Origin of the sequence: Streptomyces sp. NPDC004609, assembly GCF_042873655.1 — a bacterium.
In the GTDB taxonomy this organism is placed as follows: Bacteria; Actinomycetota; Actinomycetes; order Streptomycetales; family Streptomycetaceae; genus Streptomyces.
Genome location: NZ_JBIALS010000048.1, coordinates 1 through 50,175 on the forward strand (window position 1 = coordinate 1; position 50,175 = coordinate 50,175).

Genomic DNA, 50,175 nt, shown 5'->3' on the forward strand with positions numbered 1-50,175 from the left:
TCATCAGGCCCTCCGGGCATTTCCCTTCGGTCTTGCGTTTCCAACCTTACCAGACCTTTTCCCCATTCCGTTTCCGGACCGGGAATTCAATCGGGTGGCTGATTGGAGAAGCCTTTTGCCTTTCGGCGTGTTCACTACGTTAGCCGATTCCCGGGGCAACTCATAATCGAGTTCATCAGGCACGAATTCCGGCATGCCGAAATCAGACCCGATGGGGGTTCGTCGTCAGTAGTGGGTGGCCGCCTCGGGATGCTGAGCAGCAGGTCCCGTGTCAAGCGGCTCGGGCTACGTTAGGCGTCTCGGTGAGGCGAGTCAAGTTGCCCTTCGGCGTGGCACATGCGCGCGGTAGGGGCTCACCGTGGGGTCCCCGTCGATCCAGTAGCGCCAGGGGTGGTGGGCGCCGTCGCCGCCGACCCCCGTGCGGGGGCCGCTGCGTACCTGGTCAGCTGGTGTGGGCGTGCCATGGATCAGGGTGAGCGGGGAGGGGGTCCCGGCGCAGAGGTCCGTACCGTTGAGGGCCCGGTCGACAGCGAGGGCCGTGGCCAGCCGGGCCGGCCCTTTGGCCAGTTCTCTGTCGTATCGGGCCGAGATTCGACGTTTACGAGCCAGCTCCGCGCCTACCTGGATCTCGCCGGCCCGGAGCAGCACCCCGCTCGCCCGGCCTTCCGGGCCGCACACCACGTTCAGGCAGTGCCACATGCCGTAGGTGAAGTAGACATAGGCGTGGCCGGGCGGGCCGAACATCACTTCGTTGCGCGGGGTTCGGCCGCGGAAGGCGTGGGAACCCGGGTCGAGCTCTCCCGCGTATGCCTCGACCTCGGTGATGCGCAGCTCGATGGGACCGTCGTCGGTTCGGCGGACGAGGGTGCGGCCGAGGAGTCCGGGTGCGACGTCCAGTACGGGACGGTCGAAGAAGTCCCGGGGCATCGGCGTACGGTCGGGGCTCTCGATCATGGCGTCCGAGGGTACCCGGGAACCCGTGGCGGCCGTCAGACGTATGAAGAGGTCAAGACCTACAAGGAGTGGACATGGGCTTCAAGAAGCTGCTCGCGAGCCTGGGCGCCGGCGGGGCGTCCGTGGAGACGGTGCTCACCGAGGAGAACGTCGTGCCGGGCGGTGTCGTCCGGGGCGAGGTGCGGATCGAGGGCGGGTCCGTCGACCAGCAGATCGAGGGCCTGTCCGTCGGGCTCCAGGCGCGCGTCGAGGTGGAGGGCGGTGACCACGAGGTCAAGCAGGACATCGAGTTCATCCGGCAGCGGCTCGGGGGCGCGTTCGAGGTGAAGGCCGGGGCGGTGCATGTGGTGCCGTTCGGGCTGGAGATTCCCTGGGAGACGCCGGTCACGAACATCGCGGGGCAGCAGCTGCGCGGGATGAACATCGGGGTGACGACGCAGCTGGAGATCGCTCGGGCCGTGGACTCGGGTGATCTGGACCCGATCCATGTCCATCCGCTGCCTTCGCAGCAGGCGATTCTCGACGCGTTCCTCCAGCTCGGCTTCCGCTTCAAGAGTGCGGACATGGAGCGCGGGCACATCCGCGGGACGCGGCAGCGGCTGCCCTTCTACCAGGAGATCGAGTTCTTCCCGCCGCAGCAGTACCGGGGCCTGAACCAGGTCGAGCTGACGTTCGTCGCGGACGACCGCGAGATGGATGTCGTGCTGGAGATGGACAAGAAGCCGGGGCTGTTCAGCGAGGGCAGCGACTCGTACAAGGCCTTCAAGGTGGGGCACCACGACTTCGCCTCGACGGACTGGGCCGCGTATCTGAACCAGTGGCTCGCCGACGTCGGCGGCCGTCGCAACTGGTTCTAGGAGTAGCTCTAAGGTCGTGTCCGGCTGGGCAGTCAGCACGGCAGGACAGCGAAACCGGAGGTTCAGACGTGACCGAGCAGAAGAGGGCGCCCCTTCCGCACGACTTTCATCCCGAGGTGCCGTCGTTCACGGTGGTGAGTGATCAGCTCGCGGCGGGGGCTGCGCTGAAGGACGATCAGGTCCACGCGGCCGGGAACACCTCTCCCCATCTGCGGTGGGAGGGCTTCCCGCCCGGGGCGAAGAGCTTCGCCGTGACCTGCTTCGATCCGGACGCGCCCACGGGCAGCGGATTCTGGCACTGGGTGCTGTTCGACATTCCGGCCTCGGTCACGGAGCTGCCGGCGGGCGCGGGCAGCGGGTCGTTCGAGGGGCTGCCGGCCGGCGCCGTGCACGCGCGCAACGACTACGGGTCGAAGGACTTCGGCGGCGCCGCTCCCCCTGCCGGGGAGAACCACCGCTATGTGTTCACCGTGTACGCGGTCGACACCGAGAAGCTCGGGCCCGACGCGGATGCCTCCCCCGCGGCCGTGGGCTTCCATCTGCGCTTCCACACGCTGGGCCGCGCGCAGCTGATCGGTGAGTACGAGGCTCCCTCGGTGGGCTGACCACCGGCATCGGCCGTTCGTTTGTTGTTTGCCCTGTCCTGGTCCTGGAGAGATCAGGGCAGGGCAGTTTTTTGTCTGCCGGGGGCTCGGGGGTCCCGGGGCACGGATATTGCGTTGTCCATCTCGGCGCGCCCGGCCAGAGTTGATCCCAGCCCAGGGCCCGTGAGGGGCCGGGCGGGCGAACGGAGGTGGGGGAGATGCGGGACACGCTGGTACTGAACGCGAGCTTCGAGCCGCTGTCGACGGTGACACTCAACCGCGCGGTGGTGCTGGTTCTCCAGGACAAGGCCGTTGTCGAGCAGGCCCACCCCGGTCTCCGTGTGCGTGCCGCCGCCGTCGAACTTCCGGTGCCGCGGGTGATCAGGCTGTGCAGATACGTCCGGGTGCCGTTCCGAAGACAGGCTCCGTGGTCGAGGCGGGGTGTGCTGGTCAGGGACCAGCACCGGTGCGCGTACTGCGGGAGGCGTGCCACGACCGTGGACCACGTGGTACCGCGGTCGCACGGCGGTTCGGACAGCTGGCTGAACACGGTGGCGTCCTGCGCCGAGGACAATCACCGCAAGGCGGACCGTACGCCGGAGCAGGCGGGGATGCCGCTGCTGCACGAGCCGTTCGTACCGTCTCCGGCGGACGCGATGCTGCTGGGGCTGCGGGCCGGTGAGCGGTCGGCGCTGCCGGAGTGGCTGACGGCGCAGCCGGCCGCGTAGGCGCGGGATGGTGGGAGCCCGTTCTCGTTCGTCGAGGGCGGGCTTCCGTGCTGTCAGCCGTAGCGGCGGAGGAGCAGCTGGACGATGGCAACCGTGCCGACGGCGACGATGATGGCGCGGAGCGCGGCCGGAGGCAGTCTGCGGCCCACCTTGGCGCCGATCTGGCCTCCGACGGTGGATCCGACGGCGATGAGGAGGACGGCCGTCCAGTCGAAGTCGGCGACGAAGAGGAAGAAGATCGCGGCGATGCTGTTGACGACGGCCGTGAGGATGTTCTTGACGGCGTTGAGGCGTTGCAGGGTGTCGTCGATCAACATGCCCATGAGGGACATGTAGATGATCCCCTGGGCGGCGGTGAAGTAGCCGCCGTAGACGCTGGAGAGCAGCAGTCCGGTGGTCAGGAGCGGGCCGCCGTCGGGGTGGGCGGGGGTGCCCGTGCGTTCGCGGCGGCGCTGGACGGCCTTGGCGAGGCGGGGCTGGAGGATGACGAGGACGAGGGCCAGGGTGACGAGGACCGGGACGATCGTCTCGAAGGCCGTCGAGGGGAGCTGGAGAAGGAGTACGGCTCCGGTGATGCCGCCGGCGGCCGCGACGACGCTCAGGCGCAGTACGCGGCGGCGCTGGCCGGTGAGTTCAGCGCGGTAGCCGATGGCGCCGCTGATCGCGCCGGGGACGAGTCCGAGGGCGTTGGAGACGGTGGCGGTGACCGGGGGCAGGCCGGTGGCCAGCAGTACGGGAAAGGTGATCAGTGTGCCGGAACCGACGATGGTGTTGATGGTGCCGGCGCTGATGCCCGCGGCGAAGACGGCGAGCATCTCCCAGATGGTCACTCCGCTCCCCCTTCATGATCGGTGCTGAATGCACCGATCATGCCTGACGGGGAGCCCCTCTCAGTCGACCGGGGGCTCCTCGCGGCGTTCCTTGCCGGTGTTGAAGCCGGATACGCCGCTGCCGAGGTTGCCGAAGGCTCCGGAGAGGCCCTTGAGGGCGTCGCCGATCTCGCTGGGCACGATCCAGAGCTTGTTGGCGTCGCCCTCGGCGATCTTCGGCAGCATCTGGAGGTACTGGTAGGACAGGAGCTTCTGGTCCGGGTCTCCGGCGTGGATGGACTCGAAGACGGTACGGATGGCCTGCGCCTCGCCCTCGGCGCGCAGCGCGGCGGCCTTGGCCTCGCCCTCGGCGCGCAGGATCGCGGACTGCTTCTCGCCCTCGGCGGTGAGGATCTGCGACTGGCGGATGCCCTCGGCGGTGAGGATCGCGGCGCGCTTGTCACGGTCGGCGCGCATCTGCTTCTCCATCGAGTCCTGGATGGAGGTGGGCGGCTCGATGGCCTTCAGCTCGACGCGGTTGACGCGGATGCCCCACTTGCCGGTGGCTTCGTCGAGGACTCCGCGCAGGGCCGCATTGATCTCCTCGCGGGAGGTGAGGGTCCGCTCCAGGTCCATGCCGCCGATGATGTTGCGCAGGGTGGTGACGGTGAGCTGCTCGATCGCCTGGATGTAGCTGGCGACCTCGTAGGTCGCGGCTCGTGCGTCGGTGACCTGGTAGTAGATGACGGTGTCGATGTTGACGACCAGGTTGTCCTGGGTGATCACCGGCTGGGGCGGGAAGGGGACGACCTGTTCGCGGAGGTCGATGCGGTTGCGGATGGAGTCGATGAACGGGACGACGATGTTCAGTCCGGCGTTCAGGGTGCGGGTGTAGCGGCCGAACCGCTCGACGATCGCGGCGCTGGCCTGCGGGATGACCTGGATCGTCTTGATGAGGGCGATGAAGACCAGCACCACCAGAATGATCAGGACGATGATGATCGGTTGCATCGGTTTTCCCCGTGCCCTTCGCTGCCGGATGATGGTCTGATGATGATCGAGTTTTCCAGATCGGGGGCTGGTGTGGGGCCGGTTCGGCTTCCTTGTTCGGATCACGGTCCGTGCGCCGGTCCCGGGGCCGTGGATCGCGGTCGCGGGGCCCGGCCGCGGGCGGGGCTCACATGACGACCGCGGTGGCGCCCTCGATCTCGACGACGTCGACCTGGCGGCCCACCTCGAAGACCATGTCGCTGTCGAGCGGGCGGGCGGACCAGACCTCGCCGGCGAGTTTGATGCGGCCTCCGTTGGCGTCGACCTGTTCCAGGACGACGGCCTGACGGCCTTTCAGGGCGTCGACTCCGCTGGCGAACTCGGGTCTGCGCGATCGGTGACGGGCCGCGATCGGCCGTACGACGGCGATCAGGGCGACGGACACCGCGGCGAACACGAGCACCTGGGCGACGGTGCCGCCGCCGAGTGCCGCGACGACGGCGCCGGCGACCGCTCCGGCCGACAGCATTCCGAATTCGGGCATCGCCGTCAGGACGAGCGGGATGCCCAGTCCGACCGCGATGATCAGCCACCACACCCATGCGTCGATTTCCACAACGTCATGGTAGATCCGCCGGTCGGGGTGGGGACAGAGGACAAAACGCCGCCCGGGCGGGTGGACGCGGGCCCGGGTGGGGGCCGTGGGGGCGGTGGTGGTCCTGGTGTCGGCGGTACGCGGGTGGCGGTGCGGGAGCGTGCGGCTCGGCGGCTTCGGGGTCGGGCGGGGCGGGTGTTGGCGGCGGGCGGGACGGCTCGTACTCCTGCTCGGGGAACCGCGGGTCAGCCGAGCGGGAGGCCCCGGGCCGTCCAGCGGTCGCCCAGCCGCTCGACGACGAGCGGGAGGCCGAAGCAGTGCGAGAGGTTGCGGGAGGTCAGCTCCATCTCCACGGGTCCGGCAGCCAGCACCCTGCCCTGGCGGATCATCAGGACGTGGGTGAAGCCGGGGGCGATCTCCTCGACATGGTGGGTGACCATGATCATGGAGGGGGCGTACGGGTCGCGGGCGAGGCGGCCGAGACGGCGCACCAGGTCCTCGCGGCCGCCGAGGTCGAGCCCGGCGGCGGGCTCGTCGAGGAGCAGCAGTTCGGGGTCGGTCATCATGGCGCGCGCGATCAACGTGCGCTTGCGCTCTCCCTCGGAGAGGGTGCCGAACCTGCGGCCCAGGTACTCGGTCATACCGAGCCGGTCGAGGAAGGCGCGGGCGCGCTGCTCGTCGACGGGGTCGTAGTCCTCGTGCCAGGTGGCGGTCATGCCGTACGCGGCGGTGAGCACCGTGTCGAGCACGGTCTGGCGCTTGGGGAGCTTCTCCGCCATCGCGATGCCGGCCATGCCGATGCGGGGGCGCAGGTCGAAGACGTCGACGGCGCCGAGGTGCTCGCCCAGGATCGCCACGGTGCCGGTGGTCGGGTACAGATAGCTGGACGCGAGGTTGAGGAGCGTCGTCTTGCCGGCGCCGTTGGGGCCGAGGATGACCCAGCGCTCCCCCTCCTTGACCGACCAGGAGACGTCGTCCACCAGAGCGCGTCCGTCGCGGACCACGGATACGTCCACCAGCTCCAGTACATCGCTCATGAGCGCGTTGTCTCCCCATGCAATCGTGTTGAGGTCCGAGAGGGCTCTACGCCTGTGGGCAGCCCCCTGAAGAAATCTACGCCACCCGTCGGACAACCCCGTCGCCCGGCCCGTTCCTTGGGGAGGTCCCCGGGGAGTGCCGTCACGGCGGTGTCGCCCGGGCGGGGTCCGGTGCCGGGGCTCCGCCCGCGCCGCGGCGCCCGGGGAGGTGTCGCGGGGACGGAGGACGGAGCGCCCGGCGGGCCGTGCTCCGCAGGAGAGTTGCGTGCGCGGCGGCGGCTCCGGGCCTCTCCGGCGCGGTCGGGGAGGCCCCGCCGGACGTACGGCCGCGGAGGGAGGCTCGCCGCCGGGGCACGCCGGGAAGCCGGGACTTCGGCGGCATGTCCCAGGGCGTTTCTGATGGGTCAGGCTGGGTCCGGGAGCGGGGTCTGGTGCCGTGGATCGCAAGGCGGAGGATGGGGGTACCTCCCGGGCGAAGCTCCGGGGGAGAGCCACTGCGGTGGGGGTACCCCCGTGCCCGCAGGGCACAGGGGGCCATGGGCGACCGACGACAACGCGGCGTGGGGTACCTCCCGGGCCGCCAGGCCCAGGGGGAGCGCGGCACCAGGGCACGCGAGCCCAGCAAGACCCATCAGAAGCGCCCTAGGCTGGGTCCATGCTTTGGGGACCTTCGGAACCACGTTCAGGACGGCTGGCCGTGTGGGGCAACGCCCTGCTGGCCGGGGCCGTGTCGCCCGACGACGCGGTGCTCGCGATCGTCGGCGACGATGCCGTGCACCGGGTGGAGGGGCTGCCGGACGAGGCCGGCCCGGTCGGGCTCACGCTGGCGCTGGGGCGGCTGCGGGCGCTCGGGGTGACCGGCTGGCGGGTCGCGCTCCCGGTGCCGGGGCATCCGCTGGGCCTCAGCGGGCCGCCGGAGTTCAACAAGCGGGCGCTGGAGGCGGAGGAGGCGGTCGTCGGGTACGGCGCGGGGTACGGGCTGGTGCCGGAGGTGTACGAGGCGGGCTCGGGCCCCGGCGCGGCCGACCTGCATGTGGAGGTGCTCTGGCACTGTCTGCCGGTGCGGGAGGCGCCGCCCGCGGACGTTCCCTCGCTCGGTGAGGCGGAGCGCGAGCTGGCGGAGGCGCTGCGGGACGCGACGGAGGTGCTGTCGCGGCTCGATGTGGCGGCGTCGGGGCCGGTCGCCGAGGCGGCGATCGACGCGTACCGGGCGCGGGTCGAGGAGGGTGGCCCGAGCGGCCCGGGGCCGGCTCCCGGGTATCCGCCGCGTGCGGTGCGGGTGCTGGAGCTGGCGCGCCGGGTGGGGCTGCTGGTCTCGGTGGCGTACGAGAACGGGCACGGCGGCGCGGTGAGTGCGGCGGAGATGGCGGCGAGGGGCGAGGCGCTGCGGCCGGTGGAGCGGGTGGCGCGGCGGGCGCGGGTGGCGGCCTACAACGCGTATGTGGAGGAACGGGAGCGGGGGGTGTGACACCCCGGGGGCGCGCGCCGGTGCCCCGCGGGGGCTCCGCCGGGGCCGTGCGCCTCCCGTCACGGCCGGGGCAGGAGGTGTGAGGCACACCTCGGGCCGGGGGCACACCTCGGGCGGGCGCGAGCCCCCGGCCCGGAGTCGCCGCGAGGACCCGCGGGCACGGCCCGCCTCGGACCCGTGGTACGGATGCGTGGCGGGTCGGCAGCGGTGGGAGGGGGCGGGGAACGCCGAACGCCGGAGGGGCGGGAGCCGGCCTCCGGCGGGTGGGGCGAAGGGGCGTCAGCCGTTGTGGCCCACGTTGCCGAAGGCGGGGTTGAGCAGGCCGATCACGTTGACCGTGTTGCCGACGACGTTGACCGGGACGTGGACCGGGACCTGGATCAGGTTGCCGGAGGCGACGCCCGGGGAGCCGACGGCCTTGCCCTCGGCCTGGGCGCCGGAGTGGGCGGAGGCGATGCCCGCGCCCGCGGCCACGAGGCTGCCGGTGATCATGGTGAGCGCGGCGGCCTTCTTCAGGTTCTTCACTTGCGACATCCTCCTGGACGTTCGTTGCGGCGGTCGCCGCAGCACGCCCTGGAGAACGGCCGGCGCGCTCAAAGGATGCGCCGTACGGGTGACATACACCCGACAGTATGAATCTCGCACCGGTGGGGAACCGTGAGCGGAAGTGTTCGGTCAGGTGGTCAGCCCGTGCCGGACGGCCCACAGGGCGGCCTGGGTGCGGTCCGCGAGATCGAGCTTCATCAGGATGTTCGAGACATGGGTCTTGACCGTCTTCTCGGAGAGGACGAGCGCGCGGGCGATCTCGCGGTTGGAGCGGCCGTCGGCGATCAGGCCGAGGACCTCCCGCTCCCGCTCGGTGAGGGTGGTGCCGCGGCCCTGGCCGGCGCCGGGGTCGTCCTGGGAGAGGAGGGCGCCGGCGACCTCGGGCTGGAGGAGGACATGGCCCGCGTGGACCGAACGGATCGCTCCGGCGAGGGCCTCGGGGTCGACGTCCTTGTACACATAGCCGGAGGCTCCGGCGCGCAGGGCGGGCACCACCGTGCGCTGTTCGGTGAAGCTGGTGACGATCAGCACCTTCGCCGGGTTGGCCAGTTCACGGAGCTTGCGGAGCGCCTCGATGCCGTCGGTGCCGGGCATCTTCACATCCATCAGGACGACGTCCGGCTTCAGCTCCTCGGCGCGGGCGACGCCCTCGCCGCCGTCCCCCGCCTCGCCGACCACCTCGATGTCGTCCTGTACTTCGAGGAACGTGCGCAGACCGCGCCGTACGACCTGGTGGTCGTCGACGAGCAGGACACGGATCTTCTTGTCACCCACCGGGGACCTCCATCTCGATCGTGGTGCCCTTGCCGGGCGAGGACTGGACTTTCAGCTTTCCGCCGACCCCGCTCGCGCGATCGCGCATGGAGACGAGGCCCAGGTGGCGGCCGGCCCTGCGGACCGTACGCGGGTCGAAGCCCTTGCCGTTGTCGGTGACGCTGAGGATGGCGCCGCCGGGTCCCCAGCGGGCCAGGACGACGTCCACCCGGTCGGCGCCCGAGTGCCGCAGCGCGTTGTGCAGGGCCTCCTGGGCGACGCGGAGCAGGGCCTCCTCCTGGGCGGCGGGCAGGGCCTTGGTGCCGCTGGTGTCGAAGGTGACCCTGGCGGAGTGGGCCCGGTCGAGAACCTGGATCTGGGTGCGCAGGGTGTTGATCAGGCCGTCCTCGTCCAGGGCGGCCGGGCGCAGCTCGACGACGGCGGCGCGCAGCTCGTCCGCGGCCTCGGCGGCGAGGGCGGCGACCTGCTGGAGCTCGCCCTTGGCCCGGGAGGGGTCGCGGTCGACCAGGGCGGCGGCGGCCTGGGCGGTCAGACGCAGGGAGAAGAGCTTCTGGCTGACCGCGTCGTGCAGATCGTGGGCGAGGCGGGAGCGCTCCTCGGCGATGGTCAGCTCGCGGCTGCGCTCGTACAGCCGGGCGTTCGTGAGGGCTATCGCCGCGTGCTGGGCGAGGATCGAGAGCAGTTCCTCGTCCTCCTCGGTGAAGCCGCAGCCGCCCTCGGGCTTGGGGCAGCGCTTGTTGGCGAGGAAGAGCGCGCCGATGACCTCGTCGCCGTCCTTGACCGGGAGGCCGAGGAAGTCGGACATGTCCGGATGGGCGGCGGGCCAGCCCTCGAAGCGGGGATCCTCGCGGACGTCCGCGAGCCGCTCGGTCCGCGCGTCGCGGAGCATCGCGGCGAGGATGCCGTGCTGCCGGGGCAGCGGGCCGATCGCCTTCCACTGCTCGTCGGTCACGCCGTCGACGACGAACTGGGCGAAGCCGCCGTGGTCGTCCGGGACCCCCAGGGCCGCGTACCGCGCGTCGAGCAGGTCGCGTGCGGAGGCGACGATCGTCTTCAGTACGTCGCGGACCTCCAGGTGCCTGCTCATCGCGAGGAGAGCGGTGCTCACGGCCGCGAGGCCCGAGCTGGGTCGATGGCTCATGAACTCACGGTACCGGCGAGGAGTGACCGTCCGTATCGGACCTCGGACGGCGGCGGCCCGGGACCGTGGGCCTAGGTCGAAGTGCCTGCGGGGTGGGGACCCGCGGACGAGGCGCCGGAAGGGCGGGCGTTTCTACGGTGGTGGCGTCGGCGGGAGCGACGCCGATGGTGCCGCGGACGCCCGGTGGAGCCGGACCGCGCGCATGCGCCCGCATCACGCGTCCGGCACGGACGGGGTCAGCACGGCGGATCGAGCCGTCGGTGCGGCCGATGCGGCTCAAGGGGAACAAAGGGGATGACATCATGCCGGTTGCGGTGATCACAGGGGCCTCCAAGGGACTCGGGCGCGCCCTCGCGGTGGCGCTCGCCGAGCGGGGCTGGGATCTGGTGCTGGGCGCCAGGACCGGGGCCGTACTGCAGGAGAGCGCGGAGCGTGCGGGGGCGTACGGGACGCGGGTGGTGGCCGTGGCGGGTGATGTGACCGACGCGGGGCACCGGGGCGAGCTGCTGGCCGCCGCGCGGGAGCTGGGCGGGCTGGATCTGCTGGTGAGCAACGCGAGCGCGCTGGGTGCCGAACCGCTGGTGCGGCTGGAGGCGCTGCCGCTGGCGGGTCTGCGGGCCGCGCTGGAGACCAATGTGGTGGCCGCGCTGGGGCTGGTGCAGGAGGCGCTGCCGCTGCTGCGCGCGGCGCGGGAGGGGGCGGTGATCGCGGTCAGTTCGGACGCGGCGGCGGAGGCGTACGAGACCTGGGGAGGTTACGGCGCCTCCAAGGCCGCCCTGGACCATCTGGCGGCGGTTCTCGCGGTCGAGGAGCCGGCCCTGCGGGTGTGGGCGGTCGATCCGGGTGACATGGACACGGATCTGTACGCGGCGGCCGTCCCGGACGAAGACGAGCCGCGGCCCGCTCCGGAGTCGGTCGTCCCGGGCTTTCTGCGGCTTCTGGACGAGCGCCCGGTGAGCGGGCGCTACGGGGCTCCGGCGCTGGTGGGGTCGGTATGAACGGGCCCGGGCCCGCTCCTGCGGGACCCGGGCCGCATGTGTGCCCGCCGGCCGGGGAGCGCGGCCGGCACGGGGAGGGAGCGGCCGCGGGCGGGCGTCCCGTGTCCGTGCCGGAGGAGCTGTGGGTGCCCGAGGAGCTGTCCGCGCGGGAGCCGGCCGAGGCGCGCGGGACCGGGCGGGACGATGTGCGGCTGATGGTGTCGTACGGAAGCAGGGTGTCCCACCACGCCTTCCGGGATCTTCCGGCGCTGCTGCGGGCCGGTGACGTCCTGGTGGTGAACACCTCCGCCACCCTGCCCGCCGCCGTGAACGGGCGGATCGGCAAGGCCGCGGTCGTCGTGCACTTCTCGACACGCGGGGACGACGGGCGGTGGGCGGTGGAGCTGCGGGACCCCGACGGCTCCGGGAGCACCCGGCCGCGCCCCGGAGGGCCCGTGGGGGCCGTGGTACGGCTGCCGGGGGGCGAGCGGCTGGTACTCGGGGGGCCGCTCGTGCCGGGGGCGGAGCGGCTGTGGTGGGCGTCGGTGTCCCGTCCCGGGGCCCCGGGGGGTGCGGGGGATGTCCCGGGGCTGCTGCGGCGGCACGGGCGCCCCATCCGGTACGGGTACACGGTCCGGGACCAGCCCCTGTCCGCGTATCAGACGGTCTTCGCCCTCCCCTCCCCCGACGGCTCGGGGTCCGCGGAGATGCCGAGCGCGGCGCGTCCGTTCACCCCCCGGCTGGTGGCGGAGCTGGTGAGCCGGGGCGTTCAGTTCGCGCCGATCGTGCTGCACACGGGGGTCGCGTCGGCGGAGGCGCACGAGCCGCCGTACCCGGAGCGCTTCGAGGTGCCGGCGGCCACGGCGTGGCTGGTGAACGCGGCCCGTGCGGGAGGCGGGCGGATCGTGGCGGTCGGGACGACGGCGGTACGGGCGCTGGAGTCGGCCGCCGGCCGGGACGGGGTCGTCCGGGCGGCCGCGGGCTGGACCGATCTGGTGGTCACGCCCGAGCGCGGGGTACGCGCGGTGGACGGGCTGCTGACCGGGCTGCACGAGCCCGCGGCCTCGCATCTGCTGATGCTGGAGGCGATCGCGGGGAGGGCGGCCGTCGGCCGTGCGTACGAGGCCGCGCTGCGGCGGCTCTACCTCTGGCACGAGTTCGGGGACCTCCATCTCGTACTTCCGGATGAGAATGCTCACGCATTGAATTGCTGAAGCAACGGAAGGTGAAATCAGAGGGGGTCGGGTGTGAGCCCTCGCATAGGACGCAGATCACTTACGAAACGCACTAGTGGACCGGATAAAGACCCTGTGAGCGGGTGATGTGTGGGCGAATTGCCCTGATCGCCACGCCCTGATCCACTACCGCGGGTCGTATGTCACATGATTGCCACACGTTTTTGCTGACGCTAAGAATTACCTCTCGTCGCCGCCCGCCGTGGAGCGCAGCGCCGCTCCGGCCTGATGCGACTTCCCGATTCGAAGAGGTACGTCTGTATGTCCGCGTCCAGCACCCGTATGACCAAGGCCCACAAGGTCTCGATCGCCGGTATCGCCGCCGCCGGCGTCGCAGCCATCACTCTGACCCTCGTGCCGGCCGGTGGTTCGACCGCCGCCGAGGCCACCCCCGCTTCCGCCGCTCCGGTGGCGTGGACCCTCAACGCCGACACGGCGAAGACCGCGGCCCTGCACACAGGTGCGAACGCGCAGAAGTCCACCATCGAGCTCCAGGTCGAGCAGGCCGTGAAGTCCGCCGCGAAGGCCGAGGCCGACGCGAAGGCCCAGGCCGAGGCCGCCGTCAAGAAGGCGGCCGCCGAGACCGCCGCGAAGAAGGCCGCCGCCAAGGAGGCCGCCGCCAAGGCGCGCGCCACCGAGCAGGCCGCCAGCCGCACGGTGGCGGTCGCCGCCCGCACGCCGGTCTACGCGAACAACCTCGACGGCTGGATCCGCGAGGCGCTCGACATCATGAAGAAGCACAACATCCCCGGCACCTACGAGGGGCTGCACCGCAACATCATGCGTGAGTCGAGCGGTAACCCGCGTGCCATCAACAACTGGGACATCAACGCCAGGAACGGCATCCCGTCGAAGGGCCTGCTCCAGGTCATCCAGCCGACGTTCGACGCGTACCACGTCAAGGGCACCAAGTACGACCTGTACGACCCGGTCGCCAACATCGTCGCCGCGTGCAACTACGCCGCCGACCGCTACGGCTCGATGGACAACGTCAACAGCGCCTACTGAGCCGCCGCGGACCTCACGAGCTACAGACGCCGGAGGGCGGCACCCCGCACTGGGTGCCGCCCTCGGCGTCTGTTCCGGTTCCGGTGGATCCGGTGTCCACCGCTTCCGGTACGTCCGGCTGGATCCGGTTACTTGCGCATGACCTCGGGCTCGTGGCGGCGCAGCAGCCGGGCGACCACGAAGCCGCAGATGACGCCGATGGCGAGCAGGATCCCGAGGTTCATGCCCCACTGGCCGACCGTGCTCTCCCACAGCGGGTCCAGGTCGTCGGGGTTCTTCGGATCCCACGGCGGCATCAGATGGGCCAGGTCGAGCGTGGTGGCCGCGCCCGCGATGGCCCAGCGCGACGGCATCAGATACGCGAACTGCTCCAGGCCGGGCGAGCCGTAGATCTTGAACAGCACGCCGGTGAAGACGACCTGCACGATGGCGAACATCACCAGCAGGGGCATGGTCTTCTCGGCGGTCTTCACCAGCGAGGAGATCACCAGGCCCACCATCATCGAGGTGAACCCGAGCGCGGTGATGACCAGGCACAGCTCCACCGCGGGCGGCATCAGCAGGCCCTCTTCGGGGAGCCTGCGGGTGGAGAAGCCGATGCCGCAGATGATGACGCCCTGGAGGGCGGTGATCAGTCCGAGGACGATCACCTTGGACATCAGATACGCGGAGCGGGACAGGCCGGTGGCCCGTTCCCGTTCGTAGATGACCCGTTCCTTGATCAGTTCCCGTACGGAGTTGGCGGCACCGGAGAAGCACATGCCGACCGCGAGGATCAGCATGATCGTGCCCGCGTCGCCGTTGAACGTGGACTTGCCGTCGTCGGGTGCCGCGAGGCCGAACTTCGCCGGGATGACGACACTGACCAGGCCAAGGACGGCCGGCAGGATCACCATCAGGCCCATGAAGCCCTTGTCGGACGCGATCACCGAGACGTACCGGCGGATCAGCGTCCACAGCTGGGCGCCCCAGCTCTGCGGCTTCGGCGGGCGCATCTGCTGCGGTGACGGCATGTTCACCGACTGTGCGGCGACGGCGTCGATGTCGGCCGCGTACATCTGGTAGTGCTGCGATCCGCGCCAGCGGCCCGCCCAGTCGTAGTCCCGGTAGTTCTCGAACGCGGAGAACACATCGGCCCAGGTGGTGTAGCCGAAGAAGTTGAGCGCCTCCTCCGGGGGGCCGAAGTAGGCGACCGAGCCGCCGGGGGCCATCACGAGCAGTTTGTCGCAGAGCGCCAGCTCGGCCACGGAGTGGGTGACCACCAGGACCGTGCGGCCGTCGTCGGCGAGGCCGCGCAGCAACTGCATCACATCGCGGTCCATGCCCGGGTCGAGGCCGGAGGTCGGCTCGTCCAGGAAGATCAGCGACGGTTTGGTCAGCAGCTCCAGGGCGACGGAGACGCGCTTGCGCTGGCCGCCGGAGAGCGAGGTGACCTTCTTGTCCTTGTGGAGGTCGAGCTTCAGCTCGCGCAGGACCTCGCCGATCCGGGCCTCGCGCTCGGTCTCGGCGGTGTCGCCGGGGAAGCGGAGCTTGGCCGCGTACCGGAGCGCCTTCTGGACGGTCAGCTCCTTGTGGAGGATGTCGTCCTGCGGGACCAGTCCGATGCGCTGGCGCAGCTCGGCGAACTGCTTGTAGAGGCTGCGGTTGTCGTAGAGGACGTCGCCCTGATTGGCGGGCCGGTAGCCGGTGAGTGCCTTGAGCAGAGTGGACTTTCCGGAGCCGGAGGGGCCGATGACACCGATGAGGGACTTCTCCGGGACGCCGAAGGAGACGTCGCGCAGGATCTGCTTGCCGCCGTCGACGGTGACCGTGAGATGGCGCGCGGAGAAGGAGACCTCGCCGGTGTCGACGAACTCCTCCAGGCGGTCGCCGACGATACGGAAGGTGGAGTGGCCGACGCCGACGATGTCGTTGGGGCCGATGAAGAGGGTGCCGGACTTGGCCATCGGCTGGCCGTTGACGTAGGTGCCGTTGTGGGAGCCGAGGTCACGGATCTGGAAGCGGCCGTCGGGGGCCGCGGTGAACTCGGCGTGGTGGCGCGAGACCTGGAGGTCGGAGACGACGAGTTCGTTCTCCAGCGCACGTCCGATGCGCATGACCCGGCCCAGCGCCAGCTGGTGGAAGGTGGTCGGGCTGCGATCCCCGTATACGGGCGGCGCCCCCGCGGCGCCGCCCGGTCCGTGGGACGGTCCCTGCTGGTGAGGGATCGGGGGCTGGGGCCGGGGCTGTCCCTGATGGGGCTGCTGGGGCTGTCCCTGATGGGGTGGCCGGGGCTGCGGCTCGGGCCAGGCGGGCTGCTGAGGGGTCCCCGGTATCTGGGCCTGTGCCTGGGCCTGGGGTACCTGCTGCCGGGCCGGGTCCGCCGGTGCGCCCTGGTGCCCGGCCTGGTGGGGCGCGGCCTGGGCCGGGGGCTGCTGAGAGGCGGCCCCCGCGCTGTACGCGCCCGCCGGGGCCGAGGAGAGCGTCACCCGCGGGCCGTCGGTGGCGTTGCCCAGATGGACGGCGGACCCCGGGCCTATGTCCATCCGGTGGATCCGCCGGCCGTCCGCGTAGGTGCCGTTGGTGCTCCCGTGGTCCTCGATCGTCCAACTCCGGCCGCTCCAGGTGATGCTGGCATGCCGCCACGAGACTCTTGCGTCGTCCACGACCAGATCGCCCTGAGGGTCACGGCCGAGGGTGTACGACCTGGCCGGATCGAGCGTCCAGGTCCTTCCGTTCAATTCCAGTACGAGTTCCCGCACTCCATGCCCCACTAGTTGTCCCCCGATGTACCCCCGTCACAGGGAGTCTAGGGATGGCGAACATCGGGGGGAACTATTTCAGGCGCGGTCCCGCATCCGAAAGCCGGGCCTGGTGAAGGCATTGTCGGTGCCGACCGTTGACGGTGGGGAAACAGGCACGGACAGTGGTAAGCGCTCATCTCTCCGTACGGATCACCAGAGATCGCGCGGAGCGGGGCAACTGGGGCGGACCCAGCACGGAGTCGGGGGGTTCTCGTGGGCGGTGCCAACAGGTCCGGCGGCGGTCGCGGGGTGCCCTGGGGCGAGGTGGTGGTGGCGGCGGTCACCGCTGTGAGCTGGGCATTGATGGGGATGGCCGGGGCGGCGGCGCTCGGGCTGCGTCTGCTGGAGGCGGATTCGGCGGGGGCGCTCGGCCCGATGACGGCGGCGGTGGTCGTCCTCGCGGTGAACGGGTCGGTGACGCCGTCGGGCGATGTCTCCGCGTTCGGTCTGGAGGGCGCCGAGGCCGACACCGCCGTCGATATCGCGCCACTCGGAGTGGGACTCCTCGGTGCCCTCCTCCTTGCGTACTTCTTCCTGCGCTCATTGCGGCGGGCGGGCCCGTTCGTCTCGGGTACCGAACTCGCCGCACGGGCCGGGGCGGTCGTGGTGGTGTTCGTCGCCATGGCCGGCGGTCTGGCGTGGGCGGGTCACGACGTGATCACCATCGACGGGACGGAGCTGGGGCTCGGCGCGGACACGGTGCCCGGGATCGGGGGCGGTGGAATCGAGATCCCCGGGCTCGGCGATGTCGGCGGGCTGCTGCCGGACCGGCTGGGGGATCTCGCGGCGGCGAAGGCGTCCGTCGGGTTCACGGTGAACACGGCGGACTCGCTGGCCGGGGCGGCGCTGTGGGTGCTCGGGGTGGTGGTGATCGCGCTGTTCGCCGGCCGGGCACCGCTGCCGCGGGCGCTGGACTCCGTACGGAGGCGGGTGCGGCCGGCCGCGTCCGCGCTGGTGTCGGTGCTGCTGCTCGCCGTGCTCGCGGGGTACGCGGCGGGGGCGTACGCGGCGATCGGCGACGACCACCCGAGGCGGATCGCGGGGGCGGCCCTGCTGGGCGCGCCGAACGGGGTGTGGCTGGGGATTCCGCTGGGTCTCTTCGTGCCGTGGGACGGCAGGGCGACGGGTGAGCTGGCGAAGGTGCTGCCGGATCCGCTGGACGAGTTCTTCCGGCTGTCGGCGGACGAGCCCGCGACGGTGGGGCGGCTTGCGGAGCTGGACGGGCGGGTGTGGCTGCTGGCGGTCGCGGCGGCGGTGATGATGCTGTACGCGGGGGTCCTGGCCGCGGTCCGCACGCCCGTCGGGGGCCGGGGCGCTGCGGGCTTCGCGGGCCGGTGCGCGCTCCGGCTCGGGGCGCTGACCGCGGTGACGCTGCCGCTGCTGGTGTGGCTGACGGATGTCTCGGCGAACGCGTCGCTGTCGGTGCTGGGCTTCGACGCGTTCGGAGCCGGCATCGAACTGCACGGGCGGCCGGGCCCCGCGCTGGTGCTCGGGGCCCTGTGGGGGGCGGGAGCGGGTGGGGCGGGGGCACTGCTGGTGTACGGGACGCGGGGGTGGCGGGCGCCCGCGGGTGGGCCGGGGGACTCTGATCCGCCCGGGCCGCCGGGGCGGGAGGGGCCGCCACCCGGTCCGCAGGGACCGCCCGAGGCCGGGGGCCGGCCCGGTGTGCCGGGGCCGTACCGGCCGGGGGCGCCGTACCGGCCGCCGAACCCGGACACGAATCCGTATCTGCGGCTTCCGGGGTCGGGGGCTCCAGGACCGGACGGCTGAGCCCGGCGGGGCGCCTGGGCCGGACGGCCGGTCCGGCGCCCGGGCCGTGGGGCGCCCGTGCCCGGCCCCGTGCCCCGGCTGCCGCCGTGGCTCCGACCGGGAGGCGGCCCGGCGGGGCGGGGCGGCACCCGGTCGGCCCAGCGCCCGCCACCGCGCTCCCGCGGCGCTCCCGGCGGGCCGGACAGGTGTCCGCCCATCGGGACAGGGGAGTGGGGATGATCTGGGGCGGTTACGGTGGGAGGCACCATGAGCGCTTCGCAGAACTCCGATGTACGTACCCTTCTGGTCAAGATCTTCGGGAAGGACCGGCCCGGGATCACCGCCGGGCTGTTCGACACCCTCGCCGCCTACTCCGTGGATGTCATCGACATCGAACAGGTCGTCTCGCGCGGCCGGCTCGTGCTGTGCGCCCTGGTCACCGCGCCGGCGGTGGGCGGGGCCGACGAGGGTGAGCTGCGGGCGACCGTGCACGGCTGGGCCGACTCGCTCCAGCTGGAGGCCGAGATCATCTCGGGTACGGGGGACAACCGGCCGCGCGGCAGCGGCCGTTCCCATGTCACCGTTCTCGGGCATCCGCTGACCGCCGAGGCGACCGCCGCGATAACCGCGAGGATCACGGGGAGCGGCGGGAACATCGACCGGATCTTCCGGCTCGCCAAGTATCCGGTGACCGCGGTCGAGTTCGCGGTGTCGGGCGCCGAGACCGAGGCGCTGCGCACCGCGCTGGCGACCGGGGCCGCCGAGATCGGGGTCGATGTCGCGGTGGTGTCGGCGGGGCTGCACCGGCGTGCGCAGCGGCTGGTCGTGATGGATGTGGACTCGACCCTCATCCAGGACGAGGTGATCGAGCTGTTCGCCGCGCACGCGGGGTGCGAGGACAAGGTCGCCGAGGTGACGGCCGCCGCGATGCGCGGGGAGCTGGACTTCGAGCAGTCGCTGCACGCGCGCGTGGCGCTGCTGGCGGGGCTGGACGCGTCGGTCGTGGACAAGGTCCGCTCCGAGGTGCGGCTGACCCCGGGCGCGCGGACCCTGATCCGTACCCTGAAGCGGCTCGGGTTCCAAGTGGGCGTGGTTTCGGGCGGTTTCACCCAGGTCACCGATGATCTCCAGGAGCGGCTGGGGCTGGACTTCGCCTCGGCGAACACGCTGGAGATCGTCGACGGAAAGCTCACCGGCCGGGTGACCGGTGAGATCGTGGACCGGGCCGGCAAGGCCCGGCTGCTGCGGCGGTTCGCGGCGGAGGCGGGCGTACCGCTGGCGCAGACGGTGGCGATCGGGGACGGCGCGAACGATCTGGACATGCTCAACGCGGCCGGTCTCGGGGTCGCGTTCAATGCCAAGCCGGTCGTCCGGGAGGCCGCGCACACCGCGGTGAACGTGCCGTTCCTGGACACGGTGCTCTATCTGCTCGGTATCACGCGCGAAGAGGTCGAGGCGGCCGACAGCGAGGGCGCCGAGCACTGATCCGAGGTGAACGGCGAGGCCCCGGCGCCAGGGATCGCGCCGGGGCCGGTTCCGTCATGGGTGGCGGTCGCGGTGTCAGTCGTGCGGGGTCCAGTAGTCGAGGAGCCTGCCGACACCGTGCTCCACGGACTTCCAGGAGCCGCCGAGTCCGATCACCGCGAAGGCCGAGGTCGGGAAGCCGCTGCGGCTCATCCTGGGCAGCAGCCCGTCCTCCGCGTCGCCGGAGAGCGCGTCGGCGAGTGCGTGCATGCCGGGGTTGTGGCCGATGAGGAGGACGTTGTTCACCTCGTCCGGGATTTCGTTGACCAGGGCGATGAGTTCACCGAGGGAGGCTTCGTACATCCTCTCCTCGTACACCGTCCGGGGGCGGTCGGGCAGCTCATGGACCGCCAGCTTCCACGTCTCGCGTGTCCTGGCGGCTGTGGAGCACAGGGCCAGATCGAAGATGATTCCGGTGTCGGCGAGCCGGCGGCCCGCGACGGGGGCGTCCTTGCGACCACGCTCGGCGAGCGGGCGGTCGTGGTCGGACACCTGCGGCCAGTCGGCCTTCGCATGCCGGAGGAGGACGATCCTGCGGGATTCGGGGGATCCGGGGCTTGTCCCCCCGGAAGACGTGGCGACGCTCATGCACCCCAGCTTCGCACGAAATGCGCCAGCAGGCGCGGGGTGTTGACGTGCTCCCCCACGGAGGATTTCCCGGTGGACTCTACCGGCGGACGGACCGGTCACCGGTTGCCGGGCCGGGTGCGGGGGCGGCCGCTCAGCGGGTCAGCAGGTGGTGCAGGTACTCCAGGAGGCGGCCCACGACGGGCTCGGTGCCGCCGGACCGGGACCCGGCGGACTCCCCCACCGCGAGGGCCTCGCCGGGGAGGGATCCCCAGAGCAGGACGGCGAAGGCGAGCAGCGGCAGCGCCAGCGCCCACCAGGGAAGACGGCTGTCGGCACGGTCCCTGGCGGGAGAAGGGCTGGGCGTGTGGGCCGACATGGCCGCCTCCTCGGGGCTGGGCGCTGATCGACACGGCTGCGGCCGACTGACTCCAACCTACGGATCATGGGCGCCCGGGCCCATCCGGTGACCCACCCACTTGCCCCTGAGCCTGGCCCCCTAGGGGATGGTGGTGCCAGCACCACCCTCCCGGTCCGCCGGGCGTCCCGGGGCCGGTCAACGGCCGTGTCAGGGCGAGGCGATGGTCGCGATGATTCCCACCACCACGAAGAAGGCGATCATCGTCCCGAAGACGAGGAGGAGCTTCTTCTGACCGTTCTGAGGATGCGGGTCGAGGACTGGCATGGACTCAGTCTCGCATCCCGGTTTCGTCCTCGATCGTCCGGTCCCTCCCCGCGAGCACTCCGCACACGATCTGCGGTACGAGCAGGCCCGCCATCAGCGCGATCGGCAGGCTCCAGCCGCCGCTGTGCTCGTAGAGGACGCCCACCAGCAGCGGGCCGGGGATGGCGAGCAGATAGCCGGTGGACTGGGCGAACGCGGAGAGGCGTACGACACCCGCGGCCGTCCTCGACCGTAGGCCGATCATGGTCAGGGCGAGCGGGAAGGCGCAGTTGGAGATGCCGAGGAGCAGGGCCCAGGCCCAGGCGCCGGCCGCGGGGGCCAGGAACAGGCCCGCGTAGCCGGTGAGCCCGCACAGCCCGAGGACGACGGCGATCGGACCCTGGTTGCGCAGCCGGCCGGCGAGCCTCGGGATCACGAACGCGAGCGGGATGCCCATGGCCATCGTCACGGCGAGCAGCACCCCGGCGGTGCCGGCCGGGACTCCCGCGTCGCGGAAGATCTGCGGCATCCAGCCCATGGTGATGTACGCGCCGGTGGCCTGGAGCCCGAAGAAGCAGCCGAGGGCCCACGCGGTGGGGCTGCGGACGATCCTCGGGCCGCCGGCCGGCCTCGCCGCCGCGGGCGCGGACCCGCCCCGGCCCTCGCGCGCGAGGACGGCCCAGGGCACCACGGCCGCGGCGGCGAGGAGTCCCCAGACGGCGAGTCCGCGCTGCCAGCCGCCGCCCAGCGCCCCGGTGACCGGCACGGTGACGGCCGCGGCGGCGGAGGTGCCGGTCGCGAGAGCCATGGAGTAGAGCCCCGTCATGGTGCCGACGCGGTCGGGGAAGTACCGCTTGACCAGGACCGGCATCAGGATGTTGCCGACCGCGATGCCCATGAGGGCGAGCGCGGTGGCGGCGAGGAATCCTGCCGTGCCGCCGGCGTACGGCCGGATCAGCAGTCCGGCGGCGATCGCGGCCATGCCCGCGCAGACGACGGCACCGGGCCCGAAGCGGCGGGCGAGCCGGGGGGCCGCGACACCGAAGGCGGCGAAGGTGAGCGCGGGCACGGAGGTGAGGATTCCGGCGACCGCGCCGCTCATCTGCAGTCCGGCCCTGGTCTCCTCCAGGAGCGCGCCGAGGCTGGTGACGGCGGGGCGCAGGTTGAGGGCCGCGAGCACGATCGCGACCGTGACGAGCCGGGCGAACCAGACCGGCCGACGGGAGCTTCGGAGGGTGTCCTGGAGCCGGGGGTCCCCGGTCGCGGAGACCGCGGCGGCGGGGCTCTGCGGCTCGGTCCGGGTCCTGGGCCGGGTCCGGGTCTCATCGAGCATGGGCCCATCATAGAATCATGGGATGATTGATTGTCCAATCGTGAACCAGCCATACTGAGCCACCGGCACGCCCACCCCGGCGCCCGCGCACCGGCCGCATCCGCCGTGTACCGGAGCGTCAGGCGTCACAGGGAGGGGCGGATCCGGTGGATCAGGCAGGAACAGACCGGGCAGCCGCGTTTCGGGCCGAACCGGTACGGACACGGGCACCAGGAGCACGTATGCCGCTGACCTCTCCCCGGCGCTCGGGGCTCACCGACCAGGTGATCGCCCAGCTGCGCGACCAGATCACGTCCGGAAGCTGGCCGGTCGGCTCCCGTATCCCCACCGAACCGGAGCTCGTGGAGCAGCTGGGCGTGGCCCGCAACACCGTCCGGGAGGCCGTCCGGGCCCTCGCGCACAACGGCCTGCTCGACATCCGGCAGGGCTCGGGCACCTACGTCCTCGCGACCAGCGAGCTGGCGGGGGTGATGCACCGCCGCTTCGCCGAGTCCAGTCCCCGGCACATCGCCGAGGTGCGCTCGACCCTGGAGTCCACCGCGGCACGCCTCGCGGCCGGGCGCCGGACGGAGCAGGATCTGCGGGGGATCGACACCCTGCTCGCCCGCCGCGAGGAGGCGTGGGACTCGGGGGACGCGGAACGGTTCGTCGCCGCGGACATGACCTTCCATCTGGCGGTGGTGGCCGCGGCCCACAACGAGGTGCTCGGCGGGCTGTACGCGGACCTGGGCGATCTGCTGCGCCACGAGATGAGCGGCGACGTGGGTGAGCGGCTGCGCCCGGAGGACCACATGGACCACGCGCGGCTGGTCGAGGCGATCCGCGCGGGCGACGGGGAGGCGGCGGCGAGGGAGGCCGCCGGCTACCCCTTCATCTGCCCGCGAGGTCGGCGACGGGCTGGTGGCTGACCCAGGCGGCGCGGATCTCCTTCCAGCAGCGGTCGGTCAGCTGCTGGTACTGCGCCGGGCCGACCTCGGCGGGCTCGGCGTCCACGTCGACGTCCCACCAGCGCTCGCACTCGACGTGCAGCTGGACCCGGTCGGTGGCCGGGTAGGGGTTGTGGCAGTACGCGACGGCCCGGGAGCCCTCTATCTCGGTGCGGCAGTCGGCCTCGTACACGGGCGGCGGCTTGACGCTCGTACGCGGCTCTCCGGCCGGGGCGCCGCGGGAGCCCGTCAGGACACCGGACACGGCATCGGGGGTCGTCCACACCAGGATCGCCACCGCGGCCAGGACGGGGGCCGAGCTCAGGAACGAACGCACAGCGGGACCTCCTCGGCCGTACCGGCGGCCGGCGGCCGGCGGCTGCACCTCAAGGGGGATGGCGTCTCCACCTTCGCCCGTTCGGGCGCGGGACGCGCGCCGGGCAGGCCGAACGGGCGACGCCTCGCTCCCCGCGTGCTGCGGGGAACGGGGCGCCGGGGTCGTACGGACTCCCGGTTCGGCGTCCGGGCCGGCGGGCCGGCCCAGGGGTCGAACCGGTCCCGAGGCGGAACAGGCGCGGCGGCCGGGAGGTCCCGGAGCCGGAGAGGCCCGGGAGCCGACGGCCGGTCCCGCGCGGGCCGGTCCCCGGGAGCTACGCGCCCATCATGTGGACGCCGCCGTCCACATGGACGATCTCCCCCGTCGTCCGCGGGAAGAAGTCCGACAGCAGCCCGACGATTCCGCGGCCCGTCGGGTCCGGGTCGGAGAGGTCCCAGCCGATCGGGGCGCGGTGGTTCCAGACGTCCGCCAGCTCCTCGAAGCCGGGGATGGACTTCGCGGCCATCGACTTGAGCGGGCCCGCCGAGACCAGGTTGCAGCGGATGTTCTTCGGGCCCAGGTCGCGGGCCAGATAGCGGTTGGTGGACTCCAGGGCCGCCTTGGCCACGCCCATCCAGTCGTACTTCGGCCAGGCGAACTGCGCGTCGAAGGTGAGGCCGACGATCGAGCCGCCGCGCGGCTCCATCAGCGGCAGACAGGCCATGGCCAGCGACTTGTAGGAGTACGCGGAGACGTGGACGGCCGTGGAGACGTCCTCCCAGCCCGCCTCGGAGAAGTTGAAGACGCCCTGCGGGCCGAAGGCGATCGAGTGCACGATGCCGTCGAGGCCGGTGTCGTCGCTGGAGTGCTCACGGACCTTGGCCGCGAGCCCGTCCAGGTGCTCCTGGTTGGTGACGTCCAGCTCGATGACGGGCGCCGTCTTGGGCAGCCGCTTGGCGATCCGCTCGACGAGGGAGAGCCGGCCGAAGCCGGTGAGGATGACCTCCGCGCCCTCCTCCTGGGCGACCTTGGCCGCGTGGAAGGCGATCGAGGCGTCGGTGAGGACACCGGTGACGAGAATGCGCTTGCCGGCGAGGATTCCACTCATGTGATCAGTGACCCATGCCCAATCCGCCGTCAACGGGAATGACGGCTCCAGTGATGTACGAGGCGTCGTCGGAGGCGAGGAAGCGCACGGTGGCGGCGATCTCCTCCGGCTGCGCGTAACGGCCGAGCGGCACCCCGGCGACGATGGCCGCGCGCTGCTCGTCGGTGAGCACCTTGGTCATATCGGTGTCGACGAACCCGGGCGAGACCACGTTGAAGGTGATGTTCCGCGATCCCAGCTCCCGGGCCAGCGAGCGGGCGAAGCCGACGAGGCCGGCCTTGGAGGCGGCGTAGTTGGCCTGTCCCGCCGAGCCGAGCAGCCCCACGACGGAGGAGATCAGCACCACTCGGCCCTTCCTGGCCCGCAGCATCCCGCGGTTGGCCCGCTTGACGACGCGGAAGGTGCCGGTGAGATTGGTGTCGACGACGGAGACGAAGTCCTCCTCCGACATCCGCATCAGCAACTGGTCCTTGGTGACACCGGCGTTGGCCACCAGCACCTCGACCGGACCGTGCTTCTCCTCGATCTCTTTGTATGCCTGCTCCACCTGCTCGGCGTCGGTGATGTCGCACCTGACGGCGAGGCAGCCGGACTCCGTGAGCTCCGCGGGCGGCTCGCCGGAGCGGTATGTGATCGCGACCTTGTCACCCGCGTCGGCGAACGCGCGGGCGATGGCGAGGCCGATGCCCCGGTTTCCTCCGGTGACGAGAACCGAGCGGCTCAACGGATCACCCTTTCGATAGCGGACTGGTACCCCCGAGTACCCCTGAAACTATCGGTCCGGCCGCGTTCCGGGAGAATCGGGCACTGACAGCGCCTTCCCCGGCTCACTGTCGGATCCCTACAGAATGCCGCTGCCCGGGGCATCGGTGGTGATCCAGCACGCGGAATCACATGATTCACTGCGCATCTGTAGTCGCGTTGGCCGAGAAGGGGAGGGCACCTGTGCCCCATGACATCGATCAGACATTCCTCGCGCTGCCGCTGCGGGCGCTCGCCGACGCGGCGCTCGCGCGGGCACGGGCGCTCGGCGCCGACCACGCCGACTTCCGGTTCGAGCGCGTTCGCAGCGCGGCCTGGCGGCTGCGGGACGCCAAACCCGCGGCGTCGTCGGACACCACGGATCTCGGGTACGCGGTACGGGTGGTGCACGGCGGGGCCTGGGGCTTCGCCTCCGGTGTCGACATGACCATGGACGCGGCGGCGCGGGTGGCGGGACAGGCCGTCGCGATGGCGCAGCTCTCGGCGCAGGTGATCGCGGCAGCCGGGTCCGACGAGCGGGTGGAGCTGGCGGACGAGCCGGTGCACGCGGAGAAGACCTGGATCTCCTCGTACCGGATCAACCCCTTCGACGTACCCGGCGAGGAGAAGACCGCGCTGCTCGCCGCGTGGAGCAGCCGGCTGCTGGCGGCGGACGGTGTGGCGCACGTGGACGCCTCACTGCTCACCGTCCAGGAGAACAAGTTCTACGCGGACACGGCGGGCACCGTCACCACCCAGCAGCGGGTGCGGCTGCATCCGCAGGTCACGGCCGTCGCGGTGGACGAGACGACCGGTGAGTTCGACTCGATGCGGACGATCGCGCCGCCCGCGGGCCGTGGCTGGGAGTATCTGACCGGCACCGGCTGGGACTGGGACACCGAGCTGGAGCAGATCCCCGGTCTGCTCGCGGAGAAGATGCGCGCGCCGAGCGTGGAGGCCGGGCGCTACGACCTCGTCGTCGACCCGTCGAACCTCTGGCTCACCATCCACGAGTCCATCGGGCACGCCACCGAGCTCGACCGGGCGCTGGGCTACGAGGCGGCGTACGCGGGGACCTCCTTCGCCACCTTCGACAAGCTGGGGAAGCTGGAGTACGGCTCCTCGGTGATGAACGTGACCGGCGACCGCACGGCCGAGCACGGGCTCGCGACGATCGGGTACGACGACGAGGGCGTGCAGGCGCAGTCCTGGGACCTGGTCAGGAACGGCACCCTGGTGGGCTACCAGCTGGACCGCCGGATCGCGAAGCTGACGGGGCTCGGGCGTTCCAACGGGTGCGCGTACGCCGACTCCCCCGGCCATGTGCCGGTGCAGCGGATGGCGAACGTCTCCCTGCGCCCGGCGGTGGGCGGACTGTCGACGGACGATCTGATCGGCGGGGTGGAGCGCGGGATCTATGTCGTCGGCGACCGCTCGTGGTCGATCGACATGCAGCGCTACAACTTCCAGTTCACCGGGCAGCGGTTCTTCCGCATCGAGAACGGGCGGCTCGCGGGTCAGCTGCGGGATGTGGCGTACCAGGCGACGACGACGGACTTCTGGGGCTCGATGGAGCAGGTGGGCGGCCCGCAGACCTATGTGCTGGGCGGCGCGTTCAACTGCGGCAAGGCCCAGCCGGGCCAGGTCGCCGCGGTCTCCCACGGCTGCCCCTCCGCCCTCTTCCGGGGCGTGAACATCCTCAACACCACGCAGGAGGCCGGCCGATGAACCGCAACCACGGAATTCGCCGGGGGTCCGGGGGTCGCCCCCCGGGCAAGCACAGCCTCAACACCACGCAGGAGGCCGCTCGATGAACCGCAGCAGCAAGCCGTACGAGATCGTCGAGCGCGCCCTGGAGCTCTCCGCCGCCGACGACTGCGTCGTCATCGCCGACGAGCACTCCTCCGCCAATCTCCGCTGGGCCGCCAACGCCCTGACGACCAACGGTGTGACCCGGGGCCGTACGCTCACCGTCGTCGCGACCGTGAACGGCGCGCAGGGCACCGCGTCCGGGGTGGTGTCGCGGTCCGCGGTCACCGAGGAGGACCTGGAGCCGCTCGTCCGGGCCGCGGAGGCCGCCGCGCGGACGTCCGAGCCCGCCGAGGACGCCCAGCCGCTGGTGAGCGGGGCGGAGCCGGCCGCGGACTTCCGGGACGCGCCCGCCGAGACGTCGTCCGCCGTCTTCGCGGACTTCGCGCCCGCCCTCGGGGAGTCGTTCGCGCGGGCGCGGGCGGGGGGCCGGGAGCTGTACGGCTTCGCCAACCACGAGCTGACCTCGACGTATCTGGGCACCTCGACGGGGCTGCGGCTGCGGCACGACCAGCCGAACGGGACGCTGGAGCTGAACGCCAAGTCGCCGGACCGCTCGCGCTCCGCGTGGGCGGGGCGGGCCACCCGGGACTTCACCGACGTGGACCCGGCCGTGCTGGACGCGGAGCTGGCGCAGCGCCTCGGCTGGGCCGAGCGCCGGATCTCGCTGCCCGCCGGGCGGTACGAGACGCTGCTGCCGCCGACCGCGGTGGCCGATCTGCTGATCTACCAGCTGTGGTCGGCGACGGCGCGGGACGCGGCGGAGGGCCGTACGGTCTTCTCCAGGCCCGGCGGCGGCACCCGGGTCGGTGAGACACTCTCCCCGCTGCCCCTGACCCTGCGCAGCGACCCGAACGAGCCGGGCCTGGAGTCCTCGCCGTTTGTCATCGCGCACTCCTCCGGCGACGACGCGTCCGTGTTCGACAACGGGCTGCCGCTGTCGCGGACGGACTGGGTGCGCGCCGGAAAGCTGGAGCACCTGGTGACCACCCGGCACAGCGCGGGGCTCACGGGGCTGCCGGTCGCCCCCGGCGCGGGGAACCTGATCCTGGACGGCGGCGGCGGGAGCTCTCTGGAGGAGATGGTCCGGGCGACCTCGCGCGGGCTGCTGCTGACCTGTCTGTGGTACATCCGCGAGGTCGACCCGGCGACTCTGCTGCTCACGGGCCTGACCAGGGACGGAGTGTATCTGGTGGAGAACGGCGAGGTGGTCGGCGAGGTGAACAACTTCCGGTTCAACGAGTCGCCCGTCGATCTGCTCTCCCGGGCCACCGAGGCGGGCCGTACGGAGAAGACGCTGCCGCGCGAGTGGGGGGACTGGTTCACCAGGGCCGCCATGCCCGCGCTGCGGATCCCGGATTTCAATATGAGTTCGGTCAGCCGGGGCGTATAACCTCGAAGGGGCCGCGGGGCCGCCAGGAGGCGTCCCCGCCGGCGTCCGAGTACACCCGGCCGAACACATCCGAGGAGACACGAGAGACGTGACGGACATCGTCGACGAGCTGCAGTGGCGCGGGCTGATCGCCCAGTCCACTGACGAGGACGCGTTGCGGAAGGCGTTCGCGGACGGTCCCGTCACGTTCTATTGCGGCTTCGACCCGACCGCGCCCAGCCTGCATCTGGGCAATCTGGTCCAGATCCTCACCATGCGCCGGATCCAGCAGGCGGGGAACCGTCCGCTGGGCCTGGTCGGCGGGGCGACCGGACTGATCGGCGACCCCAAGCCGAACGCGGAGCGCACGCTGAACGCTCCCGAGACCGTCGCCGAGTGGGTGGCGCGGCTGCGGGGGCAGGTGGAGCGGTTCCTCGATTTCGAGGGTCCCCACGCCGCGGTCATGGTCAACAATCTGGACTGGACGCAGGGACTGTCGGCGATCGACTTCCTGCGGGACGTCGGCAAGTACTTCCGGGTCAACAAGATGATCGCGAAGGAGGCGGTCGCCCGGCGGCTGAACTCCGACGCCGGGATCAGCTACACCGAGTTCAGCTACCAGATCCTCCAGGGCATGGACTACCTGGAGCTGTACCGCCGCCACGGCTGTGTTCTGCAGACCGGCGGCAGCGACCAGTGGGGCAATCTCACCGCGGGCACCGATCTGATCCACCGGGTCGAGCCCCAGGCGCAGGTGCACGCGCTGGCCACACCGCTGATCACCAAGGCCGACGGCACCAAGTTCGGCAAGACGGAGTCGGGCACGGTCTGGCTGGACGCCGAGCGGACCACTCCGTACGCCTTCTACCAGTTCTGGCTGAACGCGGACGACCGCGATGTCTCCCAGTTCCTGCGGATCTTCAGCTTCGCGTCCCGCGCGGAGATCGAGGAGCTGGAGCGGCTGACCGAGGAGCGCCCGCAGATGCGGGCCGCTCAGCGGGCGCTGGCGCAGGAGCTGACGACGATGGTGCACGGCGCGGATCAGTGCGCGGCCGCGGAGTACGCGTCGAAGGCGCTGTTCGGGCAGGCCGAGCTCGGCGAGCTCGACGAGCCGACGCTGCGCGCCGCGCTCTCCGAGCTGCCGCGGGCCGTGGTCGCCGAGATCGCCCCGGTGGTGGATCTGTTCGCCGAGGTGGGACTGGTGGCCAGTAAGTCGGCGGCCCGCCGGACCGTGAAGGAGGGCGGGGCCTACGTGAACAACGTGAAGGTCACGGCCGAGGACGCGGTCCCCGCGCGGGAGGACCTGCTGCACGGGCGCTGGCTGGTGCTGCGCCGGGGCAAGAAGAACCTGGCCGCGGTCGAGATCGGCTGACGCCCGGGTTTTTCTTTCCGGGAACGGAGAACGGCGGCTGGACGGGGAGCTCCCCGTCCGGCCGCCGCCGCTTTTCCAGCCTCCGGCCGCCGCCGCTTTCCGGCTTCCGGCTTCCGGCTTCCGGCTTCCGGCTTCCGGCTTCCGGCTTCCGGCTTCCGGCTTCCGGCTTCCGGCTTCCGGCTTCCGGCTCAGGCTCAGGCTCAGGCTCTTTGCTTGCTGCCCTTCATCGCCATCCAGGCCCGGTCGCCCAGGAAGACCAGCACGATCGCGAAGACGAGCTGCAGGGCGTGCCGGCCCCAGTCGAAGCCGGGCGTCTCCTGGATGCCCATGCCTCCGGCGGCCCAGTTTCCGAGCACCGCGCCGCCGATACCGCAGATGGTGGCCAGCCACAAGGGGAGGTGCTGCTTGCCGGGCAGGATCGCCTTTGCGATCAAAGCCAGCACGAATCCCACGATGATCGCCCACAACCAGCCCATGGCTGCCTCCTCGTACGGCTCCTGGTGAGCAGTTACGCCGTCATTCTGAGCCTGTCCGCCATACGGCGCATGTCGGGCAGCGCCATACGGGGGACGGCCGAGTCCCCGCACCGCAGCCGTAGGCGGCCCCGGTCTCGTAGGCGGCGCAGGGGCGGCGTACCGTGGAAGGCGGCCGGGACCGGGGAGTGTCCTGCGGAATCCAGGTGGTGGAATGTGATGCGGAAGCACAGTGACGCGGAGGTGTTCCGGATCACGGGAGCCCGGCAGGGGCTCGCCGACGACATCCGGGGTCGGCAGCGGCGCTATGTGATCTCGATGTCGGTGCGGACCGTGTCCGTGGTGCTCGCAGCCGTGCTGTGGAACGTGGAACGGCATGTGGCGATCGTGGCGGTGGTGCTCGGAATGATCCTCCCCTATATCGCCGTCGTCATCGCCAACGCGGGCCGGGAGACTCCTCCCTCGCTGCCGTCGACGTTCGTTCCGCAGCCGTCCCGGCCGATGATCGCGCCGATGGCGACGACTTCGGCGGCGACCGGGGCACCGGCAACGGAATCCGGGCCGGAAGGCGCGGCCGGCGACGGAGACGGTCGTGGCGGCGATCGGGGCCCCGGCCGGGGCTGATCCGGCGGGTCCGCCACACTCAAGAAATGCTCAGATCAATCATGAAGTTCCGGTGCACCGCACCCCATGCCGCGTGACATACTTCGTACGCGCTCCGCATCCCCCGTCGGAGCGACGGACCGACGCCGGGCAGCTCCCCCCGTGGCTGCTCGGCGTCGCCTTGTATGGAGAATGATCCGGTGAGTACCGACCCGGTGAACGACAAGAACCCCATCTGTTCCGCCAAGGGCTGCCGTGCCGCCGCCGTGTGGGTCCTGGCCTGGAACAACCCGAAGCTGCACACGCCGGAGCGCCGCAAGACCTGGGTGGCGTGCGACGAGCACCGCGAGCATCTCGCCGGCTTCCTCGACATGCGCGGGTTCCTGAAGGACGTCGTCACGCTGGAGGAGTGGGAGGCGCGGGACTCCGCGGGCTGACCGGTCCGCCCGCCGGGACGGGCCGTCGGTCAGCCGCCGATCGCCGACATCGGGCGGTCCGGCTGGAGGAAGGACGGATCGTCCAGTCCCGAGCCCGCCTTCTTGCCCCACATCGCCCGCCGCCAGACGCGGGCGATCTCCTCGTCGGGCGCGCCCGAGCGGAGGGCGCCCCGGAGATCGGTCTCCTCCCGGGCGAAGAGGCAGTCGCGCACCTGGCCGTCGGCGGTGAGACGGGTGCGGTCGCAGGCGGCGCAGAAGGGGCGGGTGACCGAGGCGATCACCCCGACCCGGTGGGGTCCGCCGTCCACGATCCAGCGCTCGGCGGGGGCGGCGCCCCGGGCCTCGGCGTCCTCGGGGGTGAGCGCGTAGCGGGTACGCAGCGATGTGAGGATGTCGCCCGCGGTGATCATGCCCTCGCGCTTCCAGCCGTGCTGGGCGTCGAGGGGCATCTGCTCGATGAAGCGCAGCTCGTATCCGTGCTCGACGGCCCAGGCGAGCAGTTCGGGGGCCTCGTCGTCGTTCAGCCCCGTCATCAGGACGGTGTTGACCTTGACCGGGGTGAGTCCGGCGTCATGGGCGGCTGCCAGGCCGGCGAGGACGTCGTGGTGGCGGTTTCTCCGGGTCAGCGCCTTGAAGACCTCGGGTCTGAGGGTGTCGAGGGAGACATTGACCCGGTCGAGCCCGGCGGCCCTGAGCGCGGCCGCGGTGCGCCCCAGACCGATGCCGTTGGTCGTGAGCGACATCCGGGGCCGGGGCTCCAGGGCGGCGCAGCGCTCCACGATGCCCACGAGACCGGGCCGCAACAGGGGCTCCCCGCCGGTGAAGCGGACCTCGGTGACGCCCAGCGAGGTGACGGCGATCGATATCAGCCGGACGATCTCGTCGTCGCTGAGGAGATCGGGCTTGGCGAGCCACTGGAGACCTTCTTCCGGCATACAGTACGTACACCGCAGATTGCACCGGTCCGTCAGTGAAACGCGCAGGTCGGTGGCCACACGGCCATAGGTGTCGACGAGCACTGCGGGCCCCTCCCCGTGGGTCGGACGACAGTCGGTCCCGGTAGGTCACGTGCTGATCTCTTCTGATCTCTTCACATGAGCCTACGCCAGGCGTATGACAGCGCCGGGGGACGATGTGACCGGGAACGGCGCGGCCGTCTCGCAGGGTCTCCTGCGACACGGCCGCGCCGGGAGCCCGCGGCCGGCGCGCCTCGGGCCGGCGGTGGGGCTCGGGGAAAAGGCGGGATCCTGGGTCAGTGGGCTCCGGTTCCGGTGAGGGACTTGACCTCCAGCTCCGCGTACTTGCCCCGGTCGGGCTCCTCCTTGGTGAGCACGGAGCCGAGCCAGCCGAGGAGGAAGCCGAGCGGGATGGAGACGATGCCGGGGTTCTCCAGCGGGAACCAGTAGAAGTCGGCGTCCTTGAACATCGACGTGGGCTTCCCGGAGACGACCGGCGAGAAGAGCACCAGTACCACGGAGGAGAGCAGTCCGCCGTAGATGGACCAGAGCGCTCCCTGCGTGGTGAACCTCTTCCAGAAGAGGCTGTAGAGGATCGTCGGGAGGTTCGCCGACGCGGCGACCGCGAAGGCGAGGGCGACCAGGCCGGCGACGTTCAGATCGCGGGCGAGCGCGCCGAGCGCGATGGAGACGACACCGATGGCGACGGTCGCCCAGCGGGCCGCGCGGACCTCCTCCTTCTCGGTGGCCTGTCCCCTGCGGATGACGTTGGCGTAGATGTCGTGCGCGAAGGACGACGACGAGGCCAGGGTGAGACCGGCGACGACGGCGAGGATCGTCGCGAAGGCGACCGCGGAGATCACGGCCAGCAGGATCGCGCCGCCTGCGGAGTCGGTGCCGCCGATATGGAGGGCGAGCAGGGGCGCGGCCGTGTTGCCCGCCTTGTTGGAGGCGGTGATGTCGGCGGGTCCCACGATCGCCGCCGCGCCGAAGCCGAGGGCGATGGTCATCAGATAGAAGGCGCCGATGATGCCGATGGCCCAGTTGACGGACTTGCGGGCGGCCTTCGCCGTCGGGACCGTGTAGAAGCGGATGAGGATGTGCGGCAGTCCGGCGGTGCCGAGGACGAGCGCGATGCCGAGGGAGATGAAGTCCAGCTTGGACGTCCCCGTGGCGCCGTACTTCAGGCCCGGCTCCAGGAACGCCGATCCCTTCCCGCTCTTCTCGGCGGCGGTGCCGAGGAGGTCGGAGATGTTGAAGTTGAACTTCAGCAGCACCAGGAAGGTGATCAGCAGCGTTCCGGCGATGAGCAGGACGGCCTTGACCATCTGGACCCAGGTGGTGCCCTTCATCCCGCCGATGGTCACATAGAGGATCATCAGAAGACCGACGAGCCCGACGATCAGGACCTTGCCGCCGTCGCTGGTGATGCCGAGCAGCAGGGAGACCAGGACGCCGGCTCCGGCCATCTGGGCGAGCAGATAGAAGATGGAGACGACGATGGTCGACGTTCCGGCGGCGGTACGGACGGGGCGCTGGCGCATCCGGTAGGCGAGGACGTCGCCCATGGTGAAGCGGCCCGAGTTGCGCAGCGGCTCCGCGACCAGCAGCAGGGCGACGAGCCAGGCCACCAGGAAGCCGATGGAGTAGAGGAAGCCGTCGTACCCGAAGAGGGCGATGGCACCGGCGATACCGAGGAACGAGGCGGCGGACATGTAGTCGCCGGAGATCGCCAGCCCGTTCTGGAAGCCGGTGAACTGGCGCCCGCCCGCGTAGAAGTCCGCGGCGCTCTTGGTCTGGCGGCCCGCCCAGACGGTGATGAACAGGGTCGCCACCACGAAGGCGGCGAAGAGGGTGATGATGAGCGGCCGGTGCTCGGTGGTGGCGCTCTGGGCCGCCAGGGTCACGGCCGGCAGGCTTCCCGCGGACAGGTCGGCGGCCGTCGCGGACAGGTCCGGGACGGCCTGCTGCCCGGCCGCCAGATGGAGGGCGCCGCTCATACGCCGGCCTCCATACGGGACTTGATGGCCTCGGCCCTGGGGTCGAGCTTCCCGGCCGCGTGGCGGGAGTAGAACCAGGCGATGAGGAACGTGGTGGCGAACTGGGCGAGCCCGAGGACCAGGGCGACGTTGATGTTGCCGAAGAGCTTGGTGCCCATGAAGCCGCCCGCGTAGTTCGACAGCAGGACGTAGAGCAGGTACCAGGCGATGAAGGCGATCGTCAGGGGGAAGGCGAAGGAGCGGTAGGTGCGGCGCAGTTCGCCGAATTCCGCGCTCTCCTGTACCTCGATGAACTGCTCGGTGGTGGGCTGAGCGGGGCCGGCGGCCAGTGTCTTCTCGGGCGGGGCGGCGTCGGTAGTCACGGAATCTCCTCGTGACGCGGGTGTGGTGGGGATGGACAAGGCGGACCTTCGTTCCACGGGGGCGGGGGCGGTTTGATGGTGCTCCACCCCCTGACAACGGCACGGGGAGCACGCCGGACCGGTTCAACATCAGCCGTTTTTCTCCGCGCTTTCCCGTCGCTTCGCTCGAACGGATTGATGACGACCGAAGATCGGCGATAGCTTCGCTCGTCATGTACCCGCCCAAACGCACCGGGTGTCTGGGCGGCCGGTACCGATGATGTGGAGAACCCATGGCTCATCTGGGAACCAGACGGCGACGCGCGATCGCGCTCCCCGCGGGTCTGGCGCTCACAGCCTCGCTCGGCTTCCTCCCCGCGGGAGCCGCCTCGGCCAGCACGGCGGCGCAGAACGCGCCCGCCGCGGTGGTGACCGACGGTCCGAAGCTGTCGTACGTGGTGAATGTGGAGGGCGGTCGGCGCACCGCCGACGCGGTGCGCCGGGCGATAGCCGCGGCCGGCGGGTCGGTGGTCGTGTCCTACGACCGGATCGGCGTCATCGTCGTCCACTCGCAGAACCCGGACTTCGCGCGGACGATCCGCGCGGTCGAGGGAGTCGAGTCGGCCGGTGCCACCCGCACCGCGCCGCTGGCGGCCGCGACCGACACCTCGGCCGGGGCCGAGCGTCCGCTGACCGCCGAGGAGGCGAAGGACGCGACGGCGGTGGCGGATTCGGGCCAGGATCCGCTCGAACCGCTCCAGTGGAGCCTGCCCGCGATCAAGGCCGACCGGGCGCATGAGCGCACGCTCGGGAGCAAGAACGTCACGGTCGCGGTCATCGACACGGGTGTCGACGACACCCACCCCGATCTCGCGCCCAACTTCGACGAGCGGGCCTCGGTGAACTGCGTCGGCGGCAAGCCCGACACCACGCCCGGCTCCTGGCGCCCCGGTCCGCACGAGAGCGACCACGGCACCCATGTGGCGGGCACGATCGCCGCCGCCAGGAACGGCATCGGTGTCACCGGTGTCGCCCCGGGTGTGAAGGTCTCCGGCATCAAGGTCTCGACGACGGACGGGCTCTTCTACACCGAGGCGGTCGTCTGCGGCTTCGTCTGGGCCGCCGAGCGGGGCGTCGAGGTCACCAACAACAGCTACTACGTGGACCCGTGGCTGTTCAACTGCACGAACGACCCCGACCAGGCGGCCCTGGTCGAGGCCGTCACCCGCGCCACCCGGTACGCGGAGCGCAAGGGCGCGGTCAACGTCGCCGCGGCCGGCAACTCGCGGATGGACCTGGCGGCGGAAGCGCTGACGGACACGACGAGCCCGAACGACACCACCCCCGTCGACCGGATCGTCGACCCGGCCGAGTGCTTCGACATCCCGACGCAGCTGCCCGGGGTCGTGACCACGTCCTCGCTCGGCGCGAAGGGCCTGAAGTCGTCGTTCTCGAACTACGGCGACGGCGTGGTCGACATCTCGGCGCCCGGCGGCGACTCCACCCGCTACCAGGCGCCGGACGCCCCCGCCACGGACGGCCGGATCCTGTCGACGCTGCCGAACGGCCGCTACGGCTACAAGGCCGGTACGTCGATGGCTTCGCCGCATGTCGCGGGCGTGGTCGCGCTCATCAAGTCCAAGCACCCCTACGCCCCGCCGGCCGCCGTGAAGGCGCTGCTGTACGGGCAGGCCGACGACACCGCGTGCACCGACCCGTACGACATCAACAACGACGGTGTCGTGGACGCGGTGTGCGAGGGCGACAAGCGGAAGAACGCGTTCTATGGCGAGGGTGTCGCGGACGCCCTGGACGCCGTACGCCGCTGACACGGACCGCACGGGCCGCACGGGCAGGTCGCGGGAAAGCCGCACCGGCCGCTCGTACGGACCGTACCGGCCAACCGCCGGTGACGGCCCCGCTCGAACGGACCGTGCGGGTCACTCGTACGGTCCGTACGGCGGCGGCCACCGGGGCCGGACACCTCCCGTGTCCGGCCCCGGTGCCGTCAGGAGCGTTCCGCCCGCGTGGCCGAGAGCACCCCGAGGGCCAGCAGCAGCTGTCCCGTGCTGTAGACGAGCATGATCCAGAAGTCGGGTACGGGCGGCTGCGGCCACTCGGCGACCCCGGTGGCGATGACCATGTCCGAGATCAGGAACAGCGCGCCGCCCAGTCCCGCGACGGGCCCGAGCGCGCTCGCCCGCCAGGCCATCGCGGTCAGCACGAGCGCGTATCCGGCGACGGGCACCCGCAGATCGGCGGGCAGATCCGGCCACAGGAGCGCGACCGCGGCCACGAGCGCCGCGCCGTAGACGGGCCCCGCCCACCCCGGTGCCGGCGCACGGCCGAAGAGCACCAGGTAGCAGATGTGCCCTACGGCGAAGGAGCCCATCCCCACCAGGAACGCCCAGTCCGCGCCGGACAGCAGGAACACGTCCCCGCCCCAGCCGAACAGCAGCGCGGCGACCAGCAGCCGGGGGCCGCCGCGTACGGCGGTGAAGGCGGCGAGGAGCGGCATCAGCAGCGGCTTGGCGATCCGGTGGCCCGTCTCCGCGCCGGCGAGGAGCGAGCCGAGGTCGACGAGGACCGCGAGCGCGAAGGCGGTGAGCAGCGCCCGCCCGACGGCGCCGGCGGTGTCCGCCGTACGGATCCGGGGCGCGCTCACGCGGTACGCCCGGTGGCTGCCGGGGCGCCCGGTGAGGGGACGCCCGCGGACACGGTGCCCCCGGCCGCCGTACTCCCCGGCGGTGCGCTGCGCGGCGGCGGCTTCCCGGCCCCGGTGCCCGCGACGGAGGCGCCCGGTGAGGGGGCGCCTGCCGAGGGGGCGCCCGCGGCGGAGGGGTCCGCGGGCGGGGCCGGCTGCCAGCCGGGGCCGCGGAACACCCGGCCCGCCCGCTCGCGCCACGTGTCCGCCGCGCGGACGTCGCGCGCGATGGCGGCGTACTCGTGGGTGGCGACGCGCAGCGGGTTGTAGGTGTCGATGTTCTTGGTGAGCCCGAAGACGGGCCGCTCGGTCTCGGGCGCGAAGGACCCGAAGAGCCGGTCCCAGACGATCAGGACGCCACCGAAGTTGCGGTCCAGATAATCGCCCTGGGAGGCGTGGTGGACCCGGTGGTGGGAGGGCGTGTTCAGGACGTACTCCAGGGGCCGCGGCAGCTTCCCGATCCGCTCGGTGTGGATCCAGAACTGGTAGACGAGATTGACGGACTGGCAGAAGGCGAGCGCCGCCGGATGCACCCCGCTCACGACCAGCGGGAGAGAGAACGGCCACACGGTCCAGGTCGTCCAGGGCTGGCGCAGCGCGGTGGTGAGGTTGAACTTCCGGCTGGAGTGATGGACCACGTGGCAGGCCCACAGGATCCGCACGACGTGGTGGCCGCGGTGGGACCAGTAGGAGAGGAAGTCCTGTGCGAGCAGCATCAGGGGCAGGGTCCACCACAGCACGGGGACCCGGGCGGGGGTGAGTTCGTACACCGCCGTGTAGACGGCCAGGATCGGGATCTTCCACAGGAGGTCGAAGCCGAGGCTGCCGAGCCCCATGCCGACGCTGGTGGCCGCGTCCCGGGTCTCGTAGCCGGCCGCGTCCTCGTCGGGGTGGAGGCGGTGGACGGCCATCTCCAGGACGGTGAGCAGCACAAAGGCCGGTATTGACCAGAGCACGACATCGGGCAGATTCGGCATGTCTGCACCGTAGAGGCGGTGGCCGGGGTGGGGCTAGTCGTTGTTACCGACAAGTATGTGAGACGGATCGTCAGCACGTCTTGGAGGCTTCCGCCAACCGGAGGGGTCCTTTCCCCGACGTCCCGGGCCGCGGCGTCGGTCCGCGCGGTCCAGCGCCCCTCGCGAACCGCACGGCCGACGCCCCGCACCGTCCGCCCCCACCGCACGGACCCGGATTCACCGCCGTGTGACCGCCCGCGGACAGGGGGGCCGGGACGTTCCCGCCCGGCTCGCCCGCGATCGCCGGAAGGCACCGCCCTCAGCCCGTGACCGCGCCCAGCAGCGACCCCGCGCCGTAGGTCACCGCCATCGCCAGTGCTCCCCCGCCCACGTTCCGTACGACCGCCGGGCCGGCCCGCGCCTCGCCCAGCCGGGCGCTCCACCAGCCCGTGAGCGCCAGGGCCGCCAGTACCGAGCAGATCGTGACGCCCAGCCGCAGGGACTGGGGCGGGAGGACCATCGCCAGCAGCGGGAGGAGCGCGCCGGCGGTGAAGGCGAGGAAGCTGGCGCCCGCCGCGTGCCAGGGATCGGCCAGGGCGTCCGGGTCGATCCCGAGCTCTACGCGCGCGTGCGCGCGCAGGGCGTCGCGTTCGGTGAGCTGGGCGGCGGCCTCGCGGGCGACCTCCCGGGTGAGGCCGCGGTCCGTCAGCAGGCCGGTCAGCTCGTCGAGTTCGGCCTCCGGCTCGTCACGGAGCTCGCGCTTCTCCACGGCCAGGGCGGCCCTCTCGGAGTCGCGCTGGGTGGACACGGAGACGTACTCCCCCGCTGCCATGGACATCGACCCGGCGAGGAGTCCGGTCAGGCCCGCGGTCAGCAGGGCCGTACGGTTCTCCGTGGCTCCGGCGACGCCGACGACGAGCCCCGCGGTGGAGACGATGCCGTCGTTGGCGCCGAGCACGGCGGCGCGCAGCCAGTTCAGCCGCGTACCGAGTCCCGTGCCGTGCGGCTCGTGGTGGGGCCCCGCCGGGACGGGTCCCCCGGGGTCGCGGGAGGAGCCGCCCGCGGGAACGGGCTCTCCGGCGGCCCCGGGATCACGGGAGGGCCCGTCCCCGAGGCCGCCGGTGCCACCGGACGCGGCGGGATCCCCGGATTCACCGGCCCCCGGTGAATCCGGTGAACCGCCTTCGGGGTCACCGGCGGCGGGCCTGCCGGCCGCGCCCGGGGCCCGGCCCCCGGGTGCGCCGGAGTCCGGGCCGGGCGGTTCCCCGGAGGGACGGCCCGCTGGTTCCTCATGGGTCATCCCGGGAGGGTCCCACCCCGGCCGTCACCAGACGCGCACCGACCCGCCCGGGGCGAAGGCGGGGCTCGTCGCCCCGGGCGGGATGTCGGTCAGCGGCTCCGCGATCTCCGCGACCGTCGGACCGTGCACGGCCGCGATCGGGTCGAGGAGAGCGGTGTCGAAGCCGTAGACACGAGCCGCGTTGCCTCCGGCCATCGCGGCGACCTCGGCGCGCGTCAGGCCCGCGTAGGCGATGCGGAGACCTTCGCGGGAGTAGGGGGTGGTGCCTTCGTCGTGCGGGTAGTCGCTCCCCCACATGATCTTGTCGATGCCGATCCGGTCCCGCAGCGGCACCTCGTGGGGGCGCATGAAGCTCGCGCCGACGAAGCAGTTGTCGCGCCAGACCTCGCTCGGGCCCCGGCCCATCGACGCCGCGAGGCCCGCGCCGAACCGGGACTCGGCCGTGGTCGCCCGTGTCGCCGCCGCCACCAGCCGCCCGTGGTAGTAGTCCAGCATCTCCAGTACCCCCGGGATCCACCCGGAGCCCTGCTCGGTCAGCACCAGCAGCAGTCCGGGATGGCGGCGGAAGGCCCCGCCGAAGACCAGGTGCCACAGCGCCCGGTGCGAGAACCAGGTCGTCTCCACCATGAACACGGCCCGTGCGGCGGGCTCCTCGCCGAGCGGTGGGGAGGCCGAGCCGCCGTGGTGGTTCACGGGTACGTCCAGTTCGGCGCAGACGGCCCACAGGGGGTCGTACACCTGCGAGTACAGCTCGGGCAGCCCCGATCCCGGTGGTGTGCCGGGCAGCAGGATCCCGCCGGTGAGCCCCGCCTCCTTCGTCCGCCGGACCTCCCGCACGGCCTCGTCGACGTCGTTGAGCAGGATCTGCGCCACGCCCGCGCGGCGGCCCGGGGCGAGCGAGCAGAAGTCGGCGAGCCATCTGTTGTGGGCGCGCAGCCCGGCCCAGCGCCGGTCGTACTCCTGCCGGGACGGCGCCGGGGCCATCAGGGAGGCGCTGGGGAAGAACGGCGGGATGGTGTTGGGGAAGACGACCTCCGCGACGATGCCGTCGGCCTCCAGTTCGGCGAGGCGCCGGTCGGAGTTCCAGTTGCGGTCGGCGGTGTCGGCGAGCAGGTCCTCGTAGGGATTGACGTAGCCGGCGGCCCAGGCGTCGAAGTCGTCGTGGTACCGCTTCTCCAGATACGGCTTGTAGTCGAGCAGATCGGCTCCCGCGTGGCAGTCGGCGGAGATGACGGTGTAGCGCCCGTCCTCCCCGGAGCCGGTGCCGGCGGGGCCGCCGTTCACCGGGCCGCTCACGGGTTCACCCCCAGCACCGGGAAGTCGCCGCCGGTGAGCCAGTGGCGGCCCGTCTCCCGCGACCTCGCCCAGGACGCCTCCACGGCGCTCTGGTCCTCGGGCTGGCCCAGATCGGCCGGGGTCGGTCCGATCCGGCGGGCGAGGGGTGCGAGCTTCGCGGTGTCGAAGCCGAAGACCTCCGCGGCGGCCAGGCCCAGAATCCGGCGGGTCTCGGCGACCGGGATGTCGTGGAAGGTGTTCCGCAGCCACTGCCGGGTGTTGGGCCAGGTGCCCTCGGGGTGCGGGAAGTCGCTGCCCCACAGGATGTTGTCGACACCGATCTCGTACCGCTGGGCCAGCTCGCGCCGTTTGGTGTTGGTGGCGCAGATGAAGACCTGGCGGTCCAGGTACTCGCTCGGCGCGCGCTTCAGCTCGGCGAACGGGGACAGCTTCTTGCCGCCGTGCGCCCCGAGGTAGAGCCGGTCCATGAACCACAGCAGGTTGGGCAGCCACCAGCAGCCGGACTCGGCGACGCCGAACCGCAGTCCCGGATGCCGCTCGAACACCCCGGACCAGAGCAGGAACCAGAGCGGGCGGGCCGGCCACCAGGTGACCTCGGAGACATAGATGCCCAAGTGGTCGCCGTACTCGTGGCGAGGTGCCGCGCCGGAGTGGGTGACGACGGGCATCCCGGTCTCGGCCGCCGCCGCCCACACCGGGTCGTACCGCCGGTCGTGGTACGGGGCCCTGTCCACCCACATGGAGGGGATCATGAGCGCCCCCAGACCGGACTCCTTGGCCCGGTGGATCTCGGCGACGACCGTGTCCACCTCGCCCGTGACGGGCAGGAGGGCGACGCCGCAGTGCCGCTCGGGGTTCCGGGACACGAACTCCGCGAGCCAGCGGTTGTGGGCCTGCGCGCCCGCCATGCCGAGGAGGGGGTCCTGGTCCCCGGAGAGCCCGAGGCCGACGCCGAAGGGCGCGGCGGTCTGGCTGTCGACGGCGTCCGCGTCGGGGAAGACGACCTCGGCGGCCACACCGTCGCCGTCGAGTTCCTTGAGCCGCTGGGCGGCGTCCCAGCCGCCCCTGAGCCCTTCCTCGTTCTCGGTGAACCATTTGTCGGCGAACGCCTCGTTCCGTACGCCGAGCCGCGTCATCTCCTCGCGGCGGCGGTCGCGCCCGGCGAGGAACTCGTCGAAGTCACGGTGGAAACGGGAGTCCAGATAGGGCCGGTACCGCTCGGTGGGCAGTCCGGCGTGGCAGTCGGAGGAGATGATCAGGTACGGGTCTGTCATCGCTGGTCCCTCATTCGTCGAAAGCCCTCAGTCGAGGATGAAGCTCTCCAGGTAGGAAGGGTCGGCGCGGTCGAGCATCGACGCCGACCGCGCCCTGATCTGCCGGTCGCTGTGCTCGCTCGCCGGAAGCATCCAGAACCGCCGGGCCCGGATCCCCTCGACGACGAACTCCGCGACCTCCTCGACCGGGGTGAACGCCACGTCGTGCCCGGCCTCCTTCATCGCCGCCTCCCACTGCCCGAGACTGCGGTAGGGGGTCCGGCGCGGGCGCTCCTTGGCGTACCGCTCGGGGCGGTTGCGGTGCGACTCCCACAGCCCGGTGCGCAGCATGTGCGGTCCCGGGAAGAGGACGGAGGCGCCGACGTCGGCGCGCTCGGCCTTCAGATGCGCGTACAGCGACTCGGTCATGGTCACGACGGCCGCCTTGGTGACGGCGTACACGGACGCGGTGGGCAGGGGGGCGATGCCGCCGTCGCCGGAGGAGGTGTTGACGACGTGGCCCGGCTCACCGCCCGCGAGCATGCGGGGGACGAAGGCCTGGATGCCGTGGAAGACGCCCCAGACGTTGACCGCGAAGGCCCACTTCCAGTCGTTGGGCTCGTGCTCCCACATCCGGCCCTCGGCACCGGAGCCGACGCCCGCGTTGTTGCACAGCACATGGACCGCGCCGAAGGTGTCGTAGGCCGCGTCCGCCAGGGCGAGGACGGAGTCGCGGTCGCCGACGTCGACCGTGCGGGCGAGCACCCGAGCACCGTCGTCGGCGAGTTCGCCGGCGGCCCGCTTCAGCGCGTCCTCCTCGACGTCGGCGAGGACGACCTTGAGCCCCTCGGCCGCGAACCGGCGGGCCATCGCGAGCCCGATACCGCTCGCCGCGCCGGTGACGACGGCGACCTGTCCCTCGGTGAGCCGCATCAGACGCTCCCCTCGGGCGGGCCGTCGAGGATCTGCTGCGGGTCGTCGTAGCGCTGGTGGATGTACGGCAGGAGATCCTCGGCGCTCACCCGGCCGGCGACCCGGCCCTTCTGGTCGGTGGTCTTCTCACCGATGGTCAGCTCGACGACCCGCCGTACGGGAAGGTCGGCGACGGGGTCGTACGGCGACTCGCGCAGCACCACCTCGCCCGTGAGCCGCTCCAGCCTGCGCACCTTCTCGTTGCGCAGGCAGTGCACGAGGACCGGGTCGGATTCGAGGCCCCGGCCGTCGACCGCGGGCAGGAACTTGAAGTAGAAGTCGAGTTTCTCGGCCGGCTCCGGCGGCGGAAGGGGGCCGTCCACCGTGCCGCGCACCTCGACGAAGGCGATGCCGTGCCGGGCGAGCACGGCCGATACGGCCGCTCCGTCCCGTTCGACGGTGACCTCGCCGAGTTTTTTCGGCTCGCCGAAGACCTCACGCCCGCCGATCAGCGCGCGCTCATGGGTCATCGGCATGACGAGCGGATACCAGCCCTCGCGGCCGTCGTGCACGGCCGCGACGGCGACGGAGCCCGCGCCGAGGGGGTAGCCGGGCAGCTCGACCTTGCTGATGTTCGCCCGTACGAGGGGGCGCCCGGTGGGTTCGAGCGGGGGCGGAAGCACGGCGGCGACCGCCTCCGGGTCGCTCTCCCACACCGCCACCACCCCGGTCGACCAGATGTCCGGGAGCCTGGATCCGGCGTCGCGGGCCGCGGTGATCTCCGCCGCGGAGCGCGCGCCGTACCGTACGCGTGTCATTCGTACCGCCCTTCGTCCATGGATCTCTCGACCGGATCTGTCGGTCCGTCAGATCGGCGCGTGTAACACTGTTACACGGGGTTGGATGAGGGGTAAAGAGCCGTGCACACGCCGGAATCAGGAATCCGGGGAAGGGAATCGACGGGCATGACACGTACCGCGCTGACCCGCGACGAGGTCCTCGACGCGGCCGCCGCCCTCGTACGGCAGCACGGGCCCGCGGCCCTCACCATGCGCAAACTGGCCGCCGAGCTGGGCACGGCCGTCACCTCGATCTACTGGCACGTGGGCAATCGCGAGTCCCTGCTGGACGCCCTCGTCGAGCGCACGATGGAGGAGATGGGCGCGATCCGGCCCACCGGGCGCACGCCCGAGCAGCGCGTCGTCTCCGTCGCGCGCCGGCTCCACCGCGAGCTGCGCACCCGCCCGCAGCTGATCGCGATGGTGCACGAACGGGGTCTCACGGAACGCATGTTCCTGCCCGCCCAGCAGGCGCTCGTCCACGAGGTGCACGCCGCGGGACTGCGCGGGGCACGCGCGGCGGAGGCGGTGCGCGCGGTCCAGTTCCAGGTCATCGGCTTCGTCCTCGTCGAACGGAACCGCGAGCGGTCTCCGGTCCAGTCGCCGGGGGAGCACGAGCTGTGGGACGAGGTGACCGCGGAGCACGATCCGGCGCTCGCGCGGGCGCTGGCCCGGCCCGCGGACACCGAGAAGCTGTTCGCCGCCTCCGTACGGGCACTGGTGAGCGCGCTGCTGACGCCATGAGGGCCGGGGGCGCGGGTACGGAGGCGCGGACGGGGGCGCGGGTGCGGTGGTACCGACGGACGGGGGCGGGGAGGCGCGGACGCGGGGGCGCGCTCAGACCGTCCGGGTGCGGGAGCGCGCCCCGGCGCGCCGGAACCGGTGCCCCCGGGGGCCGTCCACCCGGATGTGAGGGTGCGTAAGGGACGTACCGTACAGGCGGATCGGGCGATGTCAGTCCGGGCCCGTATTCTCTGTGACCATGCTCGACGACAGCACGACAGCAGCGGCGACGTGGCCGACTGCATACCCCCAGGGGTATGCAGTCGTCGACGTGGAGACCACCGGGCTCGCCCGGGACGACCGGATAGTCTCCGCTGCCGTGTACCGCCTCGACGCCCAGGGCGCCGTCGAGGACCACTGGTACACCCTGGTCAATCCGGAGCGCGATCCGGGCCCGGTGTGGATCCACGGACTGACCACCGACGTGCTCGCCGGGGCTCCCCTCTTCGGCGAGATCGCCGAAGAGTTCTCCGAGCGGCTCGACGGCCGGGTGCTCGTCGCGCACAACGCCCTCTTCGACTGGTCCATGATCGCCAGGGAGTACGCACGGGCCGACCGCGCCGCCCCCACCCGGCAGCGGCTGTGCACCATCGCCCTGGCGAAGGAGCTGGGCCTTCCGCTGCCCAATCACAAACTGGAGTCGCTGGCCGCGCACTTCGGGGTCGTCCAGCAGCGTGCCCACCACGCGCTGGACGACGCGCGGGTGCTCGCCGAGGCGTTCCGCCCGAGTCTGCACACGGCGGCCCGCGACGGGGTGCGGCTGCCGCTGCTGGAGTGCCGGCCGCTCACCGAGTGGTCGGACTCCCCCGCCGCCCCGAGGGTCGGCCGGCAGGCGTCGTACGACGGCTCGGGCGGCCGCGCCCCGTACGGGTCCTCGTACGGCGGCTGGCGGCCCTCGCGCCGGCGGCCCGCCTGCCCGTACCCCAATCCGGGACGGTACACAGCGGGCAAGCCGCTCAAGCAGGGCATGCGGGTGGCGTTCTCCGGTGACACCTCCGTCGACCGCGAACTGCTGGAGGACCGGGCCTTCGAGGCCGGTCTGCACATCGCCACCAGCGTCTCCCGGCTGACCAGCCTGCTGGTGACCAACGACCCCGCGTCCGCCACCTCCAAGGCCGTCAAGGCGAAGGCGTACGGCACCCCGGTCGTCGACGAGGCCGCCTTCACCCAGCTGCTGCGGGACGTGGCCCCGGCGGACGGGGACGGCGGGAGCGGGCGAGCCGGGCAGGGCGACGGGGACGGCTGACGGAAGGCGGCCGGGCGGCCCGGTCACCGGCGCCCGCCGGGCCTCCCTGAACGGGTGAAGCCGCGCAGACGGGTGACGGACGGGCGTGCCGCCCGCCGATCGGAGCGCTCGCGTCGCACCCTGTGGCGCATGGCACGTTGTGAGGTCTGCGGAAACGATTACGGGATGTCCTTCGAGGTGCACGCGCAGGGTGCCGTGCATGTCTTCGACTGCTTCTCCTGCGCCATCCACCGCATGGCGCCCATCTGTGAGCACTGCCGGGTCCCGATCATCGGCCAGGGGGTCGAATTCGAGGGCCACTGGTACTGCGGCGCGCACTGCGCCCGCGCGGAGGGCCGGGTGGGCATCGTCGACAAGGTGTGAGCCGCGGCGCCCGGCCGGGGACCCCGCCCCGCGGTCCGGCCCGCCCCCGGTCGCGACCGGCGGATTCCGGTCCGCCCCCCGGGTCCGCCCCGGCGCCCGGCCCCGTCCCGGTGTCCGCCGGTGACCGCCGCGGGGCGCGCTGCGACGAGGGACCCACCGCCCGCGCCCCGGACGCCGGAAGGTACGGTCGAAGCCGTGTACCGCTTCCTGTTGTCCCGGCAGTGGGTGATCCTCACCCTCATCGCGCTCGCCCTCGTCCCCACGATGATCGAGCTGGGCTTCTGGCAGTTCCACCGCCATGAGCGCCGGGTCGAGCAGAACGAGCTGATCGCCCGGAACCTGGAGGCGAAGCCGGTCCCGGTGACCGAGCTGACCTCCCCGGGACACCGGGTTCCGCGCGCGGACTACTGGCGCACGGTCACCGCCACCGGCACCTACGACCCGGCCGGCGAGGTCGTCGTACGGCGCCGGACCAACGCGGACGAACGCGTCGGCTTCCATGTGCTGACCCCGCTGGTCCTCGCCGACGGCCGTGTCGTCCTGGTCAACCGGGGCTGGGTCGAGGGTGCCACCGACCCCAGGGCCTACCCCCCGGTGCCGCCCGCGCCCCGGGGGACGGTGACCGTCACCGGGCGGCTCAAGGCCGACGAGACCACCAGGGGCAGCGGCATCAAGGACCTCGCCGGTCTGCCGCCGCGCCAGGTCATGCTGATCAACAGCGAGCAGCGGGCCGGGGCGCTCGGCAAGCCGGTGCTCGGCGGCTATCTGGAGCTGAGCGAGCCGCGCCCCGCGGGCGGGAAGCCCGAGCTGGTCCCCGCGCCCGACCACGGCTCCATCGGCGCGCACATGGCGTACGCGATCCAGTGGTGGCTGTTCACGGCGGGCGTGCCCGTCGGCTGGGTGGTTCTCGTACGCCGTGAACTACGCGACCGGCGCGCGGCCGAGGCGCGAAACGCACCCGAGCCCGTGCCCGCGAACGTCTGACACTCCCGGCGTACCGGGCGGAACCGGCCCCAGTGACACCGGGCGCCCCAGCCGATCCGGCGCCCGTGCCTGCTTAGGCTGCGCGCAAGACGGGAACACGCCAAAGCGTGACCCTACGCATCGAGGACTACGCGCTCATCGGCGATCTTCAGACGGCGGCGCTGGTGGGCATGGACGGCTCCATCGACTGGCTCTGTCTGCCGCGCTTCGACTCGGCGGCGTGCTTCGCCGCGATCCTCGGCGACAAGGAGAACGGCCACTGGCGGATCGCGCCCAAGGGCGCGGGCCGCTGCACCCGGCGCGGCTACGTCGGGGACTCGCTCGTCCTGGAGTCGGTGTGGGAGACGCGCACCGGCACGGTCAAGGTCACCGACTTCATGCCGCAGCGCGACAGGACACCCGATGTGATGCGGATCGTGGAGGGCGTCAGCGGCACGGTCGAGATGGAGGCGGTGCTGCGGCTGCGCTTCGACTACGGCTCGATCGTGCCGTGGGTGCGCCGGACGGACGGCCACCGGGTGGCGGTCGCCGGGCCGGATTCGGTGTGGCTGCGCAGCGAGCCGCCGGTCAAGACGTGGGGCCAGCAGTTCAGCACCATCTCGTCGTTCACCGTCGGTGCCGAGGACAAGGTGGCGTTCGTCCTCAGCTGGCATCCGTCGCACCAACGGCGCCCGGCGCCCGTCGATCCGTTCGACGCGCTGGAGCACAGCCTCCAGGACTGGGAGGACTGGTCCACCCGGTGCCGGACCCAGGGCGTCTACCGGGAGCCCGTCGTCCGCTCCCTCATCACCCTGAAGGCGCTCACCTACGGCCCCACCGGCGGAATCGTCGCCGCGCCCACCACCTCGCTGCCCGAGGAACTCGGCGGCGTACGGAACTGGGACTACCGCTTCTGCTGGCTGCGGGACTCCACCCTCACCCTGGGCGCCCTCCTCAGCGCGGGCTACCAGGAGGAGGCCGCCGCCTGGCGCGACTGGCTGCTGCGGGCGGTGGCGGGCGATCCGGCCGATCTGCAGATCATGTACGGGCTGGCCGGGGAGCGCCGGCTGCCCGAGACGGTGCTGCCCTGGCTGTCGGGATACGCCGGTTCCACTCCCGTACGCACGGGGAACGCGGCCGTCGAGCAGTTGCAGCTCGATGTCTACGGAGAGGTGATGGACTCCCTCTTCCTGGCCAAGCAGCAGGGCATCCCCGGCCAGAAGCACGCCTGGTATCTCCAGCTCAGCCTGCTCGGCTTCCTGGAGTCGAAGTGGCGCGAGCCCGACGAGGGGCTGTGGGAGGTGCGCGGGCCCCGCCGTCACTTCGTGCACTCCAAAGTGATGGCGTGGGTGGCCGCCGACCGCGCCGTACGCACCCTGGAGGCGGAACCCTCGCTGCGCGGGGACGCGGCGCGGTGGCGGACCATGCGGGACGAGGTGCACCGGGAGGTGTGCGAGAAGGGGTACGACCCCGAGCGGAACACCTTCACCCAGTACTACGGCTCCGCCGAACTGGACGCGGCGACCCTGCTGATCCCCCGGGTCGGGTTCCTGCCGCCCGACGATCCCCGGGTCGTGGGCACGGTGGACGCGGTACGGGCCGAACTGGGGACGGCGGGCGGGCTGGTGCGGCGCTACAGCACCGAGGGCGCGTCGGTGGACGGGCTGCCCGGCGACGAGGGCGCGTTCCTGGCGTGCTCGTTCTGGCTGGCGGACGCGCTGCGGATGACGGGTCGGGTGAAGGAGGCCCGTGAGCTGTTCGAGCGGCTGCTGACCCTCCGCAACGACGTCGGGCTGCTCGCCGAGGAGTACGACCCGGTGGCGGAAAGACAGCTCGGCAACTTCCCGCAGGCGTTCAGCCATATCGCCCTGGTGACCACCGCCCTCGCGCTGGCCGGCGAGGAGAATGCAGGATAGGCCCATGGATCTTGGACTGAAGGACCGCGTCTACGTCCTCACCGGCGCCTCGCGGGGGCTCGGCAACGCGGCGGCGAGGGCGCTGATCGCCGACGGCGCGAAGGCGGTCGTCTCCGGCCGTGACGAGAAGACGGTCGCGGACTCGGCCGCCGAGCTGGGCCCGGGCGCGGTCGGTGTCGCCGTCGACAACGCGGACCCGGAGGGCGCGGAGCGCCTGATCGCCGCGGCCCGTGCGCACTTCGGGCGCTTCGACGGGGTGCTGATCAGCGTCGGCGGCCCGGCGCCGGGCTTCGTCGCGGACAATACGGACGAGCAGTGGCGGGCGGCCTTCGAGTCCGTCTTCCTCGGTGCGGTCCGCCTGGCCCGTGCGGCCGCGGCGGCCCTCGGCGAGGGCGGGGTGATCGGCTTCGTCCTCTCGGGCTCCGTCCATGAGCCCATCCCCGGGCTCACCATCTCCAACGGGCTCCGCCCCGGTCTGGCGGGCTTCGCCAAGTCGCTCTCCGACGAACTCGGCCCGCGGGGTATCCGGGTGGTCGGTCTGCTGCCCTCCCGGATCGACACCGACCGGGTCCGCGAACTGGACGCACTCTCCGGTGACGCGGCCTCCGCCCGCACGGCGAACGAGTCCCGCATCCCGCTGCGGAGGTACGGCACACCGGAGGAGTTCGGCCGGGTGGCGGCGTTTCTGCTCTCCCCGGCGGCGTCGTATCTCACGGGCCTGATGGTGCCGGTGGACGGGGGCGCCCGGCACGGGTTCTAGGGCGTGTATCGGAAGTAGCGCCGTCCGCCCGGAGGGCGGGGCCTGCGGCGTCCGGTGCGTGCAATCGCAAGGCGGAGGGTCGCCCTCGTACTGGACGTACTTGGGTG

The 50,175-nt window shown here is 71.8% G+C and carries 49 protein-coding genes; 22 read left to right on the forward strand and 27 right to left on the reverse strand.

The window, feature by feature from the left end; genetic code table 11:
• Positions 1-312 precede the first annotated feature (312 nt).
• Positions 313-954 carry a DNA-3-methyladenine glycosylase gene (locus tag ACFYT4_RS32320; RefSeq protein WP_389277157.1) on the reverse strand — a complete coding sequence of 214 codons (642 nt, stop codon included), beginning with the start codon at positions 952-954 and terminating at the stop codon, positions 313-315.
• 74 nt (positions 955-1,028) lie between these two features.
• Here ACFYT4_RS32320 and ACFYT4_RS32325 point away from each other — a divergent pair, with 74 nt between their 5' ends.
• From ACFYT4_RS32325 to ACFYT4_RS32335, 3 genes are all read left to right on the forward strand, one after another.
• Entirely contained in the window at positions 1,029-1,811 is a 783-nt protein-coding gene (locus tag ACFYT4_RS32325; RefSeq protein ID WP_389277160.1) for a sporulation protein, read from the forward strand.
• 68 nt (positions 1,812-1,879) lie between these two features.
• Complete coding sequence (locus ACFYT4_RS32330; protein WP_389277163.1) at positions 1,880-2,416, forward strand: YbhB/YbcL family Raf kinase inhibitor-like protein; 537 nt, start codon at positions 1,880-1,882, stop codon at positions 2,414-2,416.
• 197 nt (positions 2,417-2,613) lie between these two features.
• Positions 2,614-3,123: an HNH endonuclease gene (locus ACFYT4_RS32335; protein WP_389277166.1), complete on the forward strand. Its 510-nt coding sequence runs from the start codon at positions 2,614-2,616 to the stop codon at positions 3,121-3,123.
• A gap of 53 nt (positions 3,124-3,176) precedes the next feature.
• Here ACFYT4_RS32335 and ACFYT4_RS32340 read toward each other — a convergent pair whose 3' ends face one another.
• The 4 genes from ACFYT4_RS32340 to ACFYT4_RS32355 form a co-directional block, all read right to left on the reverse strand.
• Positions 3,177-3,953, reverse strand: a complete 777-nt coding sequence (locus tag ACFYT4_RS32340; protein ID WP_389277169.1) for a sulfite exporter TauE/SafE family protein — start codon at positions 3,951-3,953, stop codon at positions 3,177-3,179.
• Between the two features lie 60 nt (positions 3,954-4,013).
• The gene (locus ACFYT4_RS32345; RefSeq protein ID WP_389277172.1) at positions 4,014-4,943 is read right to left on the reverse strand and encodes an SPFH domain-containing protein; all 930 of its coding nucleotides are present in this window, start codon (positions 4,941-4,943) and stop codon (positions 4,014-4,016) included.
• 166 nt (positions 4,944-5,109) lie between these two features.
• A complete protein-coding gene (locus ACFYT4_RS32350; RefSeq protein WP_389277175.1) occupies positions 5,110-5,538 on the reverse strand; it encodes an NfeD family protein in 429 nt (142 codons plus the stop codon).
• A gap of 224 nt (positions 5,539-5,762) precedes the next feature.
• Positions 5,763-6,554, reverse strand: a complete 792-nt coding sequence (locus tag ACFYT4_RS32355; RefSeq protein WP_389277178.1) for an ABC transporter ATP-binding protein — start codon at positions 6,552-6,554, stop codon at positions 5,763-5,765.
• A gap of 655 nt (positions 6,555-7,209) precedes the next feature.
• On the opposite strand from ACFYT4_RS32355, the gene ACFYT4_RS32360 reads away from it, so the two are divergent.
• The gene (locus tag ACFYT4_RS32360; protein ID WP_389277181.1) at positions 7,210-8,022 is read left to right on the forward strand and encodes a hypothetical protein; all 813 of its coding nucleotides are present in this window, start codon (positions 7,210-7,212) and stop codon (positions 8,020-8,022) included.
• A 279-nt stretch (positions 8,023-8,301) separates the two neighbouring features.
• On the opposite strand, the gene ACFYT4_RS32365 is transcribed toward ACFYT4_RS32360, so the two are convergent.
• The 3 genes from ACFYT4_RS32365 to ACFYT4_RS32375 form a co-directional block, all read right to left on the reverse strand.
• Positions 8,302-8,547 (reverse strand): chaplin, encoded by a 246-nt coding sequence (locus ACFYT4_RS32365; protein WP_389277184.1) that lies wholly within the window; start codon positions 8,545-8,547, stop codon positions 8,302-8,304.
• A 150-nt stretch (positions 8,548-8,697) separates the two neighbouring features.
• Entirely contained in the window at positions 8,698-9,342 is a 645-nt protein-coding gene (locus tag ACFYT4_RS32370; protein ID WP_389277188.1) for a response regulator, read from the reverse strand.
• The gene (locus ACFYT4_RS32375; protein WP_389277191.1) at positions 9,335-10,483 is read right to left on the reverse strand and encodes a GAF domain-containing sensor histidine kinase; all 1,149 of its coding nucleotides are present in this window, start codon (positions 10,481-10,483) and stop codon (positions 9,335-9,337) included. Before ACFYT4_RS32375 ends, ACFYT4_RS32370 begins: the two co-directional genes overlap by 8 nt.
• Before the next feature lie 302 nt (positions 10,484-10,785).
• On the opposite strand from ACFYT4_RS32375, the gene ACFYT4_RS32380 reads away from it, so the two are divergent.
• The 3 genes from ACFYT4_RS32380 (at position 10,786) to ACFYT4_RS32390 (ending at position 13,703) form a co-directional block, all read left to right on the forward strand.
• Positions 10,786-11,481 carry an SDR family NAD(P)-dependent oxidoreductase gene (locus ACFYT4_RS32380; RefSeq protein ID WP_389277194.1) on the forward strand — a complete coding sequence of 232 codons (696 nt, stop codon included), beginning with the start codon at positions 10,786-10,788 and terminating at the stop codon, positions 11,479-11,481.
• Positions 11,482-11,582: 101 nt separating this feature from the next.
• Positions 11,583-12,674 carry an S-adenosylmethionine:tRNA ribosyltransferase-isomerase gene (locus ACFYT4_RS32385; protein WP_389277197.1) on the forward strand — a complete coding sequence of 364 codons (1,092 nt, stop codon included), beginning with the start codon at positions 11,583-11,585 and terminating at the stop codon, positions 12,672-12,674.
• A 282-nt stretch (positions 12,675-12,956) separates the two neighbouring features.
• A complete protein-coding gene (locus tag ACFYT4_RS32390; protein ID WP_389277199.1) occupies positions 12,957-13,703 on the forward strand; it encodes a transglycosylase SLT domain-containing protein in 747 nt (248 codons plus the stop codon).
• Positions 13,704-13,831: 128 nt separating this feature from the next.
• Here the strand turns inward: ACFYT4_RS32390 and ACFYT4_RS32395 are convergent, their stop codons facing one another.
• Entirely contained in the window at positions 13,832-16,456 is a 2,625-nt protein-coding gene (locus ACFYT4_RS32395; protein WP_389277201.1) for an FHA domain-containing protein, read from the reverse strand.
• Between the two features lie 243 nt (positions 16,457-16,699).
• Here ACFYT4_RS32395 and ACFYT4_RS32400 point away from each other — a divergent pair, with 243 nt between their 5' ends.
• Positions 16,700-18,256 carry a streptophobe family protein gene (locus tag ACFYT4_RS32400; RefSeq protein WP_389277204.1) on the forward strand — a complete coding sequence of 519 codons (1,557 nt, stop codon included), beginning with the start codon at positions 16,700-16,702 and terminating at the stop codon, positions 18,254-18,256.
• A gap of 246 nt (positions 18,257-18,502) precedes the next feature.
• A complete protein-coding gene (gene serB / locus ACFYT4_RS32405; protein ID WP_389277207.1) occupies positions 18,503-19,720 on the forward strand; it encodes a phosphoserine phosphatase SerB in 1,218 nt (405 codons plus the stop codon).
• 75 nt (positions 19,721-19,795) lie between these two features.
• Here serB and ACFYT4_RS32410 read toward each other — a convergent pair whose 3' ends face one another.
• The 4 genes from ACFYT4_RS32410 to ACFYT4_RS32425 all read right to left on the reverse strand — a co-directional run bounded on the left by ACFYT4_RS32410 (position 19,796) and on the right by ACFYT4_RS32425 (position 22,323).
• Entirely contained in the window at positions 19,796-20,347 is a 552-nt protein-coding gene (locus ACFYT4_RS32410; protein WP_389277210.1) for a SixA phosphatase family protein, read from the reverse strand.
• A 133-nt stretch (positions 20,348-20,480) separates the two neighbouring features.
• Positions 20,481-20,705: a hypothetical protein gene (locus ACFYT4_RS32415; protein WP_389277213.1), complete on the reverse strand. Its 225-nt coding sequence runs from the start codon at positions 20,703-20,705 to the stop codon at positions 20,481-20,483.
• Between the two features lie 189 nt (positions 20,706-20,894).
• On the reverse strand, positions 20,895-21,011 hold the full coding sequence (locus ACFYT4_RS32420) for an SGM_5486 family transporter-associated protein (RefSeq protein WP_389277216.1): 117 nt from the start codon (positions 21,009-21,011) through the stop codon (positions 20,895-20,897).
• Positions 21,012-21,015: 4 nt separating this feature from the next.
• Entirely contained in the window at positions 21,016-22,323 is a 1,308-nt protein-coding gene (locus ACFYT4_RS32425) for a CynX/NimT family MFS transporter (protein WP_389277219.1), read from the reverse strand.
• A 221-nt stretch (positions 22,324-22,544) separates the two neighbouring features.
• Between ACFYT4_RS32425 and ACFYT4_RS32430 the strand changes: the two genes are divergently transcribed.
• On the forward strand, positions 22,545-23,231 hold the full coding sequence (locus ACFYT4_RS32430) for a FadR/GntR family transcriptional regulator (protein WP_389277222.1): 687 nt from the start codon (positions 22,545-22,547) through the stop codon (positions 23,229-23,231).
• Here the strand turns inward: ACFYT4_RS32430 and ACFYT4_RS32435 are convergent.
• The 3 genes from ACFYT4_RS32435 to fabG all read right to left on the reverse strand — a co-directional run bounded on the left by ACFYT4_RS32435 (position 23,194) and on the right by fabG (position 25,397).
• Positions 23,194-23,586 (reverse strand): hypothetical protein, encoded by a 393-nt coding sequence (locus ACFYT4_RS32435; RefSeq protein ID WP_389277225.1) that lies wholly within the window; start codon positions 23,584-23,586, stop codon positions 23,194-23,196. The genes ACFYT4_RS32430 and ACFYT4_RS32435 overlap by 38 nt on opposite strands.
• Before the next feature lie 313 nt (positions 23,587-23,899).
• Entirely contained in the window at positions 23,900-24,673 is a 774-nt protein-coding gene (gene fabI / locus ACFYT4_RS32440) for an enoyl-ACP reductase FabI (protein ID WP_389277228.1), read from the reverse strand.
• Between the two features lie 4 nt (positions 24,674-24,677).
• Positions 24,678-25,397 (reverse strand): 3-oxoacyl-[acyl-carrier-protein] reductase, encoded by a 720-nt coding sequence (gene fabG / locus ACFYT4_RS32445; protein ID WP_389277231.1) that lies wholly within the window; start codon positions 25,395-25,397, stop codon positions 24,678-24,680.
• Positions 25,398-25,618: 221 nt separating this feature from the next.
• Here fabG and ACFYT4_RS32450 point away from each other — a divergent pair, with 221 nt between their 5' ends.
• The 3 genes from ACFYT4_RS32450 (at position 25,619) to tyrS (ending at position 29,967) form a co-directional block, all read left to right on the forward strand.
• The gene (locus ACFYT4_RS32450; protein WP_389277234.1) at positions 25,619-27,142 is read left to right on the forward strand and encodes a TldD/PmbA family protein; all 1,524 of its coding nucleotides are present in this window, start codon (positions 25,619-25,621) and stop codon (positions 27,140-27,142) included.
• Positions 27,143-27,224: 82 nt separating this feature from the next.
• Positions 27,225-28,616 carry a metallopeptidase TldD-related protein gene (locus tag ACFYT4_RS32455; RefSeq protein ID WP_389277237.1) on the forward strand — a complete coding sequence of 464 codons (1,392 nt, stop codon included), beginning with the start codon at positions 27,225-27,227 and terminating at the stop codon, positions 28,614-28,616.
• Positions 28,617-28,704: 88 nt separating this feature from the next.
• Complete coding sequence (gene tyrS / locus ACFYT4_RS32460; protein WP_389277240.1) at positions 28,705-29,967, forward strand: tyrosine--tRNA ligase; 1,263 nt, start codon at positions 28,705-28,707, stop codon at positions 29,965-29,967.
• Positions 29,968-30,167: 200 nt separating this feature from the next.
• On the opposite strand, the gene ACFYT4_RS32465 is transcribed toward tyrS, so the two are convergent.
• The gene (locus ACFYT4_RS32465) at positions 30,168-30,443 is read right to left on the reverse strand and encodes a GlsB/YeaQ/YmgE family stress response membrane protein (protein ID WP_389277243.1); all 276 of its coding nucleotides are present in this window, start codon (positions 30,441-30,443) and stop codon (positions 30,168-30,170) included.
• Positions 30,444-30,659: 216 nt separating this feature from the next.
• Here ACFYT4_RS32465 and ACFYT4_RS32470 point away from each other — a divergent pair, with 216 nt between their 5' ends.
• Entirely contained in the window at positions 30,660-31,064 is a 405-nt protein-coding gene (locus ACFYT4_RS32470; protein ID WP_389277245.1) for a DUF3099 domain-containing protein, read from the forward strand.
• 179 nt (positions 31,065-31,243) lie between these two features.
• Positions 31,244-31,480 carry a hypothetical protein gene (locus ACFYT4_RS32475; protein ID WP_389277248.1) on the forward strand — a complete coding sequence of 79 codons (237 nt, stop codon included), beginning with the start codon at positions 31,244-31,246 and terminating at the stop codon, positions 31,478-31,480.
• Positions 31,481-31,509: 29 nt separating this feature from the next.
• Here ACFYT4_RS32475 and moaA read toward each other — a convergent pair whose 3' ends face one another.
• From moaA to ACFYT4_RS32490, 3 genes are all read right to left on the reverse strand, one after another.
• Positions 31,510-32,499, reverse strand: coding sequence for a GTP 3',8-cyclase MoaA (moaA, locus tag ACFYT4_RS32480; protein ID WP_389277251.1), 990 nt, complete (start codon positions 32,497-32,499; stop codon positions 31,510-31,512).
• Positions 32,500-32,732: 233 nt separating this feature from the next.
• Positions 32,733-34,436, reverse strand: a complete 1,704-nt coding sequence (locus tag ACFYT4_RS32485; RefSeq protein WP_389277254.1) for a cation acetate symporter — start codon at positions 34,434-34,436, stop codon at positions 32,733-32,735.
• Entirely contained in the window at positions 34,433-34,798 is a 366-nt protein-coding gene (locus ACFYT4_RS32490; RefSeq protein ID WP_389277257.1) for a DUF485 domain-containing protein, read from the reverse strand. The genes ACFYT4_RS32485 and ACFYT4_RS32490 overlap by 4 nt, the downstream gene beginning before the upstream one ends.
• 272 nt (positions 34,799-35,070) lie before the next feature.
• Here ACFYT4_RS32490 and ACFYT4_RS32495 point away from each other — a divergent pair, with 272 nt between their 5' ends.
• Positions 35,071-36,606 carry a S8 family serine peptidase gene (locus tag ACFYT4_RS32495; RefSeq protein WP_389277260.1) on the forward strand — a complete coding sequence of 512 codons (1,536 nt, stop codon included), beginning with the start codon at positions 35,071-35,073 and terminating at the stop codon, positions 36,604-36,606.
• Between the two features lie 179 nt (positions 36,607-36,785).
• Here ACFYT4_RS32495 and ACFYT4_RS32500 read toward each other — a convergent pair whose 3' ends face one another.
• The 7 genes from ACFYT4_RS32500 to ACFYT4_RS32530 form a co-directional block, all read right to left on the reverse strand.
• A complete protein-coding gene (locus ACFYT4_RS32500; protein ID WP_389277263.1) occupies positions 36,786-37,442 on the reverse strand; it encodes a lysoplasmalogenase in 657 nt (218 codons plus the stop codon).
• Positions 37,439-38,458: a sterol desaturase family protein gene (locus tag ACFYT4_RS32505; RefSeq protein ID WP_389277266.1), complete on the reverse strand. Its 1,020-nt coding sequence runs from the start codon at positions 38,456-38,458 to the stop codon at positions 37,439-37,441. The genes ACFYT4_RS32500 and ACFYT4_RS32505 overlap by 4 nt, the downstream gene beginning before the upstream one ends.
• 298 nt (positions 38,459-38,756) lie before the next feature.
• Positions 38,757-39,416 carry a VIT family protein gene (locus tag ACFYT4_RS32510; RefSeq protein ID WP_389277297.1) on the reverse strand — a complete coding sequence of 220 codons (660 nt, stop codon included), beginning with the start codon at positions 39,414-39,416 and terminating at the stop codon, positions 38,757-38,759.
• A 345-nt stretch (positions 39,417-39,761) separates the two neighbouring features.
• Positions 39,762-41,033, reverse strand: coding sequence for an amidohydrolase family protein (locus tag ACFYT4_RS32515; RefSeq protein ID WP_389277268.1), 1,272 nt, complete (start codon positions 41,031-41,033; stop codon positions 39,762-39,764).
• Positions 41,030-42,307: an amidohydrolase family protein gene (locus ACFYT4_RS32520; RefSeq protein ID WP_389277271.1), complete on the reverse strand. Its 1,278-nt coding sequence runs from the start codon at positions 42,305-42,307 to the stop codon at positions 41,030-41,032. Before ACFYT4_RS32520 ends, ACFYT4_RS32515 begins: the two co-directional genes overlap by 4 nt.
• A 27-nt stretch (positions 42,308-42,334) precedes the next feature.
• Entirely contained in the window at positions 42,335-43,219 is an 885-nt protein-coding gene (locus tag ACFYT4_RS32525; protein WP_389277274.1) for an SDR family NAD(P)-dependent oxidoreductase, read from the reverse strand.
• Positions 43,219-44,016, reverse strand: coding sequence for an acetoacetate decarboxylase family protein (locus ACFYT4_RS32530; protein WP_389277277.1), 798 nt, complete (start codon positions 44,014-44,016; stop codon positions 43,219-43,221). The genes ACFYT4_RS32525 and ACFYT4_RS32530 overlap by 1 nt, the downstream gene beginning before the upstream one ends.
• Before the next feature lie 147 nt (positions 44,017-44,163).
• Here ACFYT4_RS32530 and ACFYT4_RS32535 point away from each other — a divergent pair, with 147 nt between their 5' ends.
• The 6 genes from ACFYT4_RS32535 to ACFYT4_RS32560 all read left to right on the forward strand — a co-directional run bounded on the left by ACFYT4_RS32535 (position 44,164) and on the right by ACFYT4_RS32560 (position 50,068).
• Positions 44,164-44,781 carry a TetR/AcrR family transcriptional regulator gene (locus tag ACFYT4_RS32535; RefSeq protein ID WP_389277280.1) on the forward strand — a complete coding sequence of 206 codons (618 nt, stop codon included), beginning with the start codon at positions 44,164-44,166 and terminating at the stop codon, positions 44,779-44,781.
• Positions 44,782-45,019: 238 nt separating this feature from the next.
• Positions 45,020-46,066, forward strand: a complete 1,047-nt coding sequence (locus tag ACFYT4_RS32540; protein ID WP_389277283.1) for a DEDDh family exonuclease — start codon at positions 45,020-45,022, stop codon at positions 46,064-46,066.
• Positions 46,067-46,195: 129 nt separating this feature from the next.
• A complete protein-coding gene (locus ACFYT4_RS32545) occupies positions 46,196-46,429 on the forward strand; it encodes a hypothetical protein (RefSeq protein WP_389277286.1) in 234 nt (77 codons plus the stop codon).
• Positions 46,430-46,624: 195 nt separating this feature from the next.
• Positions 46,625-47,413 (forward strand): SURF1 family protein, encoded by a 789-nt coding sequence (locus ACFYT4_RS32550; RefSeq protein ID WP_389277288.1) that lies wholly within the window; start codon positions 46,625-46,627, stop codon positions 47,411-47,413.
• A gap of 107 nt (positions 47,414-47,520) precedes the next feature.
• On the forward strand, positions 47,521-49,308 hold the full coding sequence (locus ACFYT4_RS32555; protein ID WP_389277291.1) for a glycoside hydrolase family 15 protein: 1,788 nt from the start codon (positions 47,521-47,523) through the stop codon (positions 49,306-49,308).
• Positions 49,309-49,312: 4 nt separating this feature from the next.
• The gene (locus ACFYT4_RS32560) at positions 49,313-50,068 is read left to right on the forward strand and encodes an SDR family oxidoreductase (RefSeq protein ID WP_389277294.1); all 756 of its coding nucleotides are present in this window, start codon (positions 49,313-49,315) and stop codon (positions 50,066-50,068) included.
• Positions 50,069-50,175: the final 107 nt, after the last annotated feature.

What these genes read in the sequence shown, in the direction of transcription:
- ACFYT4_RS32320 (WP_389277157.1), bottom strand. Translation starts at nt 954, where the DNA reads ATGATCGAGAGCCCCGACCGTACGCCGATGCCCCGGGACTTCTTCGAC.
- ACFYT4_RS32325 (WP_389277160.1), top strand. Translation starts at nt 1,029, where the DNA reads ATGGGCTTCAAGAAGCTGCTCGCGAGCCTGGGCGCCGGCGGGGCGTCC.
- ACFYT4_RS32335 (WP_389277166.1), top strand. Translation starts at nt 2,614, where the DNA reads ATGCGGGACACGCTGGTACTGAACGCGAGCTTCGAGCCGCTGTCGACG.
- ACFYT4_RS32345 (WP_389277172.1), bottom strand. Translation starts at nt 4,943, where the DNA reads ATGCAACCGATCATCATCGTCCTGATCATTCTGGTGGTGCTGGTCTTC.
- ACFYT4_RS32355 (WP_389277178.1), bottom strand. Translation starts at nt 6,554, where the DNA reads ATGAGCGATGTACTGGAGCTGGTGGACGTATCCGTGGTCCGCGACGGA.
- ACFYT4_RS32360 (WP_389277181.1), top strand. Translation starts at nt 7,210, where the DNA reads ATGCTTTGGGGACCTTCGGAACCACGTTCAGGACGGCTGGCCGTGTGG.
- ACFYT4_RS32375 (WP_389277191.1), bottom strand. Translation starts at nt 10,483, where the DNA reads ATGAGCCATCGACCCAGCTCGGGCCTCGCGGCCGTGAGCACCGCTCTC.
- ACFYT4_RS32380 (WP_389277194.1), top strand. Translation starts at nt 10,786, where the DNA reads ATGCCGGTTGCGGTGATCACAGGGGCCTCCAAGGGACTCGGGCGCGCC.
- ACFYT4_RS32390 (WP_389277199.1), top strand. Translation starts at nt 12,957, where the DNA reads ATGTCCGCGTCCAGCACCCGTATGACCAAGGCCCACAAGGTCTCGATC.
- serB (WP_389277207.1), top strand. Translation starts at nt 18,503, where the DNA reads ATGAGCGCTTCGCAGAACTCCGATGTACGTACCCTTCTGGTCAAGATC.
- ACFYT4_RS32410 (WP_389277210.1), bottom strand. Translation starts at nt 20,347, where the DNA reads ATGAGCGTCGCCACGTCTTCCGGGGGGACAAGCCCCGGATCCCCCGAA.
- ACFYT4_RS32415 (WP_389277213.1), bottom strand. Translation starts at nt 20,705, where the DNA reads ATGTCGGCCCACACGCCCAGCCCTTCTCCCGCCAGGGACCGTGCCGAC.
- ACFYT4_RS32420 (WP_389277216.1), bottom strand. Translation starts at nt 21,011, where the DNA reads ATGCCAGTCCTCGACCCGCATCCTCAGAACGGTCAGAAGAAGCTCCTC.
- ACFYT4_RS32425 (WP_389277219.1), bottom strand. Translation starts at nt 22,323, where the DNA reads ATGCTCGATGAGACCCGGACCCGGCCCAGGACCCGGACCGAGCCGCAG.
- ACFYT4_RS32430 (WP_389277222.1), top strand. Translation starts at nt 22,545, where the DNA reads ATGCCGCTGACCTCTCCCCGGCGCTCGGGGCTCACCGACCAGGTGATC.
- fabI (WP_389277228.1), bottom strand. Translation starts at nt 24,673, where the DNA reads ATGAGTGGAATCCTCGCCGGCAAGCGCATTCTCGTCACCGGTGTCCTC.
- ACFYT4_RS32455 (WP_389277237.1), top strand. Translation starts at nt 27,225, where the DNA reads ATGAACCGCAGCAGCAAGCCGTACGAGATCGTCGAGCGCGCCCTGGAG.
- ACFYT4_RS32465 (WP_389277243.1), bottom strand. Translation starts at nt 30,443, where the DNA reads ATGGGCTGGTTGTGGGCGATCATCGTGGGATTCGTGCTGGCTTTGATC.
- ACFYT4_RS32470 (WP_389277245.1), top strand. Translation starts at nt 30,660, where the DNA reads ATGCGGAAGCACAGTGACGCGGAGGTGTTCCGGATCACGGGAGCCCGG.
- ACFYT4_RS32485 (WP_389277254.1), bottom strand. Translation starts at nt 34,436, where the DNA reads ATGAGCGGCGCCCTCCATCTGGCGGCCGGGCAGCAGGCCGTCCCGGAC.
- ACFYT4_RS32495 (WP_389277260.1), top strand. Translation starts at nt 35,071, where the DNA reads ATGGCTCATCTGGGAACCAGACGGCGACGCGCGATCGCGCTCCCCGCG.
- ACFYT4_RS32505 (WP_389277266.1), bottom strand. Translation starts at nt 38,458, where the DNA reads ATGCCGAATCTGCCCGATGTCGTGCTCTGGTCAATACCGGCCTTTGTG.
- ACFYT4_RS32520 (WP_389277271.1), bottom strand. Translation starts at nt 42,307, where the DNA reads ATGACAGACCCGTACCTGATCATCTCCTCCGACTGCCACGCCGGACTG.
- ACFYT4_RS32525 (WP_389277274.1), bottom strand. Translation starts at nt 43,219, where the DNA reads ATGCGGCTCACCGAGGGACAGGTCGCCGTCGTCACCGGCGCGGCGAGC.
- ACFYT4_RS32530 (WP_389277277.1), bottom strand. Translation starts at nt 44,016, where the DNA reads ATGACACGCGTACGGTACGGCGCGCGCTCCGCGGCGGAGATCACCGCG.
- ACFYT4_RS32535 (WP_389277280.1), top strand. Translation starts at nt 44,164, where the DNA reads ATGACACGTACCGCGCTGACCCGCGACGAGGTCCTCGACGCGGCCGCC.
- ACFYT4_RS32540 (WP_389277283.1), top strand. Translation starts at nt 45,020, where the DNA reads ATGCTCGACGACAGCACGACAGCAGCGGCGACGTGGCCGACTGCATAC.
- ACFYT4_RS32545 (WP_389277286.1), top strand. Translation starts at nt 46,196, where the DNA reads ATGGCACGTTGTGAGGTCTGCGGAAACGATTACGGGATGTCCTTCGAG.
- ACFYT4_RS32560 (WP_389277294.1), top strand. Translation starts at nt 49,313, where the DNA reads ATGGATCTTGGACTGAAGGACCGCGTCTACGTCCTCACCGGCGCCTCG.